46 protein-coding genes and 2 tRNA genes (1 of these 48 only partly in view) are annotated in these 57671 nt (G+C 73.8%); 32 read left to right on the top strand and 16 right to left on the bottom strand.

Annotation, left to right across the window (positions count from 1 at the left end):
• Positions 1-108 precede the first annotated feature (108 nt).
• Both ACGF5G_RS16040 and ACGF5G_RS16035 read right to left on the bottom strand, forming a co-directional pair.
• The gene (locus tag ACGF5G_RS16040; protein WP_393263259.1) at positions 109-447 is read right to left on the bottom strand and encodes a hypothetical protein; all 339 of its coding nucleotides are present in this window, start codon (positions 445-447) and stop codon (positions 109-111) included.
• On the bottom strand, positions 444-761 hold the full coding sequence (locus tag ACGF5G_RS16035; RefSeq protein WP_393263257.1) for a PadR family transcriptional regulator: 318 nt from the start codon (positions 759-761) through the stop codon (positions 444-446). The genes ACGF5G_RS16040 and ACGF5G_RS16035 overlap by 4 nt, the downstream gene beginning before the upstream one ends.
• A 164-nt stretch (positions 762-925) precedes the next feature.
• On the opposite strand from ACGF5G_RS16035, the gene ACGF5G_RS16030 reads away from it, so the two are divergent.
• The 17 genes from ACGF5G_RS16030 (at position 926) to ACGF5G_RS15950 (ending at position 20661) form a co-directional block, all read left to right on the top strand.
• Positions 926-1726 (top strand): ABC transporter permease, encoded by an 801-nt coding sequence (locus ACGF5G_RS16030; protein WP_393263335.1) that lies wholly within the window; start codon positions 926-928, stop codon positions 1724-1726.
• A gap of 10 nt (positions 1727-1736) precedes the next feature.
• Positions 1737-2546, top strand: coding sequence for an ABC transporter permease (locus tag ACGF5G_RS16025; protein ID WP_393263255.1), 810 nt, complete (start codon positions 1737-1739; stop codon positions 2544-2546).
• Between the two features lie 64 nt (positions 2547-2610).
• On the top strand, positions 2611-3726 hold the full coding sequence (locus ACGF5G_RS16020; RefSeq protein WP_393263254.1) for a YihY/virulence factor BrkB family protein: 1116 nt from the start codon (positions 2611-2613) through the stop codon (positions 3724-3726).
• 359 nt (positions 3727-4085) lie between these two features.
• Positions 4086-5264, top strand: a complete 1179-nt coding sequence (locus ACGF5G_RS16015; RefSeq protein ID WP_393263252.1) for an ROK family protein — start codon at positions 4086-4088, stop codon at positions 5262-5264.
• The gene (locus tag ACGF5G_RS16010) at positions 5261-6895 is read left to right on the top strand and encodes a sugar ABC transporter ATP-binding protein (RefSeq protein ID WP_393263250.1); all 1635 of its coding nucleotides are present in this window, start codon (positions 5261-5263) and stop codon (positions 6893-6895) included. The genes ACGF5G_RS16015 and ACGF5G_RS16010 overlap by 4 nt, the downstream gene beginning before the upstream one ends.
• Entirely contained in the window at positions 6892-8013 is a 1122-nt protein-coding gene (locus tag ACGF5G_RS16005) for an ABC transporter permease (protein WP_393263248.1), read from the top strand. Before ACGF5G_RS16010 ends, ACGF5G_RS16005 begins: the two co-directional genes overlap by 4 nt.
• Before the next feature lie 110 nt (positions 8014-8123).
• The gene (locus ACGF5G_RS16000; protein WP_393263246.1) at positions 8124-9179 is read left to right on the top strand and encodes a substrate-binding domain-containing protein; all 1056 of its coding nucleotides are present in this window, start codon (positions 8124-8126) and stop codon (positions 9177-9179) included.
• Positions 9180-9232: 53 nt separating this feature from the next.
• The gene (locus tag ACGF5G_RS15995; RefSeq protein WP_393263334.1) at positions 9233-10423 is read left to right on the top strand and encodes a Gfo/Idh/MocA family protein; all 1191 of its coding nucleotides are present in this window, start codon (positions 9233-9235) and stop codon (positions 10421-10423) included.
• A 485-nt stretch (positions 10424-10908) separates the two neighbouring features.
• Positions 10909-12069: an inositol-3-phosphate synthase gene (locus ACGF5G_RS15990; protein ID WP_393263244.1), complete on the top strand. Its 1161-nt coding sequence runs from the start codon at positions 10909-10911 to the stop codon at positions 12067-12069.
• The gene (locus tag ACGF5G_RS15985; protein WP_393263242.1) at positions 12053-12958 is read left to right on the top strand and encodes an SCO3242 family prenyltransferase; all 906 of its coding nucleotides are present in this window, start codon (positions 12053-12055) and stop codon (positions 12956-12958) included. The genes ACGF5G_RS15990 and ACGF5G_RS15985 overlap by 17 nt, the downstream gene beginning before the upstream one ends.
• A 113-nt stretch (positions 12959-13071) precedes the next feature.
• A complete protein-coding gene (locus ACGF5G_RS15980) occupies positions 13072-13875 on the top strand; it encodes a sugar phosphate isomerase/epimerase family protein (RefSeq protein WP_393263332.1) in 804 nt (267 codons plus the stop codon).
• Between the two features lie 36 nt (positions 13876-13911).
• Entirely contained in the window at positions 13912-14532 is a 621-nt protein-coding gene (locus tag ACGF5G_RS15975; protein ID WP_393263240.1) for an EboA domain-containing protein, read from the top strand.
• Positions 14532-15398, top strand: coding sequence for a TatD family hydrolase (locus tag ACGF5G_RS15970; RefSeq protein ID WP_357450749.1), 867 nt, complete (start codon positions 14532-14534; stop codon positions 15396-15398). Before ACGF5G_RS15975 ends, ACGF5G_RS15970 begins: the two co-directional genes overlap by 1 nt.
• A complete protein-coding gene (gene eboE, locus ACGF5G_RS15965) occupies positions 15398-16588 on the top strand; it encodes a metabolite traffic protein EboE (RefSeq protein ID WP_393263238.1) in 1191 nt (396 codons plus the stop codon). The genes ACGF5G_RS15970 and eboE overlap by 1 nt, the downstream gene beginning before the upstream one ends.
• 156 nt (positions 16589-16744) lie before the next feature.
• Positions 16745-18181 carry an alkaline phosphatase family protein gene (locus ACGF5G_RS15960; RefSeq protein ID WP_393263236.1) on the top strand — a complete coding sequence of 479 codons (1437 nt, stop codon included), beginning with the start codon at positions 16745-16747 and terminating at the stop codon, positions 18179-18181.
• Positions 18178-19245 (top strand): polyprenyl synthetase family protein, encoded by a 1068-nt coding sequence (locus ACGF5G_RS15955; protein ID WP_393263234.1) that lies wholly within the window; start codon positions 18178-18180, stop codon positions 19243-19245. The genes ACGF5G_RS15960 and ACGF5G_RS15955 overlap by 4 nt, the downstream gene beginning before the upstream one ends.
• A gap of 408 nt (positions 19246-19653) precedes the next feature.
• Positions 19654-20661, top strand: coding sequence for a sugar phosphate isomerase/epimerase family protein (locus tag ACGF5G_RS15950; RefSeq protein WP_350712241.1), 1008 nt, complete (start codon positions 19654-19656; stop codon positions 20659-20661).
• A 206-nt stretch (positions 20662-20867) separates the two neighbouring features.
• Here the strand turns inward: ACGF5G_RS15950 and ACGF5G_RS15945 are convergent, their stop codons facing one another.
• The 4 genes from ACGF5G_RS15945 to ACGF5G_RS15930 all read right to left on the bottom strand — a co-directional run bounded on the left by ACGF5G_RS15945 (position 20868) and on the right by ACGF5G_RS15930 (position 27326).
• Positions 20868-22052 carry an ROK family protein gene (locus tag ACGF5G_RS15945; RefSeq protein ID WP_393263232.1) on the bottom strand — a complete coding sequence of 395 codons (1185 nt, stop codon included), beginning with the start codon at positions 22050-22052 and terminating at the stop codon, positions 20868-20870.
• Between the two features lie 109 nt (positions 22053-22161).
• Positions 22162-23235, bottom strand: coding sequence for a sugar phosphate isomerase/epimerase family protein (locus ACGF5G_RS15940; protein ID WP_393263231.1), 1074 nt, complete (start codon positions 23233-23235; stop codon positions 22162-22164).
• A gap of 78 nt (positions 23236-23313) precedes the next feature.
• Positions 23314-26643 (bottom strand): ThuA domain-containing protein, encoded by a 3330-nt coding sequence (locus ACGF5G_RS15935; protein ID WP_393263229.1) that lies wholly within the window; start codon positions 26641-26643, stop codon positions 23314-23316.
• A 278-nt stretch (positions 26644-26921) separates the two neighbouring features.
• A complete protein-coding gene (locus ACGF5G_RS15930; RefSeq protein ID WP_393263228.1) occupies positions 26922-27326 on the bottom strand; it encodes a hypothetical protein in 405 nt (134 codons plus the stop codon).
• A 271-nt stretch (positions 27327-27597) separates the two neighbouring features.
• On the opposite strand from ACGF5G_RS15930, the gene ACGF5G_RS15925 reads away from it, so the two are divergent.
• The 4 genes from ACGF5G_RS15925 to ACGF5G_RS15910 all read left to right on the top strand — a co-directional run bounded on the left by ACGF5G_RS15925 (position 27598) and on the right by ACGF5G_RS15910 (position 31448).
• Positions 27598-27670 (top strand) — tRNA-Asn (locus ACGF5G_RS15925).
• 201 nt (positions 27671-27871) lie between these two features.
• Entirely contained in the window at positions 27872-29992 is a 2121-nt protein-coding gene (locus ACGF5G_RS15920; protein WP_393263227.1) for an MMPL family transporter, read from the top strand.
• On the top strand, positions 29982-31223 hold the full coding sequence (locus ACGF5G_RS15915; protein WP_393263226.1) for an NAD(P)/FAD-dependent oxidoreductase: 1242 nt from the start codon (positions 29982-29984) through the stop codon (positions 31221-31223). The genes ACGF5G_RS15920 and ACGF5G_RS15915 overlap by 11 nt, the downstream gene beginning before the upstream one ends.
• A gap of 148 nt (positions 31224-31371) precedes the next feature.
• Positions 31372-31448, top strand: a tRNA-Ile gene (locus ACGF5G_RS15910).
• A gap of 319 nt (positions 31449-31767) precedes the next feature.
• Here the strand turns inward: ACGF5G_RS15910 and ACGF5G_RS15905 are convergent.
• Positions 31768-32349 carry a GNAT family N-acetyltransferase gene (locus tag ACGF5G_RS15905; RefSeq protein ID WP_393263224.1) on the bottom strand — a complete coding sequence of 194 codons (582 nt, stop codon included), beginning with the start codon at positions 32347-32349 and terminating at the stop codon, positions 31768-31770.
• A 302-nt stretch (positions 32350-32651) separates the two neighbouring features.
• Between ACGF5G_RS15905 and ACGF5G_RS15900 the strand changes: the two genes are divergently transcribed.
• Together ACGF5G_RS15900 and ACGF5G_RS15895 are read left to right on the top strand one after the other, a co-directional pair.
• Positions 32652-34301, top strand: a complete 1650-nt coding sequence (locus tag ACGF5G_RS15900) for a hypothetical protein (protein WP_393263222.1) — start codon at positions 32652-32654, stop codon at positions 34299-34301.
• Between the two features lie 240 nt (positions 34302-34541).
• Positions 34542-35021, top strand: coding sequence for a DUF488 family protein (locus ACGF5G_RS15895; protein ID WP_393263221.1), 480 nt, complete (start codon positions 34542-34544; stop codon positions 35019-35021).
• Here ACGF5G_RS15895 and ACGF5G_RS15890 read toward each other — a convergent pair.
• Positions 34987-35826 carry a hypothetical protein gene (locus ACGF5G_RS15890; RefSeq protein ID WP_393263219.1) on the bottom strand — a complete coding sequence of 280 codons (840 nt, stop codon included), beginning with the start codon at positions 35824-35826 and terminating at the stop codon, positions 34987-34989. The genes ACGF5G_RS15895 and ACGF5G_RS15890 overlap by 35 nt on opposite strands.
• Before the next feature lie 572 nt (positions 35827-36398).
• On the opposite strand from ACGF5G_RS15890, the gene ACGF5G_RS15885 reads away from it, so the two are divergent.
• Positions 36399-37208, top strand: a complete 810-nt coding sequence (locus tag ACGF5G_RS15885; RefSeq protein WP_393263217.1) for a hypothetical protein — start codon at positions 36399-36401, stop codon at positions 37206-37208.
• Between the two features lie 45 nt (positions 37209-37253).
• Here ACGF5G_RS15885 and ACGF5G_RS15880 read toward each other — a convergent pair whose 3' ends face one another.
• Entirely contained in the window at positions 37254-39545 is a 2292-nt protein-coding gene (locus ACGF5G_RS15880; RefSeq protein WP_393263216.1) for a DUF4153 domain-containing protein, read from the bottom strand.
• A gap of 276 nt (positions 39546-39821) precedes the next feature.
• On the opposite strand from ACGF5G_RS15880, the gene ACGF5G_RS15875 reads away from it, so the two are divergent.
• The gene (locus ACGF5G_RS15875) at positions 39822-40352 is read left to right on the top strand and encodes a SigE family RNA polymerase sigma factor (RefSeq protein ID WP_357450806.1); all 531 of its coding nucleotides are present in this window, start codon (positions 39822-39824) and stop codon (positions 40350-40352) included.
• Positions 40349-41545, top strand: coding sequence for a hypothetical protein (locus ACGF5G_RS15870; protein WP_393263214.1), 1197 nt, complete (start codon positions 40349-40351; stop codon positions 41543-41545). The genes ACGF5G_RS15875 and ACGF5G_RS15870 overlap by 4 nt, the downstream gene beginning before the upstream one ends.
• A gap of 46 nt (positions 41546-41591) precedes the next feature.
• Here the strand turns inward: ACGF5G_RS15870 and ACGF5G_RS15865 are convergent, their stop codons facing one another.
• The 3 genes from ACGF5G_RS15865 to ACGF5G_RS15855 all read right to left on the bottom strand — a co-directional run bounded on the left by ACGF5G_RS15865 (position 41592) and on the right by ACGF5G_RS15855 (position 44756).
• Positions 41592-42629 (bottom strand): hypothetical protein, encoded by a 1038-nt coding sequence (locus tag ACGF5G_RS15865; RefSeq protein ID WP_393263212.1) that lies wholly within the window; start codon positions 42627-42629, stop codon positions 41592-41594.
• On the bottom strand, positions 42629-42898 hold the full coding sequence (locus ACGF5G_RS15860; protein WP_350686327.1) for a hypothetical protein: 270 nt from the start codon (positions 42896-42898) through the stop codon (positions 42629-42631). The genes ACGF5G_RS15865 and ACGF5G_RS15860 overlap by 1 nt, the downstream gene beginning before the upstream one ends.
• A gap of 688 nt (positions 42899-43586) precedes the next feature.
• Entirely contained in the window at positions 43587-44756 is a 1170-nt protein-coding gene (locus ACGF5G_RS15855) for an acyl-CoA dehydrogenase family protein (protein ID WP_393263210.1), read from the bottom strand.
• Between the two features lie 220 nt (positions 44757-44976).
• Between ACGF5G_RS15855 and ACGF5G_RS15850 the strand changes: the two genes are divergently transcribed.
• From ACGF5G_RS15850 to ACGF5G_RS15840, 3 genes are all read left to right on the top strand, one after another.
• Complete coding sequence (locus ACGF5G_RS15850; protein WP_393263208.1) at positions 44977-47277, top strand: sensor histidine kinase; 2301 nt, start codon at positions 44977-44979, stop codon at positions 47275-47277.
• 55 nt (positions 47278-47332) lie between these two features.
• Positions 47333-48019, top strand: coding sequence for a response regulator (locus ACGF5G_RS15845; protein WP_393263206.1), 687 nt, complete (start codon positions 47333-47335; stop codon positions 48017-48019).
• A gap of 192 nt (positions 48020-48211) precedes the next feature.
• Positions 48212-49141: an LLM class F420-dependent oxidoreductase gene (locus ACGF5G_RS15840; RefSeq protein WP_393263204.1), complete on the top strand. Its 930-nt coding sequence runs from the start codon at positions 48212-48214 to the stop codon at positions 49139-49141.
• Positions 49142-49237: 96 nt separating this feature from the next.
• Here ACGF5G_RS15840 and ACGF5G_RS15835 read toward each other — a convergent pair whose 3' ends face one another.
• Positions 49238-49465, bottom strand: a complete 228-nt coding sequence (locus ACGF5G_RS15835) for a hypothetical protein (protein ID WP_393263202.1) — start codon at positions 49463-49465, stop codon at positions 49238-49240.
• A gap of 212 nt (positions 49466-49677) precedes the next feature.
• Here ACGF5G_RS15835 and ACGF5G_RS15830 point away from each other — a divergent pair, with 212 nt between their 5' ends.
• Complete coding sequence (locus ACGF5G_RS15830; RefSeq protein ID WP_393263330.1) at positions 49678-50919, top strand: FAD-binding protein; 1242 nt, start codon at positions 49678-49680, stop codon at positions 50917-50919.
• 94 nt (positions 50920-51013) lie between these two features.
• Here the strand turns inward: ACGF5G_RS15830 and ACGF5G_RS15825 are convergent, their stop codons facing one another.
• Positions 51014-52159 (bottom strand): site-2 protease family protein, encoded by a 1146-nt coding sequence (locus ACGF5G_RS15825; RefSeq protein ID WP_393263201.1) that lies wholly within the window; start codon positions 52157-52159, stop codon positions 51014-51016.
• Positions 52160-52493: 334 nt separating this feature from the next.
• Here ACGF5G_RS15825 and ACGF5G_RS15820 point away from each other — a divergent pair, with 334 nt between their 5' ends.
• Positions 52494-54659 carry a prolyl oligopeptidase family protein gene (locus ACGF5G_RS15820; RefSeq protein WP_393263199.1) on the top strand — a complete coding sequence of 722 codons (2166 nt, stop codon included), beginning with the start codon at positions 52494-52496 and terminating at the stop codon, positions 54657-54659.
• A 46-nt stretch (positions 54660-54705) separates the two neighbouring features.
• Positions 54706-56304: a hypothetical protein gene (locus ACGF5G_RS15815; protein ID WP_393263197.1), complete on the top strand. Its 1599-nt coding sequence runs from the start codon at positions 54706-54708 to the stop codon at positions 56302-56304.
• A gap of 268 nt (positions 56305-56572) precedes the next feature.
• Here the strand turns inward: ACGF5G_RS15815 and ACGF5G_RS15810 are convergent, their stop codons facing one another.
• A complete protein-coding gene (locus ACGF5G_RS15810; protein ID WP_393263195.1) occupies positions 56573-57250 on the bottom strand; it encodes a response regulator in 678 nt (225 codons plus the stop codon).
• 41 nt (positions 57251-57291) lie between these two features.
• On the bottom strand, positions 57292-57671 hold the final stretch of the coding sequence (locus tag ACGF5G_RS15805; RefSeq protein ID WP_393263329.1) for a sensor histidine kinase. It continues 436 nt past the right edge of the window; the window shows 380 of its 816 coding nt (coding positions 437-816); the start codon falls outside the window, past its right edge; the stop codon is at positions 57292-57294.

The raw sequence follows: 57671 nt of genomic DNA, 5'->3' as shown, positions 1-57671 counted from the left end.
CACCTGCCGGTCCCCGCGTGGCCAGCCTGGACGTGTTCCCACACGCCGCCGCGCTTACCCCGTATTCCAGGTGCCGGTCCGGGCGGCCGGCGGCGGAGCGGTAGCCGGTCAGCCGGCGATGAGCAGCCCGACGCCGGCCAGCAGGGTCGCGGTGAACACGGCGGCGAGAGTGACGGCGCGACGGCGGGCGTGCGTGCCGCCGATCAGCTTCAGGGCGAGGGCGAGCGGGCCGATGGGCTGCATGGCTGAAGGTCCTTTCGGGCTGGTGGCGGCGATCCGGACGGCGGCGCCGAGGGTGCCCGCGGCGAGCCGCAGGGGGGACATGCCGAGTTCGGCGGCGCCGTACACGTCGGCCTGCCACTGTTCGAGATGACGGGCGCGGGAGGGGCCGGGGAGCACTGCCGCGGCGCAGCGCACGAGGACGAGCGCGGCCCGGACGGACGTCATCGTGCCTCCCGTAGTCGGGCCGGGCGGTGGTGCGGCGCCCGGGTGTCGGCCCGGGCGCAGACCCGCCGGGCGGCCACCGCTCCGTCGGTGGTGAGTTGGTACATCCGCCGCCGTGGGCCGCGGCGGTCGGTCTCGTCCTCCCAGTGCGAGGTCACCCAGCCGTTGCGCTCCAACCGTTCCAACAGCGGGTAGACGCTGCCGGACGGGCGCCCGGTGACCTTGATGATCTCCAGCCCCCAACGTGGCCGGTCGCTGTCGACCAGCACCCGCAGGACGTCGACCGTCGCCGCACCGATGCGTCCGAGTGGCTTCACAAGACCAAGGCTACCTATGTAGATTAAGCCTGTCCAGGGAACGGAGGGACCCCGCTCGGAGCGGAAACTGCCACGACAGGTGCGTACGCCGGTCGTAGGGTGGCTGCGGCCTGTCGTACCCCCGGGGTAGGAAGGCCGTGGTGAACGGGGGTGGTCGCGTGAGCGTGGCGCAACAGGCGCGGGAGCGGGCGCGGCCGTCGCTGCCACGTGTGCCGGCGCTGGCGGTGCTGGCGCACTACCTGGTCGGCTACCGGCGCACCTGGCGGGCCGGCGTCTTCTCGTCGTTCCTGCTGCCGGTGCTGACCGTGCTCGGGTTCGGAGTCGGCGTCGGGGCCTACATCGACCAGGGCGTCGGCGGGGTCCGTTACCTCGAGTGGATCGTGCCCGGCCTGATCGCGTCGACCGCCCTGCAGACGGCGATCGGCGAGTCGACGTGGCCGGTGTTCAGCAACTTCCAGTGGATCAAGACCTACTTCGCGCAGAGCGCCGCGCCGCTGCGGGTGGGCGACATCCTCAGCGGGCACCTGGCGTTCGTGCTGTTCCGGGTGCTCACCGCCATCGCGGCGTTCCTGCTGGTGATGACGCTGTTCGGGGCGCTGCGCTCGCCGTGGGCGGTGGCCACGCTGCCGGTGGTCGCGCTGCTCGGCCTCGCCGTCGCCGCCCCGACCTTCGCGTACGCGTCGGTGGTGTCCACCGACAGTTGGCTGGCGATGCTGCTCCGCTTCGCGGTGATCCCGATGACGCTGTTCGCCGGGGTGTTCTTCCCCGTCGAGTCGCTGCCCACGGCGCTGCGCTGGCTGGCGTACGCGACGCCGCTGTGGCACGGCGTCGACCTGTGCCGGGCGGCGACGCTCGGCGTCGCTCCGCAGTGGTCGGTCGCCGGCCACCTGCTCTACCTCGCGGCCTGGGCGGTCGGCGGCTGGTTGCTGGCCCGCCGCGCGTTCCGTCGCCGGCTCGTCGTCTAGGAGGGGTGCCGTGGTCAGTCTCGTCCTGCCCCGGCTGGTCGACGTCGCCGCCGCGACCCGCCGGTCGACGTCGGTGGCCGAGCGCAACGTCGCGGCCCTGAAGTCCGTCTACTGGCTGCTGCTCGTCTCCGGCTTCGTGGAGCCGCTGCTCTACCTGCTCTCCATCGGCGTCGGGGTGGGCGCGCTGGTCGGCGACCTCACGCTGCCCGGCGGCCAGGTCGTCACGTACGCGGCGTTCGTCGCGCCGGCCATGCTCGCCTCGTCGGCGATGACCGGCGCGCTGTCGGAGACGACGTTCAACTTCTTCGGCAAGATGAAGTACATGAAGCTGTACGACGGGGTGATCGCCACCCCGGTGCAGCCGTTCGAGATCGCCCTCGGCGAGTTGGGCTGGGCGATGCTGCGGGGCGGGTCCTACTCGGCCGCGTTCCTCGTGGTGATGGTGGGGATGGACCTGACCACCGTGGCCCGGGCCCTGGTCGCCTTCCCGGCGGCGGTGCTGGTCGGCTTCGCCTTCGGCGCGCTCGGCATGACGATCTCCACCTTCATGCGCAGTTGGCAGGACTTCGACCTGATGGGCTCGGCCCAGTTCACCCTCTTCCTCTTCTCCGGCACGTTCGTCCCCGCCGAGGCGTACCCGTCCCTGCTGCGCTGGGTGGTCGAGGTGACCCCGCTCTACCGCGCGGTGCACCTGATCCGCGGCGTCACCGTGGGCACGGCCGGCTGGGCGTGGGTGCTCGACGTGCTCTACCTGCTCGCGGTGCTGGTTGTCGGCCTGCTGGTCGCTTCGCGCCGGATGGGCAGGTTGCTCTACCGGTAGGTGGTTAATCGTCGCCGCTGCCGGGGCATGTCGGGGGGACATGAGCCGAGCAGAGGGAGGGGCGATGGCCTCCGACGAGTCTTCCGCCCGCGGCGGGCGCGACCGCGACGATTCCGGGGCCGTGGCCGGCGGCAGGGCGGGCGGTGACCGCCGGACGGGCCGCGCCGACCCCAGCCCGGATCCGGCGCGGCGGGACCGCCCCGGGGGCGGCCCGGTCGGGCCCGATGAGGGCCCCGAAAGCCCGACGGCGCTGCCGGGCACCGGGTGGAAGGCGGCGCTGCGGCGCACGCTCCGGGAGTTCCAGGACGACAGCCTCACCGACTGGGCGGCGGCCCTGACCTACTACGGGGTGCTCTCGATCTTCCCCGGCCTGCTGGTGCTGGTCTCGATCCTGGGTCTGCTCGGCCCGCGCGCGACGCAGGGCGTCAAGGACACGGTCGACCAGGCCGTCCCGCAGGAGAACATCCGGCAGATCGTCGAGGGGGCGATCAACCAGGCGCAGCAGAGCGGGGGCTTCGCCGGGCTCGCCGCGATCCTCGGTCTGCTGGCCGCCTTCTGGTCGGCGTCCGGCTACATCGCCGCGTTCATGCGCGCCTCCAACACCATCTACGACGTCCCGGAGGGGCGGCCGATCTGGAAGACGCTGCCGATCCGCGTCGGGGTGACCGCGGTGATCGGCGTGATGCTGCTGGCCAGCGCGGTGATCGTGGTCTTCACGGGCGGCCTCGCCGCGCAGGTCGGCGAGGCGATCGGGCTGGGCTCCACGGCGGTGACCGTGTGGAACATCGTGAAGTGGCCCGTGCTGCTGCTCCTGGTCAGCCTGATGTTCGCGATCCTCTACTGGGCCTCCCCGAACGCGAGGCACGGCGGGTTCCGCTGGGTCAGCCCGGGCGGCGTGCTGGCCGTGGTGATCTGGCTGGTGATCTCCGGCCTCTTCGCCCTCTACGCCAGCAACTTCGGCTCGTACAACAAGACGTACGGGGCGCTCGCGGGTGTGATCATCTTCCTGATCTGGCTGTGGCTGAGCAACATCGCGATCCTCCTCGGCGCGGAGTTCGACGCCGAGCTGGAGCGCAGCCGCGCCATCTCGGCGGGTCACTCGCCCGACGAGGAGCCCTACGTCGAGCTGCGCGACGACCGCAAACTCAGGAAGAAGCGCAACGCCGCCAACCGCCGCTGACCCGACCCCCGCCCCAGCCCCACCACGCCCCGCCGCCCACCCGGGCGGCGGGGCGCCCCTCTGCCCCCGTACGCCCCACGCCCGCTCTCCCCCCGGCGATCTTGCACTTTCGGCCCCGGATATCGCCCTGGTATGCCGCATTTGTCGGGGCACGAACTGCAAGATCGCCGAGGGTGTGCGGGCGGGTGAGGGCGGGTGAGGGGAGCGGGGGGAGTGGGGGGACTTTTGCTCGATCTGACAAAAGTTGGCGTTGGATGTGCTGAAGGTATGGACAGCTGGCGCAGAAGGCTCCTACTGTGTCGGACACAACACATCGGTGCTACGTCGATGTGAACGAGGCGCGGGAAGAGGTGAGTCCGGTGCGGACGGTCGACCCCCTGCACGTCCGGCTGCTGCGGTTGCTCCGCGACGAGGGGGCGGTGTCCCGGGCCGAGCTGGGCGACCGGTTGCAGATGCCCCGCCCCCGGCTGCTGGCCGAGCTGGAACGGCTCGTCGGGCTCGGTTACGTCGCCGAGGCGGGGCTGGCCGCCTCCCGGGGCGGCCGGCGCTCCACCCTCGTCGAGCTGAGCCCCCACCTGCGGTTCGCCGCCGTGGACCTCGGCGCCAGCTCCATCGACGTCGAGGTGGTCAACGGCCGCCTGGAGCCGGTCGCCGCGTACGCGGAGCCGGCCGACATCCGCACCGGACCGAAGGTGACCCTCCAGCGGGTCAACGAGCTGCTGCACAAGGCCCGGGTGGACGGCGCCTACGAGCGGCTCGACGCCGTCGGCATCGGCGTGCCCGGCCCGGTCAGCTTCCGCGACGGCGTGCCGGTCTCGCCGCCGATCATGCCGGGGTGGGACCGGTTCCCGGTGCGTGAGCTGCTCACCCGCGAGCACGGCTGCCCGGCGGTGGTCGACAACGACGTCAACATCATGGCGATCGGGGAGCGGCACGGCGGGGTCGCCCACTCCGTGGACGACTTCCTCTTCGTGAAGATCGGCACCGGAATAGGGTGCGGGATCTACCTCAGCGGCGAGGTCTACCGAGGCACCGACGGCTGCGCCGGCGACATCGGCCACATCCAGGTCGACGCGCACGGCCCGATGTGCTCCTGCGGCAACGTCGGCTGCCTGGAGGCCCTGTTCAGCGGTGCCGCGCTGGCCAAGGACGCGACCGCCGCGGCGCGCGCCGGCACCTCGCCCGCGCTGGCCGAGCGGCTCGCCGCGCGGGGCGCGGTCACCGCCCGGGACGTGGCGGAGGGCGCCGGCGAGGGCGACGTCACCTGCATCCAGCTCATCCGCGACGGGGGTCGGCGGGTCGGTGGAGTCCTGGCCGGGCTGGTCAGCTTCACCAACCCGTCGATGATCGTGATCGGCGGCGGGCTCGCCCAGCTCGGGCACATCCTGCTGGCCGAGATCCGCAGCGTGGTCTACCGCCGGTCGCTGCCACTGGCCACCGGCAACCTCCCGGTCGTCCTGTCCGAGCTGGGGCCCCGCGCCGGCGTGGCCGGCGCCGCCGTCCTGGCCAGCGACGTGGCCTTCGCGGAGGCGTCATGAACGAGCGCGAGGAGGAGAGCGTGGCCCAGCCCGAGAAGACGGCCGCCGCCACGCCGGCGGATGTCGCCCCCGCCGACGCTCCGCTGGTCGAGGCGCCCGCCGACGCCGTCGCGGGCGAGGTGGTCCTGCGCCTCACCGACGTGGTCAAGACCTTCCCCGGCGTACGCGCGCTGGACGGGGTGCAGTTGGAGGTGCGCGCCGGCGAGGTGCACTGCCTCCTCGGGCAGAACGGTGCCGGCAAGTCCACCCTGATCAAGGTGCTGGCCGGGGTGCACCGTCCCGACTCGGGGCAGGTCGAGTGGCGCGGCCAGCCGGTCGGCTTCGCCAACCCGCAGGCCGCCATGCGCGCCGGCATCGCCACGATCTACCAGGAACTCGACCTGGTCGAGGACCTGTCCGTCGCGGAGAACGCCTTCCTCGGCCACGAGCCGCGCCGGTTCGGTTTCGTCCAGCGCGGCCACATGGCCCGCCGGACGCGGCAGATCCTCGGTCGGCTGGGTCACGCCGAGATCCCGCCGAACCGGATGGTCCGCTCGCTGCCGGCGGCCGCCAAGCAGGTGGTCAGCATGGCCCGGGCGCTGTCGCACGAGGCCCGGCTGATCATCATGGACGAGCCGAGCGCGGTGCTGGCCCACGACGAGGTCGGCAACCTGTTCCGGATCATCCGGGAGCTGACCGCCCAGGGCATCGCGGTCATCTACATCTCGCACCGCCTCGAGGAGATCCGCGAGATCGGCGACCGGGTGACCGTACTCAAGGACGGGCGGACCACGGCGGCGAACCTGTCGGCCCGCGAGACCCCGACCCGCGACCTGGTCTCCCGGATGACCGGCCGCACCATCGAGTACGTCTTCCCGGACCGCCCCGCCGAGGCGGCGGCCGGCGAAGGGCTGCTCCGCGTCGACGGGCTGACCCGGGCCGGCGAGTTCGCCGACGTGTCGCTGTCCGTGCGGGCGGGCGAGATCGTCGGCATCGCCGGGCTGGTCGGCTCCGGCCGATCGGAGCTGCTGGAGACCATCTACGGCGCCCGCCGGGCCGACGCCGGCACCGTCACGATGGCCGGAAAGGCACTGCGTCCGGGCAGCGTGGGCGCAGCGGTCCGCGCCGGCCTCGGCATGGCCCCGGAGGAGCGCAAGAGCCAGGCGCTGCTGCTGGGCGAACCGATCTACCGCAACGTCACGCTGGCCACCTTCGGCCGGTACGCCCGGGGCGGCTTCACCGACACCGGCAAGGAGCGGGCCGAGGCGGACCGCATCGCCGAGAGCCTCGACCTGCGCCCCCGCGACGTCCGCCGGCCGGTGCGCACGCTCTCCGGAGGCAACCAGCAGAAGGTCGTGGTCGGGCGGTGGCTGCTCGGCGACACGAAGCTGCTGTTGCTGGACGAGCCGACCCGGGGCGTGGACGTCGGCGCCCGGGCGGAGCTGTACCAGGTCGTCCGCGCCCTCGCCGCCCGCGGCGTCGGGGTGCTGCTGGTCTCCAGCGAGGTGCCGGAGGTGCTCGGCCTGGCCGACCGCGTGCTGGTCATGCGCGAGGGCCGGGTGGTCCGCGAGGCCCCGGCCGCCGAACTCGACGAGAACACCGTGCTCGACCTCGTCATGGCGGGGTCCCTGATGGAAGGCGCACCGGCATGAGCGACACAGTGCCCACCTCCACCGCCACGCCGGGGCGCGGTACGGATCTTCCGGCGCAGTCACCGCCGGTCGACCCGGCGGAGACCGCCCTGGCCAGCGAGAAGGCCACCGGCCGGCTCTCCTGGTGGCACGGCGACGCCGGCGAGGGCGCCCTCCGCAACCTCGCCCTGATCGGAGTGCTGGTCGCGCTGATCGTGATCGGCGCCCTCACCCGTTCCGACCTCTACTCCAACCCGGACTGGGTCTGGGACAACGTGCTCAGCATCCTCAAGCTCGCCTCGGTGGTCGGCGTGGTCACCGTCGGTATGACGTTCGTGATCATCGGTGGCGGCATCGACCTGTCGGTGGGGGCGATCGTCGCGCTGGCCGGGGTCTGGTGCACGACGGTGGCGACCCAGAGCTACGGCGCCGGCGGCATGATCTTCAGCGCGCTCACCGTCGGGCTGGCGGTCGGCCTGATCAACGGGCTGCTGATCTCGTACGGGCGGCTGGTGCCGTTCATCGCGACCCTGGCGATGCTGGTGGCGGCCCGGGGGCTGGCCGCCGAGATCTCCGACAAGCAGACGCAGGTCTCGGACAACGGCTTCATCAACGGCCTCGCCAGCAACAACCTGCTCGGCATCCCGCTGCTGGTCTACATCCTCGCCGCCGTCGTGGCGGCCGGATGGGTGCTGCTCAACCGCACCACGTTCGGCCGCCGCACCGTCGCGGTCGGCGGCAATCCGGAAGCGGCCCGGCTGGCCGGTATCGACGTCAAGCGGCACACCCTGCTGCTCTACGCGCTCTCCGGCCTCTGCTGCGGCATCGCGGCCATCATGCTCACCGCCCAGGCGAACTCGGCTCAGGCGGCGATGGCCAACCTGTACGAGCTGGACGCGATCGCCGCCGCGATCATCGGCGGCACGCTGCTCAGCGGCGGGCGGGGGACCATCATCGGCTCCCTGCTCGGGGTGATCATCTTCGCCACGATCACCAACCTCTTCGCGATCAACGGCCTCACCACCGAGGCCCAGAACATGGTCAAGGGCGGCATCATCGTCGCGGCCGTCCTGGTCCAGCAGGTGCAGTTCCGCAGCCTCACGCAGTTCCTCGGCCGAAACCGGCTCACCACCACCTGACCCCCATCGAGTGACAACCTGCCGCACCTGGGCCACCCGAACAGACGACGGTGGCCGGACCTCGCACACCCGAAATCCCCCTTCACCCCCGTAAAAAACAGGAGGTCGTCATGACCCAGCACAGCCGCGACCTGTCGCGCCGCCGGCTGCTCTTCGGCGGGGCCGCCGTCGGCGCCGGCGTGCTGCTCGCCGGCTGCACCAGCAACGAGGCCCAGCCGACCGAGGCGCAGACCAAGGCGGCGGGCGCGCCCGGCGGCAACAGTGAGCCCGGCAAGCGGGTGACGATCGGCTTCTCCGCGCCGGCCGCCGACCACGGTTGGATCGCCGCCATCACCAACAACGCCAAGGCGCAGGCCGGCACGTACTCCGACGTGGAGTTCAAGACGGTCGAGGCCGGCGCCGACGCCGCGGCCCAGCGGGCGGCGCTGTCGACGCTGGTCTCGCAGAAGCCCGACGTGATCGTGCTGCTGCCGCACGACGGCAAGGAGCTCAACGCCTTCGGCCTGGAGGCGATGAAGGCCGGCATCCCGGTGGTCAACCTGGACCGGGCGTTCCCCGACGCCAAGGCCTACCGGCTGCAGATCAAGGGCGACAACTACGGCATGGGCGTGGCCGCCGCCACGTACATCATCGCCCAGCTGAAGGCCAAGAACCTCACCAACCCGGTGATCGGCGAGATCGCCGGCATGGAGGAACTCGAGCTGACCCAGGAGCGGTCGAAGGGCTTCGCCGACACGCTGGCCCAGGCGGGGCTGAAGGTCGCCAACCGCCGCTCGGCCCGGTTCACCGCCGACTCGGGCCAGCAGGAGGCCTCCCAGCTGCTCCAGGCCCTGCCGAAGATGGACGCCCTCTGGAACCACGACGACGACCAGGGCATCGGCGTGCTGGCCGCGATCAACCAGGCCAACCGCAAGGAGTTCTTCATGGTCGGCGGCGCCGGCTCGAAGAAGGCGATGGAGGACATCCAGGCCGACAACACGGTGCTCAAGGCGACCGTGACCTACAGCCCGTCGATGGCCTCCTCGGCGATCTCCCTGGCCCGGCTGATCGGCCAGGGCAAGGGCATGTCCGACCTGGTGGAACTCCAGGTGCCCAAGGAGATCGTCCTCGCCTCCGAGACGATCACCAAGGAGAACGCGGGCAACTACCTCAAGCTCGGGTTCTGACACACGGGGGGAGACCCACCTTGTCCACGACAGACAGGCAACTGCGGGTCGGCATGGTCGGCTACGCGTTCATGGGCGCCGCGCACTCGCAGGCGTGGCGCACCGTGAACCGGGTGTACGACCTGCCGGCGCGGGCCCGGATGGCGCTGATCTGCGGCCGGGACGCCGGGAAGGTGGCCGACGCCGCCGACCGGCTCGGCTGGGAGGCGTACACGACCGACTGGCGCGACCTGATCTCCCGGGACGACATCGACGTGGTCGACGTCTGCACACCCGGGGACAGCCACGCCGAGATCGCCCTCGCCGCGCTGGCCGCCGGCAAGCACGTGCTGTGCGAGAAGCCGCTGGCGAACACGGTCGCCGAGGCCCGGGCGATGGCCGCCGCCGCGGCCACGGCGCGGGCGTCCGGGGTGCGTTCGATGTGCGGGTTCAACTACCGCCGGGTGCCCGCGGTCACGATGATGCGCCAGCTCGTCGCCGACGGGCGGCTCGGGGTGATCCGGCACGTCCGGGCGACGTACCTGCAGGACTGGATCGTGGACCCGCAGTTCCCCCTGGTCTGGCGGTTGCAGCGGGACCGGGCTGGCTCCGGCGCGCTCGGCGACATCGGCGCGCACATCATCGACCTGACCCAGTACGTCACCGGGCAGCGGATCAGCGGGGTCAGCGCCGTGACGGAGACCTTCGTCAAGGAACGCCCGCTGCCGGGCGGGTCGACCGGACTGGCGGCCACGGCCGACGGCAACGGCCCGGACGGGCACCGCCCGGCCACCGGCACGGTCACCGTCGACGACGCGGCGGTCTTCGTGGCCCGGCTCGACGGCGGCGCGCTGGCCACGTACGAGGCGAGCCGGTTCGCCACCGGCCGCAAGAACGCGCTCCGGGTGGAGATCAACGGCTCCCTCGGGACCGTGGCCTTCGACCTGGAACGCCTCAACGAGCTGGAGTTCTTCGACGCGACGCGACCGGCCGCCGAGCAGGGCTTCAGCCGCATCCTGGTGACCGAGGGGGAGCACCCGTACATGTCGGCGTGGTGGCCGCCCGGCCACATCATCGGCTACGAGCACTCCTTCACGCACCAGGTGCGGGACTTCGTCGAGGCGATCGCCACCGGCGCCGACCCGGCCCCCTCCTTCGCCGACGGGCTCCAGGTCCAGCTCGTGCTGGACGCGGTCGGTCGGTCGGCGGAGCTGGGCTCCTCGTGGACGGAGGTGGAGCCCGCGCTGGCCTCGGTGGCCGTCTGAGCCACCTCCGGCGCCGACCGGCGAGGGACCGGCCGCGGTTGCGCCCCGCGGCCGGGACGAGGTCGGCAGCGGAGGACGTGCAGCCGGGCCGCCACGGCCCGGTGGCGCACGAGCAGGACGGTCGTCCGGTGCGGCCGGACCGGGATTCCCCAGTCGCACCGGAGGACCGCCACCACCCCGGCGATCCCGCCGGGCCGCGTCACCCCACGACGTCCGGTCGGGGCGCGCCGTCGTCCCGGCCGGCGGATGCGGGGGAGGCAGGGGCGAGACGCCGACCGCCCCTGCCTGCCAGCCCCGTCCGTCCGCGCCCGCACCGGGAGCCGGTCCGGCGTCGTCGCCGCCGACGTCGACACCGGGCCGGTCGGCTCCCCCGGTGCGGGCCGGCGGACGGGGCCCATCCGCACAGATCCATATCTTTCCGAACAAACTTCTGATATCCATGTAAGCCAATGCACGGCTGGTTCCTCCTGACGGGAAGGAGCACCATGCGTACGGGTGTCTGGCTGGTGGGGGCGCGCGGCTCGGTCGCGACCACCAGCATCGTCGGGGCGCTCGCCCTGCGAGCCGGGCTCACCGGCCCCACCGGCTGCGTCACCGAGCTGCCCGACGTGCGTGGGCCCGCCCTGCCGGCCTTCACCGACCTGGTCTTCGGCGGGCACGACGTCGCCACCGTCCCGCTGGCCAAACGCGCCGAGGCCCTCGCCGCCGCCGGCGTGCTGCCCGGCCGGCTGGTCGCCGCCCTCCCCGACGAACTGGCCGCCGTCGAGCGCGAGCTGTGCGCGGCCCCCACCGCCGGCACCCAGGCGGACCGGGCCGCCGCGACCGTACGCGACCTCACCGACTTCCGGGGCCGGCACGAGCTGGACCGGGTGGTCGTGGTCAACGTCTCGGCCACCGAACCGGTCGCCCGACCGCACCCGGCGCACGCCGACCCGGACGCGCTGCGGGCCGCGCTCGCCGGTCCCGAGGAGGTGCTGCCGCCCAGTTCGCTCTACGCGTACGCGGCGGTGCGGGCGGGCTGTTCGTACGTCGACTTCACGCCGTCCACCGGGCTGCGGCTGCCGGCCCTGGCCACGTTGGCGGCGCACCGCGGGATCCCGTACGCCGGGCACGACGGCAAGACGGGGGAGACCCTGGTCAAGTCGGTGCTCGCGCCGATGTTCGCGATGCGGCACCTGGCGGTGCGCTCCTGGTCCGGGGTGAATTTGCTCGGCGGCGGCGACGGCGCCACCCTCGCCGACCCGGCCGCCAACGCGGCCAAGGTGGAGAGCAAGCAGCGGGTGCTCGGTGAGACGCTCGGTTACCTCCCGCAGGGCGGCACCAGGATCGAGTACGTCGAGGAGTTGGGCGACTTCAAGACCGCGTGGGACCTGGTCACCTTCGCCGGCTTCCTCGGCACCGGGATGCGGATGGAGTTCACCTGGCACGGCTGCGACTCCGCGCTGGCCGCGCCCCTGGTGCTCGACCTGGCCCGGCTCGTCGCCGCCGCGCACGCCGCCGGCCACACCGGCCCCCTGCACGACCTGGCCTTCTTCTTCAAGGACCCGCTCGGCGCGTCCACCCACTCGCTGGCCGACCAGTGGACCCGGCTGTGCGGCTTCGCCCGCCGGCTGCACGCGGGAGGTGCCGATGCCCCGCGCGGCTGACCTCGTCGAGCTGGTCCGGGCCCCGGCCGCGCTCTCGGTGCCCGGCGACGTCGTCGCCGGCGCGGCCGCGGCCGGTGCGCTCGACCGGCGTACGCCCGCCCTGGCCGCCGCGTCCGTGCTGCTCTACTGGGCGGGAATGGCCGCCAACGACTGGGCCGACCAGCGGCTGGACGCCGTCGAACGCCCCGAGCGGCCCATCCCCAGCGGCCGGGTCGCCCCCGGGACCGCGCTCGGCCTCGCCGCCGGGCTCACCGCCGCCGGGGTCGCGCTGGCCGCCACCGCCGGGGGCCGGCGCGCCGCGAGCGTCGCCGTCCCGCTCGCCGCCGCCGTCTGGGGGTACGACCTGGCGGCGAAGGACACCCCCGCCGGACCGGCCGTGATGGCCGCGTGCCGGGGGCTGGACGTGCTGCTTGGCGCCACGGGTGGACGGGTGCTGCGGGCGGTGCCGGCGGCGGTCACCGTGGCCGCCCACACGTGGACGGTCACGGCACTCTCCCGCCGGGAGGTCACCGGCGCCGACGCGGCGCTGCCGCTGCGTACCCTCGTCGGCACCGCCCTGGTCGCCGCCGGCGCCGCCACCGTCCCGACGGGTCGTGCCCGGTCCGCCGGTCGCGCGATGCCCCGCCGGTGGCGTGGCCCGGCCGGCGCGGGGGTGCTGCCCGCCCTGCTGGCCGGCTCGTACGCGGCCCGCTACGGCGCGGCCCAGGCCCGGGTGGTGGCCGAGCCCTCCGCCGCCCGGGTGCGCGCGGCGGTGGGGGCCGGCATCACCGGGCTGCCCGCGTTGCAGGGCGCCCTGGCCGCGCGCGCCGGGGCCGGGCTGCTCGGGCTGGCGGTGGCGGTGGCCGCGCCCCTGGGCCGCCGGCTGGCCCGGAAGGTCTCCCCGACATGACCGCCCCGCGCCCCCGGCACACGGCCCCGGAGCCCCCGAGCGCCGGGGCGGCCGGACGCGGCGACGGCGGGCTGCGGTTCGGCTACGGGACCAACGGGTTCGCCAACCACCGAATGGCCGACGCGCTGGCGGTCATCGCCGACCTGGGCTACCAGGGCGTCGCGCTCACCCTGGACCACGACCACCTCGACCCGTTCGCGCCCGCGCTGGCGCGGCGGGTGGCCGCCGTCGCCCGCCGGCTGGCGGCGCTCGGCCTCGCCGTGGTCGTCGAGACCGGCGCGCGGTACCTGCTCGACCCGTGGCACAAGCACGCCCCGACGCTGCTGCACGACGACCCGACGCGGCGCGTCGAGTTCCTGCGCCGGGCCGTGCGGATCGGCGCCGACCTGGGCGCGGAGGCCGTCTCCTTCTGGGCCGGCGTACGCCCCGACGCCGTCCCGCCGCCGACGGCCTGGGACCGGCTGGTCGCCGGCTGCGCGACGGTGGTCGACGCCGCCGACGCGGCCGGGGTGATCCTCGGCTTCGAACCGGAGCCGGGAATGCTGGTCGAGGACATCGCCGGCTGGCGCCGGCTGCGCGGCGCGCTCGGCGACCCGGCCCACTTCGGCATCACCCTCGACATCGGGCACTGCCGGTGCCTGGAGCCGCAGCCGATCTCCGCGTGTGTGCACGAGGTGGCCGAGCACCTGGTCAACGTGCAGATCGACGACATGCGCCGGGGCGTGCACGAGCACCTGGAGTTCGGTGCCGGCGAGATCGACTTCCCGCCGGTGCTGCGGGCCCTGGCCGACGCCGGCTACCGGGGGCTGGTCGCCGTGGAGCTGCCCCGGCACTCGCACGCCGCCCCCGCCGTCGCCGCCCGCTCGCTCGACTTCCTGCGTACCGCCGTGAAGGAAGCCGGGCAACGGGATCGGTGACGGGGCCAGCTCGGGCAGCACGAGAGAGGAGACGGGATGACACCGGATTCACTGCGGGCCGCGCTGCGGGGGGTACCCGAGCCCGACTGGCTCGACGCGGCGGTGCGGCGGGTGGCGGCGGAACCGGCGGCGATCGGCGGGCTCTTCGCGGCTGCCGGCCGGCGCTGCGGCCGGGCCCCGCTGCCGGAGCCGGCCGGCTGGAGCGCCGACGAGGCGGCCCGGGCGCTGCTGCTGACCGCGCTGCCCGCCGACCACGCCCCGCACGCCGAGTCGCTCTACCGCCACGGCGACGCCGCCGAGAAGCGGGCCGTGCTCAAGGCCCTGCCGCTGCTGCCGATCGGCGCGGCCGGGGTGCCGCTGCTGCACGACGCGATCCGTACCAACGACACCCGGCTGGTCGCCGCCGCCCTCGGCCCGTACGCCCGGCACCTCGACCCGGCCGCCTGGCGGCAGGCGGTGCTCAAGTGCGTCTTCACGGGCGTGCCGCTGGCCGTGGTGCACGACCTCGACGCCCGCGCCGACGCGGAACTCGCCGCGATGCTCGCCGGGCTGGCCGCCGAGCGGCAGGCCGCCGGCCGCACGATGCCCGCCGACGCCACCGCGCTGCTCGGCCGGTTCACCACCGGTCCCGTCCCGATCACCGCCAGGGAGGCGTGATGCGCATCTTCGACCCGCACATCCACATGACCTCGCGGACCACCGACGACTACGAGCGGATGGCCGCGGCCGGCGTCCGGGCGGTGGTGGAGCCGGCGTTCTGGCTCGGCCAGCCCCGCACCAGCGCCGCCTCCTTCGCCGACTACTTCGACTCGCTGATCGGCTGGGAGCCGTTCCGGGCCGGGCAGTTCGGGGTCCGCCACCACGCCACGGTCGCGCTGAACCCGAAGGAGGCCAACGACCCGCGCTGCCGCCCGGTGCTCGACCTGCTGCCGCGCTACCTCGACAAGGACGGCGTGGTGGCGGTGGGCGAGATCGGCTACGACTCGATGACGCCGGAGGAGGACGACGCGTTCGCCGCCCAACTGGCCCTGGCCGTGGCGCACGACCTGCCGGCGCTGGTGCACACCCCGCACCGGGACAAGGCCCGGGGCGTGGAGCGCAGCCTCGCCGTCGTGGCCGAGTCCGGCATCGAGCCGGGCCGGGTGGTGCTCGACCACCTCAACGAGGTGACGGTGAAGCTGGTCCGGGACACCGGCTGCTGGCTGGGCTTCTCCATCTACCCCGACACCAAGATGTCGCCGCCGCGCATGGTGGAGCTGCTGCGGGCGTACGGGACCGAGCGGGTGCTGGTCAACTCGGCGGCCGACTGGGGGCGCTCGGACCCGCTGCTCACCCGGGCCACGGGGGAGGCGATGCTGCTGGCCGGCTTCACCGACGACGACGTCGACCGGGTGCTGTGGCGCAACCCGGTCGAGTTCTACGGCCAGTCCGGGCGGCTGGACCTGGCCGACCTGGACCGCGCCGACGTCGACCCGCCGACCGGCACGTGGGCCGGCAACTCGATCCTGCGCGGCGGCAGCTGATGCGGCTGCGGCACGCCGGCGGCGACACCGTCCACCTCGGCTACTGCACCAACGTGCACCCCGCCGAGGACCTCGCCGGCATCCTCCGCCAGTTGGACGCCTACGCCGTGCCCGTCCGCGAGGCGGTCGGCGCGGACCTGCTCGGCCTCGGGCTGTGGCTGGCCGCCCCGGTCGCCGCCGAGCTGGCCGTCGACCCGGCGGCCCGTCGCCGGCTGCGTACCGAGCTGACCGTTCGGGGGCTGGAGGTGGTCACGCTCAACGGCTTCCCGTACGCGGCCTTCCAGGCGCCGGTGGTCAAGGGCGACGTCTACCACCCGGACTGGACCACGGGCGGGCGGCTCGCGTACACCCTGGACCTGGCCCGGGTGCTCGCCGACCTGCTGCCGGACGACGCGGCCCGGGGCTCGGTCTCCACCCTGCCGCTGGCCTGGCGGCGGCCCTGGGACGCCGCCCGCACGGACGCCGCGCGCCGCCGGCTCGACCAGCTCGCGGCCGGTCTCGCGGTCGTCGAGCGGGACACCGGCCGACCGGTCCGGGTCGGCTTCGAGCCGGAGCCGGGCTGCGTGGTGGAGAGCACCGGACAGGCCGTCGCGGCACTGTCCGGCGTGGACACCGACCGCCTCGGCGTCTGCCTGGATCTCGCCCACCTCGCCTGCGCCTGGGAGGAGCCGGCCGACGCGCTGCGCCGGCTGCGGGCCGCCGGCCTGCCGGTGGTGAAGGTGCAGGTCTCGGCCGCCATCGAGGCGCCGGCCGAGGCGACGGCGGCGCTGCGCCGCTGGGTGGAGCCGCGCTTCCTGCACCAGACCCGCGCGGCGGGCTGCGCGGGGGCGTCGGACCCGGCGGACCCCGCCCACGCCGCCGACGACCTGGACGCCGCCCTGGCCGCGCGGCTGCCCGGGCCGTGGCGGGTGCACTACCACGTGCCGCTGCACGCCCCGCCCGAACCGCCGCTCGACTCCACCCTGCCGGTGCTGCGCGCCGCGCTGGCCGCGCTCTACGCCGGGCCCGAGGCGGGCTGCGACCACCTCGACGTCGAGACGTACACCTGGGGGGTGCTGCCGGCCGCGCGGCGGCCGGGCACCGACGCGGAGCTGGCCGCCGGGATCGCCGCGGAACTGGCCTTCGCCCACGCCGAGCTGGTCGCCCTCGGCCTGGCTCCCGCGGGCCGTCCGGCGGAGGTGCCGACATGAGCGAGCGTCTGCGAGTGAATCATCGACACAGCGCCGGGGTGCCTCATGGCGGCGCCGAGCGAAGCGAGGTGCCGACATGAGCGAGCGTCAGCGAGTGAGTCATCGACACTGTGCCGGGGTGTCTCATGGCGGCGCCGAGCGGAGCGAGGTGCCGGCATGAGCCGGCGGCTGGTGGTGCTGGACGTGGTGGGGCTGACCCCGCGCCTGCTGGCGCACATGCCCCGGCTGCGCGCGGTCGCCGACGCCGGCTTCCGGGCCGAGCTGGGCACGGTGCTGCCCGCGGTGACCTGCTCGGTGCAGTCCACCTTCCTCACCGGGGCGCTCCCGGTCGAGCATGGGATCGTCGGGAACGGGTGGTACTTCCGCGACCTCGGCGAGGTGCTGCTCTGGCGTCAGCACCACGCCCTGGTCGGCGGGGAGCGGCTCTGGCAGGCGGCCCGCCGGGCCGAGCCCGGCTACACCGTCGCCAACGTCTGCTGGTGGTACGCGATGGGCGCGGACGTGGACTGGACGGTCACCCCGCGCCCCGTCTATCACGCCGACGGGCGCAAGGAGCCGGACTGCTACACCGACCCGCCGGAGCTGCACGACGCGCTCACCGACCGGCTCGGCACCTTCCCGCTGTTCAGCTACTGGGGGCCGGGTGCGGGGCTGGCGTCGTCGGCGTGGATCTGCCGGGCCGCCGAGCGGATCCTCGCCGAGCAGTCCCCGGACCTGACCCTGGTGTACGTCCCGCACCTCGACTACGACCTGCAACGTTTCGGCCCGTCCTCCCCGCAGGCCGCCGCGGCGGCGGCCGAGCTGGACGCCGTGCTCGGGCCGCTGCTGGACGCCGCCGGGGCCCGGGACGCCACCGTGGTGGTGCTCTCCGAGTACGGCATCACCGACGCCTCCCGCCCGGTCGACGTCAACCGGCTGCTGCGCGCCGAGGGGCTGCTGCGGGTGCACACCCAGGCCGGCATGGAGTACCTCGACCCGTGGACCTCGCGGGCCTTCGCGGTCGCCGACCACCAGGTCGCGCACGTCTACGTCCGTGACCCGGCCGACGTGCCGGCGGTGGCGAAGCTCTGCGCCGCGCTGCCCGGGGTGGCCGAGGTGCTCGACGCCGACGGCAAGGCCGCGCACGGGCTGGACCATCCGCGCGCCGGAGAACTCGTTCTCGTCGCCGAGCCGGACGCCTGGTTCACGTACTACTACTGGCTCGACGACACCCGCGCGCCGGACTTCGCCTGCCTCGTGGAGATCCACCGCAAACCCGGCTACGACCCCGCGGAGCTGTTCTTCGACCCCGCCGCCCCCGGTGCCGCCAAGCGCCGCGCCGCCGTGGCGCTGGCCCGCAAGAAGCTCGGGCTGCGCTACCTGATGAGCGTGGTCGGGCTGGACGCCGGTGCCCAGGCGGTGCGCGGGTCGCACGGGCGGCTCCCCGCCGACCCGGCCGACGGGCCGGTGCTGCTCTGCTCCGACCCGTCCGCCGCCCGGGACCGGGTCGCCGCGACCGAGGTGAAAGCCCTGCTGCTGGAGCTGGCGGGGCTGGTCCCGCCAGCCGCGCCGCCGCCCCCTGCGGCGGCCGGACGACCGGGGGAGGCGTCGTGACCGTCACCGTCGCGCCCCCCGACACCAGCGAACTGCGGGCCCGTGTCGACGCCGAGCTGGCCGCGTTCCTCGACCGGCAGGGCCGGGACTGGCCGGACGGCGCGCCCCGGGGCGTCTTCACCGCGCTGCACCGGTTCGTGCTGGCCGGCGGGAAGCGGCTGCGCCCGCTCTTCTGCTACTGGGGCTGGCGGGGCGCCGGCGCCCCCGACGGCACCCCGATCGTGGTGGCCGCCGCCGCGCTGGAGCTGTTCCACGCGTTCGCGCTGATCCACGACGACATCCTCGACGGCAGCGACCGACGGCGGGGCGAGCCGTCGGTGCACCGGCTCTTCGCCGACCTGCACGCCCGTTCGTCCTGGCGGGGCGACCCGGAGGCGTACGGGCGCAACACGGCCCTGCTCTGCGGCGACCTGTGCGCCGCCTGGTCGGACCAGATGTTCCACGAGTGCGGGCTGGACGCCGCGCGGGTGCACCGGGGGTGCGCCGTCTTCGCGCTGATGCGCACCGAGGTGATCGCGGGCGAGTACCTGGACCTGGTCTCCGGGGTCGGCGACGGCTCGGTGGCCAGCGCGCTGACCGTGATCCGGATGAAGGCTGCCCGCTACACGGTCACCCGGCCGCTGCAGATCGGGGCGACGCTGGCCGGGGCGGGCCCGGGCCCGGTCGCCGCGCTGACCGCGTTCGGCGATCCGCTGGGCGACGCGTTCCAGCTGCGCGACGACGTGCTGGGGGTCTTCGGCGATCCGGCCGTCACGGGCAAGTCGGTCCTGGACGACCTGCGGGAGGGCAAGCCGACGGTGATGATGGCGCTGGCCCGTGGCGCCGCCGACCGGGCGCAGGCCGCCAGGCTGCGGGAGCTGTTCGGCAACCCGGCGCTGGACGCCGACGGGGCCGCCGAGCTGCGGGGCATCATCGAGCGTACCGGCGCGCGCGAGCGGATCGAGCGGATGATCCGGGTGCGCGCCGATGCCGCCCTGGCGGCCCTGGCGGAGGCCCCCGTGACCCCGGAGGCCCGGGCCGCCCTCGCCGTCCTCGCCGCCCAGGTCGTCGACCGTCCGCTCTGACGGGCGGCCTAGGAGGGACCTTTCGTGGGATCGACGGGCGTGCGCGGAAACACCTCCCCGCGATCTTGCAGTTCGTGCCCCGACATTCCGCCCGAAGGCCGCGAGCCGAGGGCAGAAAGTGCAAGATCGCGGAGGAGGGAGGGGGAGGAGGGAGGGGATGGGGCGGGAGGGGATGGGGCGGGAGGGTGGGCGGGTGTGGGGTTCCGTGCGGGGCGTGGCGGTTCTAGAGTGAGGGCGGCGACCGTGGCGGTTGCCGGTGATCCGGCGGGAGGCGCAACCCGGCGGGTTCAGGTGCCTACGCGGCGCCCACCGGTGTTCCGCCGTGACCGCCCTCGCACCGGCCCGGCCGGTCACCCTCGCCCCGGTCACGCACCCACGGAATCCCCATCACGACAGGGGAGAAGGACAATGGCGCGACCCATCACGCTCTTCACCGGCCAGTGGGCCGACCTTCCGTTCGACGAGGTCTGCCGGCTCGCCTCCGAGTGGGGCTACGACGGGCTGGAGATCGCCTGCTGGGGCGACCACTTCGAGGTCGACAGGGCCCTCGCCGACGACTCGTACGTCGACCGGAAGCGGGAGACCCTCGCAAAGCACAACCTGAAGGTGTACGCGATCTCCAACCACCTCGTCGGCCAGGCCGTCTGCGACCACCCCATCGACGAGCGACACCAGGGCATCCTGCCGGCCCGGATCTGGGGCGACGGCGAGCCCGAGGGCGTACGCCGCCGGGCCGCCGAGGAGATCAAGGACACCGCCCGGGCGGCGGCGAGGCTCGGGGTGGACACCGTCGTGGGCTTCACCGGGTCGTCGATCTGGCACACCCTGGCGATGTTCCCGCCGGTGCCGCCGGAGATGATCGAGCGGGGCTACCAGGACTTCGCCGACCGCTGGAACCCGATCCTCGACGTCTTCGACTCCGTCGGGGTCCGCTTCGCCCACGAGGTGCACCCGAGCGAGATCGCGTACGACTACTGGACGACGAAGCGGGCGCTGGAGGCCGTCGGGCACCGGCCCGCGTTCGGGCTGAACTGGGACCCGTCGCACTTCGTCTGGCAGGAGCTGGATCCGGTCAACTTCATCTTCGACTTCGCCGACCGGATCTACCACGTCGACTGCAAGGACGCGAAGGTGCGTACGGGGGACGGGCGGCGGGGCCGGCTCGCCTCGCACCTGCCGTGGGCGGACATGCGGCGCGGCTGGGACTTCGTCTCGACCGGTCACGGCGACGTGCCCTGGGAGGACTGCTTCCGGGCGCTGAACGCGATCGGCTACGCCGGCCCGATCTCGATCGAGTGGGAGGATGCCGGCATGGACCGCCTCGTCGGCGCCCCCGAAGCCCTGCAGTTCGTCCGGCGGCTCGCCTTCGACGCCCCGGCCGCGGCCTTCGACGCCGCGTTCAGCAGCAAGGACTGAGCACCCGTCAGCAGCAAGGACGGAGCACCCGTCGGCGGCACGGACCGAGTCCCGGCTGCCGGTCGACACCGCGTTCGGCGGCACGGACCGAGGGCCCGTCAACGGTCACGGCCGCGTGCGGCAGCGGGGGACTCGGTCCGCGGCGGGGGCTCGGTCCGCGGCGGGGACACGGCCCGCACCGGGGGCCGGCCGCCGGTCGGCCCCCGTCAGCCGGCCGAGAAGAGGTGGTCGCTGACCAGCCGCGCCGCGCCCACCACTCCGGCGCGGTCGTCGAGGTCGGAGAGCACGATCGGCATGGTGCCGGTGGCCAGCGGCGCGGACCGGCGGTAGACCACCCCACGGATCTCGGCCAGCAGCGTGTGGCCCAGCCCGGCCGGCGCGCCCCCGATGATGACGATGCCCGGGTTGAAGAAGCTCACGAGGCCGACCAGCACCTGGCCCAGGCGGCGGGCCGCGTCCCGGGCCAGGGCCTGCACGGCCGCGTCGCCCGCGCCCGCCGCCGCGGCGACGTCGGCCACGGAGAGGGTGCCCGCCTCGGCCAGCCGGGCCGCCAGCGCCGTGGACCGGCCCGCGCGGGCCGCGGCGAGCGCCGCGCCGACCAGCCCGCGGTCGCCGCAGTACGCCTCCAGGCAGCCGGTCTCGCCGCAGGCGCAGCTCGGCCCGTCCTCGGTGAGCGGCAGGTGGGCGATGTCCCCGGCGCTGCTCGTCGCGCCCCGGTAGGGCGTGCCGCCGAGCACCAGCCCGCAGCCGATCGCGGTGCCGAGCTTGACGTAGAGGAAGTCGTCGAAGGTGCGCCCGACCCCGGCGTGCTTCTCGCCGAGCGCCATCACGTTCGCGTCGTTGTCGACCAGGGCCGGGCAGCCCAGCTCGGCGGCGAACGCCTCCCGCACCGGGAACCGGTGCCAGCCCGGCATGGCCGCCGGTGAGGCCGGCGTGCCCTCGGGGAAGTCGACCGGCCCCGGCAGGCCGACGCCGACCCCGGTGAGCTGGGTCAGACCCAGCTCGGCCCGCAGCTTTCCGACCAGTTCGACGGCCCGGCCGAGCACCGGCTCCGGCCCCACCCGGACGTCGATCGGCTCGGCGACCTCGGCGAGCACGGTCAACTCGCCGTCGGTCACCGTGACGGTGATCCGGTCCGCGCCGACGACGACGCCGGCGAAGCGCACGCCGCCGGCGACGCGCAGCATCGAGGACCGGCGACCGCCGCGCGACGCCGCCGGCCCCGCGGTCTCGACCAGGCCCCGCTCGACCAGCCGGTCCACCTCCGCGGCCAGCTTGGACCGGGACAGGCCCACCGCGTCGCCCAGCTCCACCCGAGAGCGGGGACCGTCGTCGCGCAGCAGCCGGACCAGCCGTGCCTGGTACGCGTTCTCAGGCCGGACGAGGACCATCGCCATCACCTCCCGGCCTGAAGTCTTCCACGGCGCTGTTACCGGCGTGTGGCGCGCGGGGCCGCGCCCGGTCGTCCCGGACGCGGCCCCCAGGTGCGTGTCGGGTCCGTCAGCCCCGCAGACCCGACATGTGCTGGAAACTGAGCTCCGCGTAGCGCAGCGACCGGCCCGGGTCGGTGGTGCCGCCCGGTGCGTTGTCCTGCTCCCACATCGGGTTGTGGTAGCCCTTGGCGCCCATGTTGGCGAAGAACCCGCCGTAGTCGATGTCGCCCTGGCCGAGCGGCACCATGTCGTACCCGGCGCTGCTGGCCGGGTTGAACGCTCCGTCCTTGGCGTGGAACAGCGGGAACCGGATCGGCTGGGCCGCCACGGTCGCCAGCGGGTCGAAGACGTCGGTCCGCGTCACGCCGTCCGGGTCGGTGTAGCTGCGGAACCGGTGCTGGGCCACGTGCGCCCAGTAGATGTCCATCTCGAACCACACGTACGCCGGGTCGGTGAGCCCGATGAAGTACTCCAGCTTCCGCACGCCGGAGGAGCGGGTCGGCCGGCCCAGGGCGTCCAGCGGGCCGCTGTCGAGCAGGAAGTTGTACGCCGCGTCGTGGTTGTGCGTGTACAGCTTCAGCCCGCGGGCGGCGGCCAGCTCGCCGAGGGTGTTCCACCGCTCCGCGGCGGCGTCCCAGTCGGTCTTGTAGTTGCTGCCGGTCGGGTCGCTGCCGGTGCCGATGTGCGTCATGCCCAGCGTCTCGGCGATGTCGAGCTGCTGCTCGAAGGCCGCGAGGGTGGTCGGGTTGATGACGCTCGGGATGGACGCGTGTGATCCGTTGGCGCGCAGCCCGTTGTCGTTCAGGATCTTGCGGATCTCCGCGGCGGTGATCTGCCGGCCGAGGATGGAGGTGTGCTGGTTGTAGCCGGCGAACTCCACCTCCTTGTAGCCGATCTCGGCGAGCCGCGCGAGCACCCGCTCGAAGCCGTACGGCACTCCGCTGGTGTCCGGGGCGGCGCCGATCCGGTCCCGGACGCTGTAGAGGATGATGCCCCGCTTGCCGGCCGGGACGAGCAGGCCGTTGCCGTTGGCGCCGGCGGCGGGGGCGAGTCCGGTCGCGCCGACGGCCGCCGCGCCGGCCACGCCGGCGAGGGCGCCGAGCATGCGGCGACGGCTCATCCCGTGCTGACTGTCGTTCATGTGTTGCTGCCTTTCTCGATGCTGGAGAGGGCGGTTCCGGGCCGGGGGCCACCGGCGGTGGCCCGGGCACGGCGGCGGCTACGGTGCGACGCCGATGCCCTGGCCGGTGAACCCGATCCAGTTGAGGTTGCCGAAACCGCTGGTCGGGCCGCCGGGGACGGTGGTGAACACGAGGTAGAGCCGGTGCGTGCCGCCCGGGTCGGTGATCGGCACGGTGGTGCTGGTGAAGGCGTTGTTGCCGCTGGTCGCGTTGACCGTGGCGGTGGCGACCACCGGCCCGGTGGGCGAGTCGAGCCGGAACTCCACGCCGAAGCGCGGCTGCCCGACGGTGGCGGCGCTGCCACCGGAGGTACGCAGCGTCACCGACTGGATGTTCGTCAGGTTCACGGTGTTGTTGACCGCGATCCAGTCGCCCGGGTCGAGGCTGCCGCGCTGCTGCCCGCCACCGGTGTCGGCGCTGGTGCCCACGGTGGTCCCGGACTGGTCCCGGGCGAACTCCACCTGCTGCCGCTTGTCCTGGATGATCTGCTGGTCCACCGTGGTCAGTGCCGGCTGCCCGTTGGCCCCCCGGTCGGTGTAGGAGGCGCTGACGACGCCGTAGATGTAGCCGCCGTGGGAGGCGTCGTCGGCCTCCGTGGGCAGCACGCCGGAGCAGCCGAACTGGTTGGCCTCGCCGTGGCCGTGCTCGTCGTGGCCGAGCACGAAGGTCACCTCGACCTTGGCGCAGTCGACCGGCCCGTCCTCGGGGTCGGTGACCGTCACCGACCAGGGGATGTCGTCGCCCCAGTCGAAGAAGCCGCCTTCGATCGGGGTGTGTACGGTGACCGTCGGCGCGGTGTTGCCCACCGTGATCGTGGTGTTCGCCGACGCGCTCTTGCCGCTGGAGTCGGTCACCGTGAGCCGTGCGGTGTAGACCCCGTTGACCGTGTACGTGTGCGTCGGGTTGGGGTCGACCGAGTCGGTCGTACCGTTGCCGTCGAAGTCCCAGGCGAACGAGATGGAGTCCGCCGGGTCCGGGTCCTTCGACCCCTCGCTGGAGAAGGCGACGGTCAGCGGGGCGTGACCGTTGGTCGGGGTTGCGTTCAGCACGGCGTTCGGTGCCCGCAGGCCCTTGACGTAGCTGAACTTCAGCATCGCGGCGTCCGGGTTGACGTTGAAGAACCCGTCGCCGTACGTCAGCAGGTAGAAGTTGCCGTCGGCGCCCCACCTCATGTCCATCGGGTTGTCGCAGAGGAACGGCTTGGCCGGCGTGGTGGGTGCCTGCCCGCAGTTCAGCACATTGTTGATCTTCAGGATGTCGCCCTGGGCGTCGAGCCGGACCTCCTTGAGGGTGTCCCGGGTGAACTCGCCGAAGAAGATCGCGCCGTCGAAGTACGCGGGGAACTTCGTCTCCGACCTCAGCTCCGGGTCGAAGTCGTACTTCGCCGCGCCGTGCGGGCCCACGCCGCCCGTGCCGAGTTCGGGGAAGAGCACGGGACAGGTCTGCGTCGGCGTGGACAGGTACGACTCCGGGCACGGCGTCGGGGCCTGGAACGAGTACCACAGCTCGGACTTCTCCACCGCGGGCAGGTCGGTCAGGCCCGTGTTGTGCCGCGAGGTGTTCCGCGGCGCCGCGCAGTCGAAGGGCGCGACCGGGGAGATTGGGCTGGTGGTCCAGTTCATCTCGATGTACGGCAGGTTCGGCTGCACGCACATCGGCCAGCCGTAGTTCGCCGGCTTGTCGACCACCATCATCCGGCCGGTGCCCGCCGGTCCCCGGCCCACCGCCGCGGTCGAGGAGTCGGGGGAGTAGTCGGTGACGTAGGCGACGTCGTTCTTGTCGAGGGTGATGCGGAACGGATTCCGGAAGCCCATCGCGTAGATCTCCGGGCGGGTCTTGTCACCCGGGTCCGCCGCCTCGGGGAACATGTTCCCCGCCGGCACGGTGTAGCTGCCGTCCGCCTGCACCGAGATGCGCAGGATCTTGCCGCGCAGGTCGTTGGTATTGGCGGAGCTGCGCCGGGCGTCCACGAAGGGCGCCTGGTAGACGCCGGTGGCGCTCACCGAGTCGTTGTGCGGGGAGAAGCCGCCGGAGCCACCGCCGCCGGCCGGGGTGTCGTCGCCGGTGACCAGCCAGAGGTTGTTCTTCGAGTCGAAGGCGATGTCGCCGGCCACGTGGCAGCAGGCTCCCCGGTCGACCGGCACCTGGAGGATCTTCTGCTCGGAGGCCAGGTCCAGGGAGGGCGTCTCGCCGTCGACGAACCTGTACCGGGAAAGCTGGAAGTACCCCTTCCAGCGCTCCCAGGTCGCCGGGTCGGTGCTGGTGGTCGGCGCGCCGCCGGCGGGGGTGTCCAGCGGGGGCGCGTAGAAGAGGTAGACCCAGCGGTTGGTGGCGAACTCCCGGTCGATCGCCGGCCCGTACATGCCGTCCTCGCTGTGCGTGTAGACCGGGATCTGCGCCAGCACGGTGGTCTCGTTGCTCTCCGGGTCGTGCAGGCGTACGCCGCCACGGCGGTCGGTCTGGATTACCCGGCCGTCGGGGAGCACGTCGAAGCCGATCGGCTCGTTGACGTTGGGCTGCGCCCCGATCACCGTCATCTGGTAGTTGGCCAGGACGGTGGCGCCGCAGTCGCCGTCGGTCACGCCGGCCGCCCACTGGATGGCGCCGCCGAGGTGGGCCCGCAGGTCGGTGCTGCCGAAGCTCTCCGGCGTCGCGCCGAGCCCGGTGTAGAAGGACCGGCCGCCCTGGTGGTCCTTGCACCAGGTGACCGGGTGGTCGAAGCCCATCGACCCGCCGGCGTACGTCTTCTCGTCCACGGTGGCCAGGACGTGCGAGACGCCCCGGACGTTGGCCGCGAAGTTGTACCACCGGTCGGTGTGCGCCCAGCGCTCCGGCAGGGTCGCGGAGGCCGGGTGCACCCGGTCGGCCACGGTGACCGTGGCCGGGGTCGCCGCCGTGGCGGCGCCCACCGCCCGGGTGCCGAGCACGTCGTCCAGGAAGGACCAGCCCGGCTCGGCCTCGATCGCGGAGTGGACGCCGATGAAGCCGCCGCCGTCGCGGTAGTACCGCTCGAACGCGGCCTGCTGGTCGTCGGCGAGGACGTCGCCGGAGGTGTTCAGGAACACCACGGCGCGGAACTGCTTGAGGTGCGCCTCGTCGAACTTGCGGGCGTCGTCGGTCACCTCGACGGTGAAGCGCCGGTCGTTGCCGAGCTGGCGGATCGCGTCGACGCCGGCAGCGGTGGCGGTGTGGCTGCCACCGGCCGACCGGGTGAAGACGAGGACCTTGTACTCGATGCCGTTGCTGGTCGGTGCCGGGGCGGCGAGTGCCGGTGCCGGCTGCTGCTGAGCGGTCGCGACGAGCGTCGCGCCGACGAGGGTGAGAAGGCTGAGGTAGGTGGCGGCCCTTCGGCCGATCGGTCTGCGCATCGAACCTCGCTCTGGTCGGGCGGGTCCGCCTCAGCGCCGGGACGTCGCTGAGGAGGTCGCGGGGGGTACCAAGAGCCTGGCCAGGTTCTACGCAGGACGATATTTGCGCCTCGGACCAAAGTGAAGAGGTTGGCGGCGGAAGTTTTCGATGGACGGGCAGAACTTTCGCTTCAATTGGCGAAAGTGGCCACAGGGATGGGACCGGGCGGCCGTGACGTGCCCGTACGCACACGAGCGGGCCGGTCACCAACTGGCGACCGGCCCGCGCGAAGGTGCGATCAGAGGGTGCTGTTGTTGGCGCCCGAGCCGGACGGCTTGCTGCGGGGGGTGGTGGTGGCCGACGTCGACCCGGAGGTCGAGCCGGTGCCCGACGAGCCGGAGCCCGCCTTCGCCCCCACCGTGGCCGGCGTCCCGGCGAACGCGTCGTCGGCGGCGGTCAGCTCCTGCTTGTTGCCGTTGCTGCTCAGCTTCTCGCCCAGCTTCGACTGGCCGAGCTTGTCCTTGCCCTCGCTGTAGAGGCGGGTCGCCTGGGCCTGCGCGACGCCGGCCGCCTCCTGGACGGTCGGGTGGTCGAGCACCTTGCGGCCCCGGATCACCAGCTCCTCGTACTTCTCCCGACCGGCACGGGCGCCCAGGACGAATCCCGCAGCCAGCCCGCCAAGAAACATGATCTTTCCGCGCATGGCGGCTCCTTCCGTACCTGACGCGCCGTCGTCCGGCGGCTTACCCCGCCGGAGGCGACCAAATCGCGCCTGTCTCCTCTGTCCGCAGCTAACTACCCATCCTGCTCTCCGCTCATGCCTCCTTGTGCCGTGATGACGATTTGTCTGGTTTATTGTCGTGTCCGCGGGGCAGGGGTCGCAGGGGTAACCCCCTGGACCAACACCCCCCGGAGTCCTGTACTCTTGTCCCCGTCGCACGGCGCGGGGAGATCCGCACCGGACGACGCAGCGGTCCCCCGTAGCTCAATTGGCAGAGCAGCCGGCTGTTAACCGGCAGGTTTTTGGTTCGAGTCCAAACGGGGGAGCTTCCACACCTGCGCCCGTCGGCCCCGCCGGCGGGCGTTCGTCGTTCCGTGCTCCCGCCGACCGCCGCCGGCTCGGTGTCTTCGCCCCGCACCGGCCGCCCGGTTTCCGCCACCGCGGGCGCTCCCGCCCGGCAGGATGGTCGGTGTCGACTTGGACTCCCTCTGCGTCGATCGGTGCGTCGATTCTTGGGGTGGGTGCGGATGCCCGGAAGAGGAGGCCACGGCAGGATCACACTCGTCGCCGTGGCGGTCGTGCTCGCGTGGCTGGTCGTCGGGGCCGTCGCCGGGCCGTTCTCCGGCCGGCTCGGCGAGGTCGCCACGAACGACAACGCCTCGTTCCTGCCCGACGACGCGGAGGCGACCCGGGCGCAGGAGATGGCCGGACGGTTCGTCGCGCGGCAGACCACCCCCGCGCTGGTGGTCTACGAACGCGCCGGCGGCATCACCGACGCCGACACGCAGCGGGCGGCTGCCGACGCCACCCGGTTCGCCCAGGTGCCCGGGGTGGTCGGCCCGCTGCCGCCGCCGATCCCCAGCGAGGACGGGCAGGCCCTCCAGGTGGTGGTGCCGATCGACGACGCCGATGGCGAACGGATCGGCACGGTCGTCGAGGAACTGCGCGCCATCGCCGGCGGGGACCGCGACGGGCTGACCGTGGACGTGGCCGGGCCCGCCGGCCTGCTCGCCGACCTCATCGAGGTCTTCTCCGCCATCGACGGCACCCTGCTGGCCGTCACCCTCTGCGTGGTGCTGGTCATCCTGCTCGTCGTCTACCGCAGCCCGATCCTGTGGATCTTCCCGCTGCTCGCCGCCGGGATGTCCTTCGCGCTGGCCGCGGTCTTCGTCTACCTGCTCGCCGACGCCGACGTGATCAAGTTCAACGGGCAGGCGCAGGGCATCCTCACCGTGCTCGTCTTCGGCGCCGGCACCGACTACGCGCTGCTGCTCGTCGCCCGCTACCGCGAGGAACTGCACCGGCACGAGCGCCCCTGGGACGCGATGCGGACCGCCTGGAAGGGCGCCGCCCCGGCGATCGTCGCCTCCGCCGGCACGGTGATCGTGAGCCTGCTCTGCCTGCTGTTGTCCAGCCTCAACTCCAACCGGGCGCTCGGCCCGGTCGCCGCCATCGGCATCGCCGCCACCCTGCTGGTCATGCTCACCTTCCTGCCCGCCCTGCTGGTGCTCGGCGGGCGGTGGGCGTTCTGGCCGCGCCGGCCCCGGCCCGACCAGGCCGACCCGCGTACCGAACACGGCATCTGGAGCCGGATCGCCGGCTTCGTGGCGCGGCGGGCCCGGCCCGTCTGGGTGCTCACCACCCTCGCGCTGGCCGTGCTCGCGCTGGGACTGACCCAGCTCGGCGCGACCACGCTCGGGCAGTCCGACCTGTTCACCGAACGCACCGACTCGGTCGCCGGCCAGGAGGTGATCGCCCGGCACTACCCGGCCGGCACCGGCAGCCCCGCCACCATCTTCACCAACCAGCAGGCCGCCGGGCAGGTCGCCGACGCGGCCCGCGGCGTGCCCGGGGTGGCCGCCGTCCGGCCCGTCACCGCCCACCGGACCGGCCCGCCCGACCCGAACGCGCCGCCCACCGTCGTCGACGGCCGGGTGCAACTGGAGGCGACGCTCGCCGACCCGCCGGACAGCGACGGCGCCGAGCGGGCCGTCCGGGAGCTGCGGGCGGCGGTACACGCGGTGCCCGGCTCGGACTCCGTGGTCGGGGGGTTCACCGCGATCAACGTGGACACGTCGGACGCCTCGACACGGGACCGGAACGTGATCATCCCGGTCGTGCTGGCGGTGATCGCGATCATCCTGGCGCTGCTGCTGCGGGCGCTCCTCGCGCCGATCCTGCTGATCGCGACCGTACTGCTCAGCTTCGCCGCCACCCTCGGCCTCTGCGCGCTGATCTTCCGCCACGTCCTCGACTTCCCCGGCGTGGACACCTCGTTCCCGCTCTTCGCCTTCGTCTTCCTGGTCGCCCTCGGCATCGACTACAACATCTTCCTGATGAGTCGGGTCCGCGAGGAGTCCGTCAGGCGGGGCACCCGGGCCGGCGTGCTGACCGGGCTCGCCGTCACCGGCGGCGTGATCACCTCCGCCGGGGTCGTGCTCGCCGCGACGTTCTCCGCGCTCGCCGTTCTGCCGCTGGTGGTGCTGGTCGAGCTGGGCGTGGCGGTCGCGGTCGGGGTGCTGCTCGACACCATCGTCGTCCGCTCGCTGCTGGTGCCCGCGCTGGCGTACGACATCGGCCCGAAGCTCTGGTGGCCGGGCCGGCTGTCCCGGACGAACGGTGAGCGGGAGGCGCGCGATGCTCGCTGAGACCGACGTCGTCGTGGTCGGCGGCGGCCTGGCCGGCCTGGCCGCGGCCCGGCGGCTGCACCGCGCCGGCGTGCCGTGGCGGCTGCTGGAGGCCGGCGGCCGGCTCGGCGGCCGGGTGGCCACCGACGCGGTCGACGGTTACCTGATCGACCGTGGCTTCCAGGTGCTCAACACCGCCTATCCGCGGCTCGGCACCCTGCTCGACGTCGACCGGCTGCGCCTCGGCCACTTCACCTCCGGCGTGCTGGTGCGCAAGGGCGACCGGCTCGCCCGCCTGGTCAACCCGCTGCGCGAGCCCACCGGCGCGCCCGGCACCGCCCTGGCCGGCGTCGGGTCGCTGCGCGACCGGCTGCGCCTCGCCGCGCTCGCCACCGGCTGCGCGACCCTCCCGAAGGGCCGGCTGCTCGCCGCGCCCGAGACCACCACCGAGACCGCGCTGCGCCGCGCCGGTCTCTCCGACACGATCATCGAGGAGTTGCTGCGGCCGTTCCTCTCCGGTGTCTTCGTCGAACGGGAGCTGGAGACCTCCAGCCGCGTGCTGTCGATGGTGCTGCGATCCTTCGCCCGGGGCCGGATCGGCCTGCCCGCCGAGGGCATGGCCGCGCTGCCCCGCGCCGTCGCCGACCCGCTGCCGGCCGAACTGATCGACCTGGACACCCCGGTCTCGGCGGTGGCGCCCGGCCGGGTCCGCACCCAGGCCGGCGACATCCGCTGCCGCGCCGTCGTGGTCGCCGTCGACCCGCCGGCGGCGGCCACGCTGCTGCCGACCCTGCCGGCGGTACGCACGCACAGCTACACGACGTACTACCACAGCGTGCAGGAGGCGCCGCTGGACGAGCCGATCCTGCTCGTCGACGGCGACCGGCGGGAGATCGTCGCGAACACGGTGGTGGTCAGCCGGGCCGCGCCGACGTACGCGCCGGCTGGCCGGCACCTGATCGCCACCTCCGTGGTCGGCCCGTCGGCGCCGCCCGAGCCGACCGTGCGGGCCGAGCTGACCCGGCTCTACGGACGGTCCACGGCGGACTGGACCCACCTGACCACCGTGTCGGTCCCGGACGCGCTGCCCGCCGCACCGCCGCCGCAGGGGCGGCTGCGCAAGCCGGTGGCGCTGGGGGAGGGCCTGTTCGTGGCCGGCGACCACCGGGACAGCCCGTCCATCCAGGGGGCGCTGGCCAGCGGCTGGCGCGCCGCCGGAGCCGTACTGGCGGAGCTGCGCGCGGGTTCCTGACGCTTGAATCGGCGGGTACGGGGCGCGGCGGGCCGGCTGCTCGCTGTTATCCTCGCGTTGCCCATCGTGCCGCCACCGCGGGGCGGTGAAGCCAGGGTTTCGTGCTGGCCGGTGATCGACCGGGCGGGATAGGATCCGGCGCGGTGCCGGGGCGGTAGCTCAGCCGGTTAGAGCAGTCGACTCATAATCGATCGGTCACGGGTTCGAGTCCCGTCCGCCCCACCACGGAAAACCCCTGGTCAGGCAGGGTAACGGCGACTCGGACGCACCGCGTCAGGAGCCGGAGCCGTGCCGTCAGCCCGCACTGGGTCCGCAGCCGCACGACCCGCCGCCCGGTCGAGGCATCCGCCACCTGGTCCGGGTCGTCCTCGAACAGGCCCGCGCACACGTCCAGCGGCCTCGTGGCAAGCCCCACGACGACGCAACCGCCGCCTGCTGCACCCAACTGCTCGACGCGTAGCGGCGGCGGGTGCCGGTGCCGGTCCCCGACACAGCGAAGCGAAGCACCCGAATGCCGGGCGACCTCCCGCGAGGGAGCGAGGACTCAGCGGGCGGGAACCGGCTCGGACGACGGGCGCCACTCCCGCCTGATCAGCCCGTACACCCACGAGTCGGAGACCTCGCCGTTCACGACGCAGTCCTCCCGCAACGTCCCTTCACGCACGAACCCGAGCTTCTCCAGTACGCGGGCAGATGCCACGTTGCGCGTATCGGTCTCGGCCTGGACGCGGTTCAGGTCCAGCGTGTCGAACGCCCACCGCAGCAAAGCGCGGGCGGCCTCAGTCGCGTAACCGTGGCCCCACGCTGCATCGTCGAAGCAGTAGCCCAGCGACGCGCTGCGGTAGTCCGGATTCCACCGGTTCAGGCTGCACCAGCCGATGAACGCCCCGTCGGAGACGCGGTCCACGGCCAGCCGCGCCCCGGTGCCCCCCTCTGCCATCTGCCGGCAGGCCGCGATGAACCGCTCGGCGCGTACGCGTTCGCTCCACGGTGGCGCGTCCCAGTAGCGCAGCACGTAGGCGCTGCTGTGCAGCGCGAACAGGTCGTCGGCGTCCGCGTCGTCGAAGGGACGCAGCCTGAGGCGAGTGGTGTGCAGCGTGGGGGTGGGCAGCGACATGGGCGTCATGCTCCCTCCTGTGTTGGTGGCCGATCAACCCGTGCCAGGTGGCTGATCCTCGGATGCTGCTACTCGTGGTGCGAGCGCCCTACGCGGCCATTGCGACAGCGAACGGGCGCGCAATGCGCCAGCGCGACGATGTGCCGTTCGCCGTGAGCGATCGGTCGCTGTGCCCCGCGTAACGCCGTCGGCGAAGAGATCGCCCTATATCAATGGGGCGGCGATCTTGCCGCCCGCCCGGCACCGGTCTCCGCCTACAGGCCACCGGACCGCCGGGCATCACGGGGTATCAAACCGAAGGGAGACCGCTCATGCGGTTCCGCACAGTGGCCCGCTCGGCCCTGGCGTCGGCACTGGTCGCGGCGGCCGGGCTCGTCGCCGCCGTCGCACCTGCCCAGGCCGCGGACACCAGCACGGCTCTGCAGGGGGTGAAGTTCGTCAAGGACATCGCCGCCGCCAACGGCCGGCTGTTCATCTCCGCCAGCAATCAGATCGTCGTCACCGACGAGAGTGGCACTACGGTCGGCGCCGTCACCGGGCTCGCCGAACCGCACGGCCTGGCCGTCACGCCGGATGGCAGCCGCCTCTACGCGGCGCTCAACGCCTCGAACGAGATCGTTGAGATCGACACCACCGCCCTCGCCGTCACCCGACGGTTCGACCTGACCGCATACCCGTACCCGGCGTACGTGTCGCTGGCGGGCAACCGCCTCTGGGTCGGGCACGGCCCCACCAACAGCTGGAGCGGCGGTGTCGTGGGCCTGGACCTGTCCGCGCCGACGCCGGAGCCGGTCCGCATCGCCAGTGGCCTGTTCGGCCCGCCGAAGCTTGCCGCCGGGGGGTCCACGGTGGTGGCCGGCGAGAACGGGATCAGCCCGGCCGACCTGTACGTGTACGACGTCAGCACCACCCCAGCCACCCTCCGTGGGGTGATCGACGGCCACGACAACAACTTCATGTACCTGAAGGACATCACCATCACGGCGGACGGTTCGAGAGCGATCACGGCGTTCGACTCGCCGTACCGCTACGACATTTGGGACACCGCCAGCTTGACCAGGGTCGGCGCGTACGGCGAGGAACCCACCTTCGTCGGCTTCCCGCACGCGGTCGCCCTCAGCCCGGACGGCGCCCACGTCGTCGGCGCACGCGCCTCCCGGGACCGCATCGAGCTGGCCGGCCCCCGCATCGCGGTGTACGACGCGGCGACGACCACGAAGCGGCACACCGCCGACAACCCGGCCGGCCAGGTGGTGGAGGGCGCGCTCACCTTCTCCGGCACCGACGCGTTCACCGTGCTGCTGGAGATGTCCACCGGGCGCTACACGCTGTGGCGGCTGCGGGGTGCCACCCTGGCGCCGTCCTCGGTGAGCGCGACCGCCCCGGCCACCGGGACCGCACTCGTACCGCTCACCGTGACCGGCCAGCTCACCCTGTCCGACGGGTCGGCGCCCGGCGCGCAGCCGCTTGTGGTGACACGCCGGCACCCGGACGGAACCAGTGTGACGCGCGCCCCGCTGACTACCGCCACGGACGGCACCTTCAGCATCACCGACACGCCGCCGGTCGGCGGGACCCTCCACTACGAGGTGCTCTGGGACGGCAACTCGGCCTTCCGCTGGAGTCAGGCGACGGCCACCGTCGAGGTGGCCCGGCAGCCGTCCACGCTGAGCCTCACCGGGCCGAGCACGGCCAGCACCGGCCGGCAGCTCCGATTCAGCGGCGTGCTGGAGGCCCCCGGGCGGCCGCTCACCCCGGGCACCACGCTGACGGTGTGGCGCACCGTCAACGGCGAGGACATCACCACGGTCTACCTCCCCGCGGTGACCCCGGCCGAGGACGGGAGCTTCCGTTTCACCGACACGCCAGGCGCGGCCGGGGAGTACACCTACACCGTGCAGTGGGACGGTGACCAGACGTTCCTGTACGCGCGGACCAGCCACGTCGTCGTGGTCCGGTAACCCCCACCGTGGCTTCGATGGGGCCGGTCTCCGCCCGGGGACCGGCCCCGTCCCGTGTTCAGAAGTACGCGGGGCTTCACCGAGCCAGCGGCTACGGTCGTCTCCATGGGGACAGCGAACGGGCGCGCGAAGCGTCAGCGCGGCGAGATGTAGGAACTGTCTAGCGGGTCGCTGTGCAGGGCGGCACATTTCTTGGCCGTCCCGATGGTCTTGGCAGGCGAGTCATGAAAGGGTGTCCCGATGAGCGTTACCTTAGCTGTAAGTCACCGGGTCGGTATCCTGGGTGTCGGCTACGAGGGCCGCTCCATCGATGAGTTCGTGATCGGCCTCGCGGACATGGGCGTCACGCGTCTAGTCGATGTCCGAATGACGCCAATCTCTCGCAAGCGCGGCTTCAGCAAGTCGGCCCTCAGCCAGGCGCTCGCCGCACAGGGCATCGCGTACGAGCACCGCCGGGAACTTGGCAACCCGAAGGAAAACCGCCCCGGATTCGGTGGCAACCCCGATGAGTTGCGATCCGCCCGTGCGGTGTACGCCTCTCGGCTGCACCACGCTGAGTCCCTGGCAGCGCTCGACGCGCTCGCCGAGACGGCGCAACGCGAGCTGGTGGCGCTGCTCTGCTTCGAGGCGGATGAGAGCCGGTGTCACCGCCAGGTCGTGATGCGCGCACTCGAAGACCGGATGCCTATCGTTTCGGCCAGTACACGCCCAGCACGCTGAAGACGTGAACGCGCTTGGCCTGGTTGCCGACGTAGAAGGCGACGTCACGGTCTTGTGCGCACATCTCCCCCAGAAACTTGGCCTCCAGCGCATCCCGAAGCGCGGCGTCCGAGTAGCCAGCGAGCCGACGCTGTAGCGCTACCAGCTCCCAGTCGATGACGTGCTGCCTGTGTCCGTTGCACCCGCGTTCGTGGCAGCGGTAGTGGTACGCCGCCTTGAAGCGGGGCGCCTGTAGCGGGGATCTGCTCCGGCCGCTGAAGAGGTCCGGCTGACTCGCGTAAGCCTCGATCTTGCGCTGCTCGTCATCGGTCCAGCCAGGGTGCGGCGTGACCTTGAGAGCGCGAACCTCCTTGGGGCGCACGAGTGCCAGGGATTGCGCGTCTGCGTGGTCCTGAGCCTCGCGGTTGAGACGACACATCGAATCCTCGACAGCCGGGTCAAGCAACGGCTGTCGCGATCTCCAGCCGTCGAGATGGCGCTCTTTCTGGATCCGGTCCATGATCGGTTTCCAGCTCTCGCGCCGCTGATCCTGCCGTGCCGGTTTGGCGTCGACGGAGATGATGTCGTACTTCTTGAACGCCTCGTCGCTGTCCAGATGTCGAAAGTTGATCGGGTAGAGGCGAACCCACGTCGGTCTCAGTACGTCCGTCCGTAGCCCGGCCACGCAGACGGTCTCTCCGTACTTCTCTGAGGGGTTCGGTGCAGCCTTCACCGTGACCAGGAGCTGTAGCCGAACGGTGCGGTCGTCGGCTGGCTTCGGGTCAGGTCCGGCTTCGCCTGGACCGAAGAGCGACATCTGGGTCATGCGCACCTCCAGCAGCTGAGGTAGCCGTAGGTAGTCGTGCGATCACGCGAGGGATTCAGGTTCTCACGGGATAGACGGATCGGCATAGAGCGCGTGGGTGCCGCTTGTGGCGTGAAGCAAGAGTGGTTCAAGTGCTGTGGAGTCGTCTCGGCTGTAGTTGCAGCTATGAGAGCCAGCGACCCGCTGCGAAGGCCTGCGCGTCGGCGCAGGAGTTGAACGTCGTGTGAGCCTCGATGATCCGCGTTGGATCGCGCCGTGATCCAACGTTTTCCGCCGGCTCCGGGAGCATGACCTGCTGGGCCAGGACGGCGGCGACGCCGAGCGAGCCTGCGGGCGTCCGCGTGCTCGTCGCGCCGGTCGTACCGGCGGTCGTAGGCCGGCCCGTGCGATGGCCGTCGACCCAGGGGGCGCCGCCGCTCTGGCGACGACCGCCACCGCCGACAAGCGCCGACAGCGGTGAGTGACGTCGATCCGGCTGTCCGCTTCGGGACTGAGCCGTCTTCGCGGTCGGCATCCTCGGTCAACCTGATCCTGACGCCGGGTGTCCGCCCGTCGTGGAGATCGGAGGAGCGATGAGGACCCACCCCCGATGGCGGTCGACCGGCGCGATGCTGGTCGCGGCCCTGGCCACCGCACTGGTCGCCGCCCTGCTGCCCGCCTCACCCGCGTTCGCGCTGCCGTCCGGCAGCGGCTGGTCGGCCTCGTGGAGCTACTACCACCCCAGCGCCTACCAGTACGCCGGCACCCTGCCGGGCGTGCGGCTGACCGGGTACGCCACCGACAACTCGGGCACCAGCACGACGGTCGGCACCATCGAGGACACCGCCGCCGACTCCCGCTGCGCCCGGGTGATGCTCTACGCCAACGGCGTCGGCTACATCGCCGACCGGACCACCTGCGGAAACGGCAGCTACCTGACCTATTCCACCGGCAGTTACAGCCAGGGGCTCCTGGTGATCGTCTACCGGATGATCCCGGGCACGACCACCCATGACAAGGGTTTCGCCATGTTCGTCCCCGGCTCGTCGGCCGACCCGGAGCTGCGGACCGTGGGCACCGGGGCGAGCTGGTCGTACTACACCTCGACGGCGTTCCAGTACACGGTGACCCGTCCCGGCGTGCGGCTGACCGGCTACGGCGCCCACCAGTACGCGGACCAGCGCTCCTCGCTGAACACGGTGGAGAAGACCGCCGGCACGGTCGGCTGCGCCACGGCCAAGGTCACCGGCAGCGTGACCACCAGCGGCGGCACCTGTGTCAATGGTGGCAGCACGTCCTTCCACCGGTCCGACCTGACCAACAACCTGGAGGCGTCCGCCTGCTACCAGCCGATTCCCGGCACCCAGCGCTGCGTGGCGATCAGCATCCCCGAGCCCTGGTGACCCGGCCGACCCGACGCCCCCGGCCAGGCGGGGGCGTCGGGTCCGTCACCGGCGGCTCTTGGGCAGGTCGAACTGGTCGGCGGCCTTGCAGTCGCGCGTGCCGCCGACGGCGCCCGGCCCGACCCGGTCGAGCGCCTGACGCGCCCGGACCCGGCCCAGGTTCCAGGCGTACCAGGGGTCCGGCTCCTCCAGGTCGCCCGCGATCCAGCTCAGGGTGCAGCGGCGCACCGGGTCCGGCAGGCCGGACAGGGCGGGTGTCGCGTCGGCCGAGAGCGCCCGCAGGTACCAGGCGTCGATCTTCCCCGTCTGCTCGTAGCGGGCGATGTTGCGGCGCGCCGCGTAGTCCTCGGGGTTGAGCACGGCCAGGCTCAGCAGCATCGCCACGGCGAGCGCCACGGTCAGCCGGGGGATCCAGGCTCCCCGCCACCGGATCCCGGCCGCCAGGATCATCAGGAAGACGGTGCCGAGCAGCAGCTCGAACGCCATCACGAAGAGACGTTCCCCGGTGAAGCTGTAGACCTTCTGGTACGTGTACATCCGGGACAGCGCCGACACCACGATGACGAAGCCGAACGCGCTGAGCAGGCCGAGCAGGATCCGGAGCAGGTGGCGCTCCACCGGGCGCTCCCGCCGTGCCCACCGGGCCACCCCGGCGAGCACCGCCAGCGTCAGCATCGTGACGACGACGAGCTGCCAGAACCCGCTGCGCGCGTACTCGGCGTAGCTGAGGCCCGCGGTGCGCAGCACGTGCCGCTCGCCGCCGAACAGGACGGTGAACTGCACCGCCACGAAACCGCCGAACAGCAGTGTCAGCGCGGTGATGACCGGTGCCCACTCCAGGACGCCGAGGCGGGGCGTGCCGGGCCGGTCCACCGTCGACAGGTCGGGAGGTGCGGCCAGCGTGTAGACGGCGGCGACCGCGCTCAGCCCCCCGATGCCGGCGAGGAAGAGCCACTCGAACCTCGCGCCGGCGTCGACCTCGGGGATGAGCCCGTCGAGCACCACGGAGAAGGCGCCGTCGGCCGACGAGAGGAGCGCGCCGAAGACGACCAGCGCGGCCACCGTGGCTGCGGCGGACCCGACGACGCGACGGGCCAGGCCGGGGCTCGCCGGGGCCTGGAGGTGGCCGCCCACCCACGGCAGCCCCCGCAGCGCCGCGAACGGCGCCGCCACCAGGCTGAACAGGATCGAGCGTACGAGCCGGCCGCCCACGATCGCGAGGGTCGCGCAGCCGAGCGCGCCGAGGACGCAGAACGTCACCAGCCACCAGGCGTTACGGAAGGCCAGGACCGAGAGCAGCGCCAGCGCGGCCCCCGCCCAGCCGGCGCGGACCCAGCGCTCGGCGCGGGGCAGGTCGGCGCCGGTGCGGCGGACCGCGACGACCACCGCGACGGTCAGGGTGAGCCAGCCCAGGAACCAGCCGATGCCGGTGCGGGTCAGCGGCACGAAGCACGCCAGCCCCAGCGCCCCGGCGAGGACGGCGGCCGGCACGGAGCGGTCCCGCGCCGCCTTCGGGCCCGGCCACCGCGTCTCGAGGAACGACGGCCGGACCGGCGGCGGCTGGTAGCCCCAGGACGGCGCCGGCCACGCGGCCGGCGTACCGGTCCCGTACGGCGCCTTGTGCGGGGCGGCGGCCGATGGCGGGGCGGCGCCCGGCGTGGGTGTGGCGACGGGTGCCGGCGCGGCGGCCGGTTGGGGCGGCGTGCCCGCCGCAGGTGCCGGGGTGGCGACGGCGGGCGGCGGACCGGCAGGGGAGGGCGACGGGTTTCCGGCGGAGGACGCCGTCGCCGCACGCGGGGCCTCCGGCGCCGGCTCGACGGCCGACGGCGAGCCCTTCGCGTCGGCGGCGGCCGTCGGGGCTGGTCGGGTTTCCGGGCCCGCCTGCCTCGGCACGACGGCCGGCCGGACCTCCCCGTCCGCCTGCCGCTGCGGCACGGCGGGCGGGCGGGCGTCCGTGCCCGCCGGCGTCGGGGCGGTGGCGGCCGGGCCGGTGTCCGCGCCCGTCGGCGTCGACGGAACGGCGGCCGGGTCGGTGTCCGCGCCCGTCGGCGTCGACGGAGCGGCGGCCGGGTCGTTGTCCGTGCCCGTCGGCATCGGGGCGGCGGCCGGCACCAGCGGGATGAACACGGCGTACCCGCGCGTGCCCGCCGGGATGCTGACCGGGATCGCCCAGGCGGGCGTGCCCTCCGCCCCGGGCCACACCATGCTGGGCGGCGCACCGTCGACGGGCGGCATGACGAGCAGGTACGGCGTCGCGGGCCCGGGGTTCTCACCGTCGGCGCTCGCGGGCCCCCCGGCGGTCTCCGGGGACCCCGGCACCGGTGGCGGCTGGGTCACGGGACCCTCCTCGATCGAATGGTCCGCACACTGTACGACCGATCCCGATCCCCTCGCCGCCCGGTGGACGCTCCGCGATCCGCCCCGCACGCAAAGGTGATGCCGGATGCTCGGCGCGGTCGGCCGCCCAGGGTGGTCAGGCCGGAATCGCGGATCGCGCCGGTGGCCGTTCCGAGAATGCGCAACCAACCGGGTGTGCGGGCCGCCGCCACGAAGGGCACGGACCCGCGTTAACCTCCCGGCGCGGCCACCGCGTTCACCTGGCGGGAGGTACGCATGTCCGACAGCCCGCACCCGCCGCCACCGGAGGGCTTCGCCGAGTTCGTGGCGGCCCGGTCCGGCGCCCTGCTGCGCTCGGCGTGGCTGCTGACCGGAGACGCCGGCCGGGCGGAGGACCTGCTCCAGACCGTGCTTGCGGTCGCCTGGCGACGCTGGCCCGGCATCGTCCACGGCGGGCATCCCGAGGCTTACCTGCGACGGGCGCTCTTCACCACGTACGCCTCCTGGTGGCGGCGGCGGTGGCGGGGCGAGGTGCCGGCCGCCACGACGCCGGAGACGTGCGGGACCGGCGACGTGGCCGGCGAGTCGGCCGACCGGGACGCGGTGCGCCGCGCGCTGGCCCGGCTCAGCCGCCAGCAGCGGGCGATCGTGGTGCTGCGGTACGTCGAGGACCTGTCCGTGGAGCGGACCGCGCAGGTGCTGGGCTGTTCGGTCAACACGGTCAAGGTGCAGTCCTCGCGCGCCCTGCGCAGCCTGCGCGCCGACCCGGATCTGCGGTTGTTCACCGATCGGGAGGTCGTGCCATGAGTTCTGACGATTCCGACGTCCGGCGGCTGCTCGCCGACGCCGTACCGCCGCTGGCGGCCCCGCCGGACCGGTTGGCGGCGGTCGGCTCCCGGGTCCGCCGGCGCCGGCGGCGGCTGGCCGCCGGCTCGGCGGCGGCCCTGGTCCTGGCGGTGGGGCTGACGGTCGGCGTGCCGCAGCTCGTCGCCGGCGACGGGGGCGGCCGCCGGCCGGCGTCGGTCGCCACCGACGGGCTGGTCGGCGCGGCCGCCTGCCCCGACGACATCCGCCGTCGGCCGGATCTGGAGGCGGTGCGCTACGGCGACGACGTGCCGCTGGTGCCGGCGGGCGCGCTGGAGGTCACCGCCTGCCAGGTGCCGGTCGGTGGCGGGCCGCGGGCGGCGGACCGCGTCGGCCCCCGGGTGCTCACCGTCGGGGTCGACGAGATCGTCGGGCTGCTCAACGCGATGCCCCCGATCAACGCGATGCCACCGACGCGGACCGGGCCGGACGGGCAGCCCCGTGTGGCCGACCCGACCGACCCGGGGCTGCGGTGCACCCTGATGAGCCGGTTCGAGGAGACCGCCTACGTGCTGCGCTACCCCGACCGGGAGCCGGTGACCGTGTGGACCGACTACAACTGCGCGGTCGCGGTTACCGCCAGCCACGGCCGAAGGCTGGACCGCCGGCTGTTCGGCGCGTTCCTGGACCGGTACCGGGCGCAGCTCGCCGCGGCCACCGACCCGGCCACCGTCGCCACCCCTGCCTGCCCGACGAGCATGCCGGTCGACCGGGTCCGACTGACCCCCTCGAACCCCGGGCCACCCGACCGGATCGCGGTCAACCAGGCCGGGCCCGACGCCGTCCTGATGACCCCGCTGGTCGCGTTGGCCGCCTGCCGGTACGTGGTGGACGGCGGGAACGCCCGGCTGGTGCGCCGGGAGACCCGGCGCGACGGGGCGGACGCGCTCCGGCCGGTGCTCAACGCGGCCTTCGCCCGGTCGGTGCCGGCCAGCGACTGCGGCGACTGGCCGGGCTACCCGGCGCCGGTCGCGTTCGACATTGTGACCGTGGCGGACGCGACCGGCGCCACCGCCGAGTTCTGGGTCCGGCACACGCCCTGCCGCAGCGCCGTCCGCGCGCACCACCGGGGCAGCGAGCCCACGCCGGAGCTGCTCGCCGCCCTCGCCCGGTTGCTCGGGCCGCCACCCCGCTGACCTGCCGACGGCGGCGCCGGGTGGGGACCCGACGCCGCCGGGCCGGTCAGACGTACGGCCGGGTGGCGTACGCGGCCCGCAGCGCGGCCAGCCCAACCGACTTCGGCGACAGCGTGCCCCAGCCGGAGTTGAAGTAGTTGGTGCACACGATCCGGGGCCCCCGCTCGGCGTTGAGCTGGGCGATCGCGGCCGGCACGGTGGCGATCCAGGCCGCCTGGTCCGGGATTTCCGCCACCCGTACGCCCCACTCGGCGATGATCACCGGCCGGGAGAGCGCGACCGGGCCGAGGTCGGCCACCGCCCAGTCCTTCGTCCGGCGGAACCGGGCCAGCGCCGTGTGCGTGGGGCTGGTGGCGTAGACGTTCCACTGGAGGAAGTCGAGTTTCGCCATCAGCGCCTCGGGGTGGGTGCGTTGGTAGCAGCCCCGGTCGAAGCCGCCCACCCCCACCGAGAAGGTGGTGCCGGCGGGAAGCTGCCGCGCCCTGAACCAGTTCACGATGTACGTCATCGCCTGCACCGCCCGGGCGTCCGACTGGGCCCAGGTGTAGCTGACACCCGCCTCGGTGGTGCCGAACTCGTGGTCGGTGTCCAGTTCGGAGGCGAGCTGGATGTTCACCCCGAACCCCATGGTCCGGTACTGGGACAGGGCACGGGCGAGCAGGCCGTCGCAGTGCCCGGCGAGGACCTGGCTGTAGCCGTACGCCCGGGGCCAGGTGATGTCGGGCCGCTGCTGGATGGTCATCGCGGGCGCCGGGACGGTGTAGGCGACGCCGTCCACGGTGAAGGACTGCGGCCCGAAGTTGGGCGCGCCGTAGTGCTTCAGCTCCAGCACCATGTTCATCCGCACCCCGGCCTTGCCCAGCGTGATCAGCCACGGTCGCTGGTAGCCGGGGAAGGTGTAGCCGTCGGCGAGGCTGCGGTACTGGGTCAACGAGCGGAAGTTCCCGCCGGCCATGTCGGCCGTCGGGTCGGCGCCGCCGGAGAGGTAGTAGCCGCCCAGCACCGGCGCGGCGATCGTGTAGTCGGCGGTGGCGGTGGCGGTGCGCCCGCCGTTGTCGCGCACCGTGACGGTGACCCGGGGCATCACGCCACCGCCCGGTAGACGGCCACCGAGCCGTTGTCCGACAGCCGGGTCCAGGTGCGACCGGAGTCGTCGGTGACGGTGACGGTGAGCGGGTCGATGACGGCGGTGACCTTGACCGGGGCGCTGCTGTTGCCCTGCGCGTCGGTGACCACGATCGTGACGGTCACCGGCTTCGTGTCGGCGTCGCCGTAGGTGACCGTCAGGGTCATCTGGTCGCCGGGCGAGTAGGTCGAGGCGTTCAGGGATGCGGTCGCGGTGGGAGCGGCCATTGCCGGCTCCTCTCGTGCTCGGTCGCCGGGCCGGCTCCGGCGCGTGGTCACGGCCGGTCCGGCTGCGGGGGATCGGGGTCGGGCGACGGCCGGCCGCCGGGCACGCGACGACGCGGCCGGGGGCCGGCCCGGGGTACGACTCGCCGACCGCGCTCGGCTCGGGGTCGCCGCGCGCGGCCCGACGGCCGCCGGAGTGGGTGACGTCGGTGTCGGTGAGGCGGCACCGGCCCTGGCGCCCGGGACGGTGGCTGCCGGAGCGCGGCCTCGCGGTGCGCGGGCCGGTCGGCGCTGCGTTACGCCGGGGCCGTCGCGGGGCCGGGCTCGGTGGTGGCGGCGTCGGCGGGGACGGTGCTGTCCCCGCCGGACCCGAGGAATGGGATGTGGCCCGCCATCCTTACGCCTCTCACCTGCTACAACAGTGCGACGCCGAGGTGGCCGGCGTCCTGTCCGCTACCCGACCGCCGTTCCGTCGGCCAGACGACTGCGGTCGGCGTGGAACTGTGACGTGCGTGTCGTCGCCGACCGGGACGGGCGCTGCCGGTTCGCCGCGCGGGGGGTTCACCGCGCGGCGTCCGGGTCGCCGCGCGGTGTCCCGGAACGCTCGGGCGGCGTCCGGGGCGTTCGGTCGCGCCTCGCCGGGGGATGAAGGTGGGCCGGTCGGGCGACACGGCCGGCCCCGCCCTCGGCGTCAGTAGGCCAGCTCCACCGGCCGGCCGAGCACCCGGGCGCCGTTGTTGCCGAGCCAGCCCTCGGCCGCCGCCGCGTGCTGGCTGAAGGTGTGGATGTCCCGGAACCGCCGCTGGAGCGGGGACGAGTCCCGGGCCGCCCCGCCGCCGGCCGCCCGGTAGCAGGTGTCGACCGCGGCGGCGGCCCGCTCGGTCACCCACGGCAGGGCGGCGGAGATCCGGGGGTGCAGCCCGGGGACTGCCGCCGGGTCCGTGGCGCACGCCGCCCAGAGGTCGTCGGCGAGGTCCCGCAGCAACGCCCGCGCCGCTCGCACGTCGAGGTCGGCGCGGCCGAGTTGGAGGCGGAAGGCGGGCGAGTCGGCCAGCGACTGCCGGGCGTAGAGGCGCTGCCGGCCGCCGTCGAGCAGCGCGACCATGTCGTCCAGCGCGCCCTGCGCGATGCCGACCGCCACCGCGCCGAGGTGCAGGACGAAGTGGACCAGCGGTGCCACGAAGCCCGGCCCCGGCACACAGGGCGCGCCGGTGAACAGGTCGAAGCTCTCCTCCGCCGGGCAGAACGCGGAGGCCACCTCGACGTCGTGGCTGCCGGTGCCGCGCAGGCCCAGCGCGTGCCACGTGTCGTGCACCGTGAACCGGGAGGCCGGGAAGAGCATCGAACGCACCTCCGGCGGCGCCCCCGCCGGCCCGGGCAGCGGCTCGCCGTCCCCGGTCAGCACGCAGTTGCCGAAGATCCAGTCGGCGTGCCGCGCACCGCTCGCGTACGCCCACCGGCCGGTGACCTGGAAGCCGCCGTCGGCCAGCTCGGCCCGCCCCTGCGGGGCGAAGCCGCCCGCGACGACCACGTCCGGCCCGTCGGCGTAGAGCTTGTCGAACCGGTCGCGCGGCAGCATCGCCAGCAGGTGCGGCGTCTCCGCGCCGATCATCACCGTCCACCCCGTCGAGCCGTCCGCCCGCGCCAGCGTCTCCAGCACCCGCAGCCCGGTGCGCAGGTCCGCCTCGTACCCGCCGTGGCTGCGGGGGACGAACATCCGGAAACAGCCGGCCGCCCGGAGCGCGTCGAGCAGGTCGGCGGGGAGCGCCCGTGCCGCCTCGATCTCCCCGGCCCGCCGGGACACCTCCGGGACCAGCGCGTCCACCGCCCCGACCAGCCGGTCCCGGTGCCGCTCCTCCATGGCTTCCTCCTCGCGTCGTGGCCCACCCACCACGGTGGACCCGTCGGCGACCCGGGGGCCAGGGACACCGGCACCGGATGCCCGGGACATCCCGCGCCGCGCGACGTCCACCCGGCCGGGGCGAACCGGCCCGCACTCCAGGCGACTGTCGCCGGACCGACATTCGCACTGGAACGTCGGGGGATCACCAACCGGCCCCGCGACTGCCAGGATTCTCGGCATGTCGGTCCAGCAGCCCCCGCCCGCGGTGACCCACGGCGACCGCCGGCACCCGGTCGCCGCCTGGCTCGTCCTCGTCGGCTGTGCGCTGCTCTTCGTCGCCACCGCCGTCTGCTGGGTGCTCGCCCGCCGGCCCTGGGGGCTGTCCCAGCTCTACTTCCTGGTCGACTTCACCGACTGCGCCGTCTACGGCGTGGTGGCCTGGCTGATCCTGCTGCGCCGGGGCCACCCGGTCGCCTGGCTGCTCGCCGCCACCGGGCTCGGCGGCGGGTTCGCCGCGCTCAGCGCCCAGTACGTCGACCTGCTCGGGGTGCACCCCGGGCTGCCCGACCCGGTGCTGCTCACCTCGGCCCGGCACTGGGCCTGGGCACCGGGGATGCTCTCGCTGATCGTGGTGCTGCCCTGGCTGGTCCGGGAGGGGCGGCTGCCGCGGCCGGCCCGGGCGGCGGTACTGGCCGGCGCCGTGGTCGTCGCCGGCTACGTGTCGTTCCAGCTCACCTGGCCCGGCCCGGACGCGAGCGGGTCGGGCGCGCCGCTGCCGATCGCCAGCGCCGGGTGGGCGGAGTTCATCGAGCGGGTGCAGCCGGCCCTGCTGGTGGCCGTCCCCGCGCTCGGGCTGCTCACCGCCGCCGGGGTCGCCACCCGCCGTCGCCGGGGCGCGCCCGCCGAGCGCGTGGGGCTGGGCTGGCTGGCCGTCGGCACGCTGCTGCTCGCCCTGAGCTTCGCGCCGGTGGCCCTCCCCGAGGGCTGGGCCCGCCCGGTGCCCGACGAGGCGGCCCCCGTCGCGATGCTCGCCTCGCAGGCGTTCTTCCCGGCCGCCGTGCTGGCGGTGGTGCTCCGGCAGCGGCTGTGGGGCATCGAGATCGCCGTCCGCCGCACCCTGGTCTGGTTCCTCATGACGTTCCTGCTGGTCGCCGCGTACGTGCTGGGGGTGTCGGTGCTGGACGCGCTGCTGCCGGCCACCCCGGCGGTGCCCGGGGCGCTCGTCACGGCGCTGGTCGCGATCGGCGTGCAGCCGGGCCGGATCCGGGTGCAGCGCCGGGTGGACAGGCTGATCCACGGCGCGGCGGCCGAGCCGCTGCGCGTGGTGCGCCGCGTCGGGCACCGCATCAGCGCGACCGGGGACGCGGCCGACGTGCTCACCGAGGTGGCGCGCAGCCTGACCGACCTGTTGCGTCTCGGCGCCTGCGCCATCGAGGTGGACGGGCCCGAGGGCTGCTCCGCGCGGGCCGAGTCGGCCGGGCCGCCCGGCGCGCCGCTGGTGCTGCCGCTGCGCCGGGGGGAGCGCGAGGTGGGCCGGCTCACCGCGTGGGCCCGGGCGGGGGAGCGGCTGGACGGGCGCACCCGGGCCGCGCTGCTCGACCTGGTGCCGCTGGTCTCCTCCGCGGCGAGCCTCGCCGCGACCAGCGGCGCGCTGGCCGCGTCCCGGGCCCGGCTGGCCGAGGCCCGCGACTCCGAGCGGCGCAAGCTGCGCCGGGACCTGCACGACGGCCTCGGGCCGGCGCTGGCCGGGGTGGCGCTCGGCGTGCAGGCCGCCCGGAACCTGCTCGCCGTCGACCCGGACGCGGCCGGCCGGCTGCTGGACCGGCTGCGCGACGAGATGGACCAGAGCGTCGAGCAGGTCCGCGACCTCGCCCGGGGTCTGCTGCCGCCGGTGCTCGGCGAGCGGGGCCTGGTGCCGGCCGTGCACGAGCTGGCCCGGCGGTACGACGGCGCGCCGCTCCTGGTCGAGGTCGACGCGGCCCCGCTGCCGCTGCCCGAGCCGGTGGCCACCGCCGTGTACGGCATCGTGGCCGAGGCGCTGCGCAACGCGCACCGGCACGCCGCCGCCCGGACCTGCCGCATCGCGCTGACCGTGGACGAGGCGGGCCTCACGCTCACCGTCGCCGACGACGGGGCCGGGATCCCGCCGGGGGCACCGCCCGGCGTCGGCATGCTGTCGATGCGCGAGCGGGCCGAGGGGGTGGGCGGGACGTGCGCGGTCGGCCCAGGGCCGGCCGGGGGCACCCTGGTCACCGTCCGGGTGCCCGCCGACCGGTGCGCCGTGCCCACCCGCGCCCCGGCGGAGCGGCCCCCGGACCGTGCGCCGTGGCCGCTGGAGGGCGCGGGCACCGCCGGCACGAGCCCGACGAGCCCATCGCACGTCGCGGTGTCGTCGCGCGAGGCAGGACCAGCGACGACACCGTCGCACCCAGGCCGAGCGTCGGTGGTGTCGACGCCCGACGGCGCGGCGTCGCCGGGCCCGGGCGACCGGACGGTCGTCGACCTGGCTGCGGGCCGGACGGTCGGGGCGGCGTCGTGACCGGGACCGATGGTGGGGGTGGCCTGGCTGTGGGCCGGACGGTGGGGGTGGCCCGGTGACCGGGACGGGCGGTGGCGCGGTGACCGGGACGGACGGCGGGGTGATCCGGGTCGCGGTGGTGGACGACCATCCGGTCTTCCGCCTCGGCATGACCGCGCTGCTCGCGAGCACCGCCGGCCTGCGGGTGGTCGGCGAGGCCGCAGACGCCGACGAGGCCCTGCGGGTGGCCGACACCCTGCGCCCGGACGTCATGGTCATGGACCTGCACCTGGGCGGCCGGTCCGGGGTGGAGGCGACCCGGGAGATCGTCGGGCGGCACCCCGGGATCGGGGTGCTCGTGGTCACCATGCTGGACGACGACGACTCCGTCTTCGCGGCGCTGCGCGCCGGCGCCCGCGGCTACCTGCTCAAGGGGGCCGCGCCGGGGGAGGTGGAACGGGCGGTCCGGGCGGTGGCCAACGGCGAGGTGCTGCTCGGCCCGGCGGTCGCCGCCCGGGCGGTGGGCTTCCTGGCCGGCGCCCGGGCGGCCGGCCCGGTGCCGTTTCCCGAGCTGACCGACCGGGAGCGCGAGGTGCTCGACCTCGTCGCCCAGGGCCTGAGCAACGTGGTGATCGCACGGCGGTTGACGCTCAGCCCGAAGACCGTCCGCAACCACCTGTCCAACGTGCTCACGAAGCTCCAGGTCGCCGACCGGGGCCAGGCGATCCAGCGCGCCCGGCAGGCCGGCCTCGGTCAGCTCTGAGCCCCGTCGAGGCGGACGGCGTACGCGTCGCGCAGGGCCGGCCAGCCGAACTCCATCGCCTCCGCGCCCCGGACCGGCCTACCGGGTCGCCGTCGAGCAGGTGCGCGGCGACGTCGAGGCAGAGGTGCCAGCCCGCGGCGGCCACCGGGGCGAGCTCCGGCGGGGGCCGGGCGGGCTCCCTATGCTCGGGCCATGGAACTGCGGATCTTCACCGAACCCCAGCAGGGCGCGACCTACGACGACCTGCTCGCCGTGGCCCGCTGCGCGGAGGACGCCGGCTACGGCGCCTTCTTCCGCTCCGACCACTACCTGAAGATGGGCTCGGTGAGCGGCGACCCCGGCCCGACGGACGCGTGGACCACCCTCGCCGGACTGGCCCGGGACACCCGGCGGATCCGGCTGGGCACGCTGATGACCGCCGCCACCTTCCGGCTGCCCGGCCCGCTGGCCATCACGGTGGCGCAGGTCGACCAGATGAGCGGCGGCCGGGTCGAGCTGGGCATCGGCACCGGCTGGTACGCCGAGGAGCACACCGCGTACGGGATCCCCTTCCCGTCGCTCGGGGAGCGCTTCGACCGGCTGGAGGAGCAGCTTGCCGTCATCACCGGGCTCTGGGCGACGCCGCCGGGCAAGACGTTCGACTTCGCCGGGACGTACTACCCGGTCAGCGACTCGCCGGCCCTGCCGAAGCCGGTGCAGGACCCGCGCCCGCCGATCCTGCTCGGCGGCATGGGCCCGAAGCGGACGCCCCGCCTGGCCGCCCGCTACGCCGACGAGTTCAACCTGCCGTTCGCCTCGGTCGAGGACTCGGCCGCCCAGTTCGGGCGGGTCCGGGACGCCTGCGCGGAGGCCGGCCGGGACCCGGCCGAGCTGTGCTGGTCCAACGCGCTGGTGCTCTGCTGCGGCCGGGACGACGCCGAGGTGGCCCGGCGGGCCGCCGCCATCGGCCGGGAGCCCGACGAGCTGCGCGCCAACGGCCTGGCCGGCACCCCCGCCGAGGTCGTCGACAAGATCGGCCGGTACGCGGAGACCGGCAGCGAGCGGCTCTACCTCCAGGTGCTCGACCTGGCCGACCTGGATCACCTGGAGCTGGTCGCGGCCGAGGTGATGCCCCAGCTCTGAGCCGCGCGGCGATCCGGCTAGCCGTCCGGCGGTCCGGGTAGCCGTCCAGGCGATACGGGGCCGTGCGGCTTCGGACCGGCCTCGGTCCGGCGGCCGTCAGGCCCGCGCGGCCGGCTGCCCGGCCCGGGGCGCCGGCCCTGGATGGGGCACCGGGTGCGGCGCGGGCGGGGGCGCGGGCGTCGGTCGGGGCCCGGGCGTCGTGCCCACCGGGTGTGCCCCGGCCGGCGGCGCGCTCGACGGGGCCGGCCCGGTACCGGTCGGGTCGACCTCCTCCGGCGAGGGGGACACGTCGCCCCGCGGGGTGGGGTCGCGGTAGCTGCTCATCGGCGTAGGGTTCCCCGACGACGGCGGTGGTAACCGTCGCCGACCGACGGGCACCCGTCCACGGGCGACGCACCCCGACGACCACGGCCACGGGCAGGGAGATCGACGTGGAACTCGACGGCGCCGGGGCGGCCCGGACGGACGGCCCGCCGCGCCCCCGGGGCGACGCCGCCCCGCCCGGCGGTACGACCGGCGACGCGACCGGCCGGGCGGTGCCGGGCGCCAACTGGGCGGGCAACGTCCGCTACGCCGCCCGCCGGCGCCACCGGCCGTCGTCGCTCGACGAGCTGCGCCGGCTGGTGGCGGGCAGCGACCGCGTCCGGGCGGTCGGCACCGGGCACTCCTTCAACCGGCTGGGGGACACCGCCGGTGACCTGGTCTCGCTGGCCGGGATGCCCGCGACCGTCGCGCTGGACCCGGACCGCCGGACCATCACCGTGCCGGCCGCCATGCGGTACGGGGACCTTGCCGCCCGGCTGCACGAGCGGGGGTACGCCCTGGCCAACCTCGCCTCCCTGCCGCACATCTCGGTGGGCGGGGCGGTGGCCACCGGCACCCACGGCTCGGGCGAGACGGTCGGCAACCTGGCCACGTCCGTCGCCGGGCTGGAGCTGGTGACGGCCGACGGCGATGTGCTGACCGTCGACCGGGCGGCGGACGGGGACACGGTCGCCGGGATGGTCGTCTCGCTCGGCGCGCTGGGCGTGGTCACCCGGCTCACCCTCGACGTGGTGCCCGCGTACGACCTGCGCCAGTATGTCCGCCTCGGCCTGCCCCCCGAAGCGCTGGACGCGGCGTTCGCCTCGGCGTACAGCGTCAGCGTCTTCACCGACTTCCGGGGGCCGCGGCTGCGGGAGGTGTGGCTGAAGCAGCGCGCGGACGCGGCCCCGCCCCCGGCGGACTGGCTGGGCACGACGGCGGCCGACGCGCCGCGACATCCGGTGCCCGGCATGCCGGCGGAGCACTGCACCCCGCAGCTCGGCGTGCCCGGGCCGTGGCACGAGCGGCTGCCGCACTTCCAGCTCGGGTTCACCCCGAGCAGCGGCGACGAACTCCAGTCGGAGTACCACGTACCGCGCGGCGCGGGGGCGGCCGTGCTGGCCGCGTTGGCGCCGGTCGCGCACCTGATCGCGCCGGTGCTCCAGGTCTGCGAGCTGCGGGCGGTGGCGGCCGACGGGCTCTGGCTCAGCCCGAACCACGGGCGGGACAGCCTCGCCGTGCACTTCACCTGGATCGCCGACCCGGCGGCGGTGTTGCCGGTGGTGACGGCGGTGGAGCAGCGGCTTGCGCCGTTCGCGCCGCGCCCGCACTGGGGCAAGGTCTTCGGGCTCGCCCCGGCGGCGGTCGCCGCGGCCTGGCCCCGGTACGCCGACTTCCTCGACCTGGTGCGCCGGCTCGACCCGGCCGGCACGTTCCGCACCGACCTGCTGGACCGCTACCTCCCCCGGGACTAGCGTCCCCGACGCCGTCGGTACCGGCCCCGGACACCGTTGGTCAGGCGTCGACGCCCTCGGTCAGGCCTCAGATGCGGGCCGGCGCCTCCTCCGGTCAGCCGCCGGGTCGGCCGGCCATCTGCTCGCGCAGGCTGCCGCGCTGCACCGCACGGCTGATGTCGCTCGGCGAGACGATCCCGACCAGCCGTCCGTCGGTCACCACCAGCGCCCGCCCGTCGGCGCACTCGCTGAGCCGGGGCAGCAGGTCGTTGAGCGGCTCCTCCGGCCGCGCCAGCACCAGTTCGTCGGCGCGGCAGGCCACCTCGGCCAGCGTGGTGGCGGCCCGGCGGTCCGCCGGGATGCCGCGGACCCGGTCGAGGGTGACCAGGCCGACGGGCCGGTCGTCCTCGGTCAGCGGTAGCGCCGTGTGCCGGTACGCGAAGAGGTAGTGGTCGACGAAGTCGGCCACGGTCATCTGCCCCGACGCGGTCTGCGGCTGCGGCGTCATCACGTCGGCCACGTGTATCCCCCGCAGCGCGCTGCCCATCCGGGCCTGCCGCTCCTCCATGCCGGCGGCGCCGATCAGGAACCAGCCGATCAGGGCCAGCCACAGCCCGCCGAAGCCGACCCCGGCCAGGAACTGCCACAGCCCCAGGCCGATCAGCAGCGCGCCGAGCACCCAGCCGGCCCGGGCGGCGACGACCGACGCCTTCGTCCGGTCGCCGGTCGCCTTCCAGACCGCCGCGCGCAGCAGCCGCCCGCCGTCCAGGGGGGCGGCGGGGAGCACGTTGAAGACCGCCAGCAGCACGTTGATGCCGGCCAGCCACGCCAGCGCGCCGAGCGGCAGCCCGTCGACCCCGGCCAGGGAGAGCACCACCGCGATCGCGCCGAAGAAGAACCCGATCAGAAGGCTCACCAGCGGGCCGACGCCGGAGATGCGCAGCTCCGCGCCCGGGTTGGGCGCCTCGCCGCGCAGCTCGGCCACCCCGCCGAAGAGCCACAGCGTGATGCTGCCGACCTCCAGCCCGTTGCGCTTGGCGACGATCGCGTGGGAGACCTCGTGGGCGAGCAGGCCGAGGAAGAAGACGACCGCCGCGGCGAGCCCCGCGAGGACGTACGCGGCCACGGGCCGGTCCGGGTAGGCCCGGGGGAACTGGTTGGCCGACAGCGCCCAGGCGATCAGCACGAAGATGACCAGGACGCTCCAGTTGACCCCGACCGGCACGCCCGCGATCCGGCCGAGCCGGAAACTCGCCCTCATGCCTCGGGACTACCCCCGAAAAGGGCTTCCATGCGTTGAAAAGTACGGCGCGGCCGGCAACGGCTGGATGGACGTCACCGGGTACTGGGTGCAGGAACTCTGACCGCTCTGGTGGCGTTGGGCGGGTGCCCCGGCTTCCCCGGGTCGCCCGCCGCCGCCGACGGGCCGGTGCTGAGCACCGAAGGGGCCGGTGCCCCAGGGGATGAAGATCCTCGATGTCGACGCCGGTCCGGGGACAGGGGCGGAAGGCCCCACGTCACACCCCTGGATGGCTTGAGTCGCCATGCCGACATCTGGGCATGGATGAGGGTCGCTCGTCGGGATAGTTGCGAGGGTGGCGGGCCTGACCCTTGAGAGCGACGATCCGTACCTCTGGCTGGAAGATCTTGGTGGGGCGGACGCGGTCCGGTGGGTGCGGGACCGCAACGCGGAGACCGTCGCCGCGTTGACCGGCGGCGAGGCGTTCGCCGCGCTGCGGGCCGAATTACGGCAGGTGCTCGACGCCGAGGACCGCATTCCCTATCCCGGGTGGCGTGGGGACGGCTTCTACTACGGCTTCTGGACCGACGCGGCGCACCCGCGCGGGGTGTGGCGGCGGACCACGCTCGACGAGTACCGCCGGCCCGAGCCGGAGTGGGATGTGCTGCTCGACGTCGACGCGTTGGCCGCCGAGGAGGGCGAGAACTGGGTCTGGAGCGGGGTGACGGTTCTGCGGCCCGACTACCGGCGCTGTCTGGTCAGCCTGTCCCGCGGCGGCGCGGACGCGGTCGTGGTGCGCGAGTTCGACCTGGCCCGCCGTGCCTTCGTCGAGGACGGCTTCACGCTGCCCGAGGCCAAGAGCGACGTCTGCTGGATCGACGCGGATCACGTCTACGTCGGCACCGACTTCGGGCCCGGTTCGCTGACCGCCTCCGGCCATCCGCGCACCGTCCGACGGTGGCGGCGGGGCACGCCGCTGAGCGAGGCCGATGTCGTCTACGAGGGTTCCGCGGACGACGTCGCCGTGTACGCCTCGCACGACCCGACGCCCGGGTTCGAGCGCGACTTCGTGGGCCGCAGCCTGGACTTCTACCGCACGGAGAACTACCTGCTGACGGCGGCCGGCGAGCGGATCCGGATCCCCGTGCCGGAGGACGCCCAGTGGGACGTACGCCGGGAGTGGCTGCTGATCCGGCTGCGCTCGCCGTGGGCGGTCGGCGGGACGACCCATTCCGCGGGCGCCCTGCTGGTGACCCGGTTCGACGCGTTCCTCGCCGGGGAGCGCGAGCTGGCGGTGCTCTTCCGACCGGACGACCGCACGGCGCTGAGCGACCACTCCTGGACGCGCAACCACCTGATCCTGGCCACCCTCACCGACGTGCGGAGCCGGCTGGAGGTGCTGACGCCGGACGGGACGGGGTGGCGGCGGGAGCCGCTCGCGGGGGTGCCGGAGTTCGACCACAGCGGGATCGTGCGGACCGACCCGGACCACAGCGACGCCTACCTGCTCGCCTCCGAGGGGTTCCTCCGGCCGGCGACGCTTCGGCTCGGCCACGTCGGCGGCCCGGTCGAGACCCTCAAGCGGGAGCCGGCGTTCTTCGACGCGGAGGGCCTGACGGTGCGCCAGTTCTTCGCCACCTCGGCCGACGGCACGCGGGTGCCGTACTTCGTGGTGGGGGATCCGCAGGCACCCGCCGGGCCGACGCTGCTCACCGGGTACGGCGGGTATGAGATCTCCCAGACCCCGCACTACAGCGGAATCATCGGCCGGGGATGGCTGGCCCGGGGCGGCACCTACGTGGTGGCGAACATCCGGGGCGGCGGGGAGTACGGCCCGCGGTGGCACCGCGCCGCGCTGCGGGAGAACCGACTCCGGGCGTACGAGGACTTCGCGGCGGTGGCGGCCGAGCTGGTGACACGCGGGATCACCACGCCGGCGCAGCTCGGCATCGAGGGCGGCAGCAACGGCGGGCTGCTCATGGGGGTCATGCTGACCCGCTGTCCGTCGCTCTTCGGCGCGGTCGCCGCGAGCGTGCCGGTGCTGGACATGCGGCGCTACCACCGGCTGCTGGCCGGCGCCTCGTGGATGGCCGAGTACGGCGACCCGGACGAGCCGGCCGACTGGGCCTACCTGCGGGAATACTCGCCGTACCACAACGTCAGTGGCGGGTCGGCGTACCCGCCGGTCCTGCTGATCACCTCGACCCGCGACGACCGGGTGCATCCCGGGCACGCCCGCAAGATGGCCGCCCGGCTGCGCGAGCACGGCCACGACGTGTCCTACTACGAGAACGTCGAAGGCGGGCACGGCGCGGCGTCGAACAGCGAGCAGCGCGCCTTCATCTGGGCGCTGACGTGTGAGTTCCTGTGGCGGAAGCTGGCCGGACAGCCGCGCCAGCCTCTGCCGCGCCAGCTTCCGCCGGTCGACGTGCCGACGGTGGGTCCGGCCGGAGAATCCGGCGCCGACAGCTCACAGACGCGGGGGAGCAGCGTCCCCGCTGATCAGGGGCTCGAAGGATAGGGAAACGACCGATTACGCGGCGCGCGCCAGCGCCTAGCGTCGCGGCATGACGCTTCGACTGTTCCCGGCTGCGCCGGGTCGCGGCGCCACCAGGGCCCGCGTCGCGCTCGCGATCACCTGCTGCGTGGCGCTCGTCGGCTGCTCGTCCACCCCGGGCGGCACCTCGACTGCCGGGGAGTCGCCCGAGTTGACGGCCCGCTACGGCCAGTCCCCGGCGAAGGATCCGTCCGGGTTCACGTACCAGCCGGACGTGGTCGTGGTCGACGGCGGCGCGGCGGCCGTCCGGTCGGTGAGCGGCGACGGGTTGGTCTGGACGATCGACGGCGGCGTGCGCGGCCTGGGCGACCTCGACGTGGGTGAGGTCATGTTCCTGACCTCGCGGGCGGTCGGCCGGGTCGCGGCGAAGGAGCGGGTCGGCGGCGACGTCGCGGTCACGCTCGTGCCGGTGCAGCCGCAGGAGGTCATCCGCGACGGCCGGATCAAGGTCGACGCCGCGATCGACGTCGCGGACATCGGCACCGACAGCATCGGCATCCAGGAGATCCCGGACCTGCCCGGCACCGTCGCGACCCCGGATCGGGCCGACACCGACCTGCGACCGGTCAGCATGCCCGACCGGGGCGCGCGGCAGTCGACGACCGTGTTCGCCACGGCCGGCGGCGCGGGCGTCGTCCGCGAGCCGGGCCTCCGCGCGGGAGCCGCGGCGCACCGGTTCGCCGCCGTGACGGTGCCACAACAGCCGGTCGGGAAGATCGCCGGGTCGGACCAGAAGCTGCCGTCGCCGGCCAAGGAGAAGCTGGACGTCGCCCTCAACGACTGGGGTGTGACGACGGCGCTCGACGCCAAGGGGCTGACCGTCTCGGTGTACCGCAAGGAAGGCAGTCACCTGAAGTTCGGCGCCGACATCACCCTCGGCTTCAAGACGCTGCGGCTGGCCACGGACGTCGCCCTGACCGGCGGGACCATGGTCACCAACCCGGTCGTCGCCCTGCACGGCCTCGAGTCGCTGGAGGTCAAGCTCCAGGCCGGGCTCGGCGGCGGCACCGACAGCAACTCCAAGGTGAAACTCGAGGTACCGGCCGAGATCTTCAACAAACCGATCATGGTCAACGGCCTCCCGATGGTGCTGGTCGGCAAGGTGAAGCTGGTCGTCGAGACGGCGCTGACCGGGAAGAACTCGACGCTCACCGCGTCCGGCAAGTGGGGGCTGGTGGGAGCGCTCGGCATGCAGTCGGGCACGCCGCTGGTGCCCACGTTCAGCGTCATCACGAGCATGATGGACTCGATCAGCGGCATCACGCTCGGCCCGAGCGGGCTCGTGATCGCGCCGGAGTTCAAGTTCTCGCTGGGCTTCGGGGTGCCCGGGGCGTCCGCCGGCCCGTACGCGAAGTTCCGGTTCGCGGCGGGGGTGACCAACGGCTCGGCGTTCGGCGCTCCGCTGGCCCGGTGCACCCGGGTCGACCTGGTCATCAAGGGCGGCTTCGGCATGGGCATCAACATCGACGGCGAGTTGGGGAAGCTCATCGGTGATCGCCTTCCCGGCCGGCCCAAGTTCAAGGCCGACCTGGAGAGCGAGTTCCTGTGGGACATCGTGAAACGCTCGCAGACCATCCCCGACGTGCCGCTCTGCACCGGGGGCGGTTGACGCCGAGTAGGGTGGCTGCTCCGCGTCAGTCGGCGGTGCCGGCCGGAACCACCCAGGTCGTGGGCTGGCCGGTAATCGCGGTGATCAGGTCAAGGTCGCCGTCGTAGTGCAGGACGGTGGCTCCGTGTCGCTCGGCAGCCACTCAGCAGTCACCGCGCACGCTGTGCGTCCTTGGCGGTGCGGGCGCCGCCTTGATATCGAGGCCCGCAGGCCCGCCGATAGCGACCGTTTCCGACCACGCCGTACGTCCCACACGCGCGGGGCATGATCAGGTGTCGGCGGGCGTGACGAGGCCGGTCTCGTAGGCCAGGACGACCGCCTGCGCACGGTCGCGAAGGGCGAGTTTGGCGAAGATCCGCGCCACGTGGGTCTTCACCGTCGCCTCGCTCAGGGTCAGCGCCTGGGCCAGTTCGGTGTTGGAGAGACCGCGGCCGAGGAGAGTCAGCACTTCCAGCTCGCGCGGCGTCAGCGCGGCGAGATCCCGGTGGATGGCGGGGGTGGGTCCGTCGCCGGCCGATCGGTCCGCGCCGGCGAAGCGCTGGACGAGCCGCCGGGTTATCGAGGGCGCGAGGAGGGCGTCGCCGGTGTCGACGAGGCGTACGGCGGCGGCGAGGTGGTCGGCGGTGACGTCCTTCAGGAGGAAGCCGCTGGCGCCAAGTGCCAGGGCGGCGTAGACGTAGCGGTCGAGGTCGAAGGTGGTGAGCATGAGCACCCGGCAGCGGGGGCCGTACTCCAGGATGCGTCGGGTTGCCTCGAGCCCGTCCATCGTCGGCATGCGGATGTCCATGAGCACGACGTCGGGGCGCAGCCGCCGCTCGGCCGCCACCGCCTCGACGCCGTCAGCGGCCTCGCCGACCACGTCGATGCCGCGGGCGGTGAGGATCAGCCGGAAGCCGGTGCGGATCAGCTCCTGGTCGTCGGCGATGAGCACACGCGGCGAGGGCAAGGGCGCCGGCCCGGGCGGCCTGGCAGGGGCGGGCTGGGCCTTCACGGGTGCTCCACCGGGATGCGGGCGCGGACCCGGTATCCGCCGCCGAGCCGCCGGCGGGCGTCGAGATCGCCACCGTAGACCGCGACGCGCTGTCGCAGCCCCAGCAATCCTCGCCCGGCGCCGTCTCCGGCGCGCGGGGCAGGCTGGTCGCCCGTCAGCACGCTGGGGCCCGTGGTGAGCACCTCCACCCGCAGTGAGTGCTCGGCGTAGCGGATCGTCACCTCCGCCTTGCCTCCGGCGCCGTGCTTCAGCGCGTTCGTCAGTGCCTCTTGGACGATGCGGTATGCGGTGACGTCGATCCCGGACGGCAGTGGCCGGGGCTCACCGGAGATGCGCACCTCTGCCGGCAGGCCGGCGAACGCGATTCGGTCGATCA

Source organism: Micromonospora sp. NPDC047730 (assembly GCF_043204765.1).
Lineage (GTDB): Bacteria > Actinomycetota > Actinomycetes > Mycobacteriales > Micromonosporaceae > Micromonospora.
The sequence above is the reverse complement of the archived record's forward strand: the minus strand, read 5'-3'. Positions and strand labels throughout refer to the sequence as shown.

Coding starts and splice junctions, on each gene's coding strand:
- ACGF5G_RS16040 (WP_393263259.1), bottom strand. CDS start 447: ATGACGTCCGTCCGGGCCGCGCTCGTCCTCGTGCGCTGCGCCGCGGCA.
- ACGF5G_RS16020 (WP_393263254.1), top strand. CDS start 2,611: ATGGCCTCCGACGAGTCTTCCGCCCGCGGCGGGCGCGACCGCGACGAT.
- ACGF5G_RS16010 (WP_393263250.1), top strand. CDS start 5,261: ATGAACGAGCGCGAGGAGGAGAGCGTGGCCCAGCCCGAGAAGACGGCC.
- ACGF5G_RS16005 (WP_393263248.1), top strand. CDS start 6,892: ATGAGCGACACAGTGCCCACCTCCACCGCCACGCCGGGGCGCGGTACG.
- ACGF5G_RS16000 (WP_393263246.1), top strand. CDS start 8,124: ATGACCCAGCACAGCCGCGACCTGTCGCGCCGCCGGCTGCTCTTCGGC.
- ACGF5G_RS15995 (WP_393263334.1), top strand. CDS start 9,233: ATGGTCGGCTACGCGTTCATGGGCGCCGCGCACTCGCAGGCGTGGCGC.
- ACGF5G_RS15990 (WP_393263244.1), top strand. CDS start 10,909: ATGCGTACGGGTGTCTGGCTGGTGGGGGCGCGCGGCTCGGTCGCGACC.
- ACGF5G_RS15985 (WP_393263242.1), top strand. CDS start 12,053: ATGCCCCGCGCGGCTGACCTCGTCGAGCTGGTCCGGGCCCCGGCCGCG.
- ACGF5G_RS15980 (WP_393263332.1), top strand. CDS start 13,072: ATGGCCGACGCGCTGGCGGTCATCGCCGACCTGGGCTACCAGGGCGTC.
- ACGF5G_RS15975 (WP_393263240.1), top strand. CDS start 13,912: ATGACACCGGATTCACTGCGGGCCGCGCTGCGGGGGGTACCCGAGCCC.
- ACGF5G_RS15970 (WP_357450749.1), top strand. CDS start 14,532: ATGCGCATCTTCGACCCGCACATCCACATGACCTCGCGGACCACCGAC.
- eboE (WP_393263238.1), top strand. CDS start 15,398: ATGCGGCTGCGGCACGCCGGCGGCGACACCGTCCACCTCGGCTACTGC.
- ACGF5G_RS15960 (WP_393263236.1), top strand. CDS start 16,745: ATGAGCCGGCGGCTGGTGGTGCTGGACGTGGTGGGGCTGACCCCGCGC.
- ACGF5G_RS15950 (WP_350712241.1), top strand. CDS start 19,654: ATGGCGCGACCCATCACGCTCTTCACCGGCCAGTGGGCCGACCTTCCG.
- ACGF5G_RS15945 (WP_393263232.1), bottom strand. CDS start 22,052: ATGGTCCTCGTCCGGCCTGAGAACGCGTACCAGGCACGGCTGGTCCGG.
- ACGF5G_RS15940 (WP_393263231.1), bottom strand. CDS start 23,235: ATGAACGACAGTCAGCACGGGATGAGCCGTCGCCGCATGCTCGGCGCC.
- ACGF5G_RS15935 (WP_393263229.1), bottom strand. CDS start 26,643: ATGCGCAGACCGATCGGCCGAAGGGCCGCCACCTACCTCAGCCTTCTC.
- ACGF5G_RS15930 (WP_393263228.1), bottom strand. CDS start 27,326: ATGCGCGGAAAGATCATGTTTCTTGGCGGGCTGGCTGCGGGATTCGTC.
- ACGF5G_RS15920 (WP_393263227.1), top strand. CDS start 27,872: ATGCCCGGAAGAGGAGGCCACGGCAGGATCACACTCGTCGCCGTGGCG.
- ACGF5G_RS15915 (WP_393263226.1), top strand. CDS start 29,982: ATGCTCGCTGAGACCGACGTCGTCGTGGTCGGCGGCGGCCTGGCCGGC.
- ACGF5G_RS15905 (WP_393263224.1), bottom strand. CDS start 32,349: ATGACGCCCATGTCGCTGCCCACCCCCACGCTGCACACCACTCGCCTC.
- ACGF5G_RS15900 (WP_393263222.1), top strand. CDS start 32,652: ATGCGGTTCCGCACAGTGGCCCGCTCGGCCCTGGCGTCGGCACTGGTC.
- ACGF5G_RS15895 (WP_393263221.1), top strand. CDS start 34,542: ATGAGCGTTACCTTAGCTGTAAGTCACCGGGTCGGTATCCTGGGTGTC.
- ACGF5G_RS15890 (WP_393263219.1), bottom strand. CDS start 35,826: ATGACCCAGATGTCGCTCTTCGGTCCAGGCGAAGCCGGACCTGACCCG.
- ACGF5G_RS15885 (WP_393263217.1), top strand. CDS start 36,399: ATGAGGACCCACCCCCGATGGCGGTCGACCGGCGCGATGCTGGTCGCG.
- ACGF5G_RS15875 (WP_357450806.1), top strand. CDS start 39,822: ATGTCCGACAGCCCGCACCCGCCGCCACCGGAGGGCTTCGCCGAGTTC.
- ACGF5G_RS15870 (WP_393263214.1), top strand. CDS start 40,349: ATGAGTTCTGACGATTCCGACGTCCGGCGGCTGCTCGCCGACGCCGTA.
- ACGF5G_RS15865 (WP_393263212.1), bottom strand. CDS start 42,629: ATGCCCCGGGTCACCGTCACGGTGCGCGACAACGGCGGGCGCACCGCC.
- ACGF5G_RS15860 (WP_350686327.1), bottom strand. CDS start 42,898: ATGGCCGCTCCCACCGCGACCGCATCCCTGAACGCCTCGACCTACTCG.
- ACGF5G_RS15855 (WP_393263210.1), bottom strand. CDS start 44,756: ATGGAGGAGCGGCACCGGGACCGGCTGGTCGGGGCGGTGGACGCGCTG.
- ACGF5G_RS15850 (WP_393263208.1), top strand. CDS start 44,977: ATGTCGGTCCAGCAGCCCCCGCCCGCGGTGACCCACGGCGACCGCCGG.
- ACGF5G_RS15840 (WP_393263204.1), top strand. CDS start 48,212: ATGGAACTGCGGATCTTCACCGAACCCCAGCAGGGCGCGACCTACGAC.
- ACGF5G_RS15835 (WP_393263202.1), bottom strand. CDS start 49,465: ATGAGCAGCTACCGCGACCCCACCCCGCGGGGCGACGTGTCCCCCTCG.
- ACGF5G_RS15825 (WP_393263201.1), bottom strand. CDS start 52,159: ATGAGGGCGAGTTTCCGGCTCGGCCGGATCGCGGGCGTGCCGGTCGGG.
- ACGF5G_RS15815 (WP_393263197.1), top strand. CDS start 54,706: ATGACGCTTCGACTGTTCCCGGCTGCGCCGGGTCGCGGCGCCACCAGG.